The sequence below is a fragment of the Roseateles sp. GW821-FHT09H10 genome, assembly GCF_059415865.1.
In genome coordinates, this window is record NZ_JBWKOB010000002.1 from 1057459 (window position 1) to 1109204 (window position 51746).

Genomic DNA, 51746 nt, shown 5'->3' on the forward strand with positions numbered 1-51746 from the left:
CAGGGCCGCATCCCGGCCATGCCGCGCATCGGTTTCGGCATCGTCGACGTGCGCGACGTGGCCGAGCTGCACTGGCGCGCGCTGACCGCGCCGGGCATGGCCGGCGAGCGCTTCATCGCCTGCGGCGGCTTTCTCTGGCTGCGCGAGATCGCCGCCATCCTGCGCGCCGAACTGGGCGACAAGGCGGCCAAGGTGCCGACGCTGCAGATGCCCGACTGGGCCGTGCGCCTGCTGGCCAAAGTCAGCCCGGCCGTGCGCGCCGCGGCCAGCGAGCTGGGCACGGCACGCCACCAGGACGCCAGCCATGCGCGGGAGCTGCTGGGCTGGGTGCCGCGGCCGCCCCGCGAGGCCATCGTGCAGACGGCGCGCGACCTGGTCAGGCTGGGCGTCGTCTAGGCGCGCGCGCCGCGCCGCGTCAGCTGCGGCGGCACGCCGAAGTGGCGCACGAACACCTCGCGCAGATGGCGCCGGTCCCGGAATCCCGATTCGCGTGCCACGACCTCCAGCGGGTGGCGGCTCTGCTCGATCATCAGCCGCGCCGCTTCCAGCCGCAGGCCCTCGACGGCCTTGGCCGGCGACTGCCCGGTCTCGGCCGTGAACACGCGGCTGAACTGGCGTGGGCTCAAGTGAACCACCTCGGCGAGTTGCTCGACCGAGAGGGCCTTGTTCAGATGGGCACGCGCATAGTCCAGCGCCTGCTGGATGCGGTCGCTCTTGGGCGCCAGCTCCAGCAGCTCTGAATGCTGCGACTGCCCGCCGGTGCGGCGCTGCGGCATGACGAGCTTGCGCGCGACGGCGCGGGCGACGTCCTCGCCGAGGTCGGCCTCCACCAGGGCCAGGGCCAGGTCCAGCGCCGCGGTCATGCCGGCCGAGGTCCAGATCGGGCCGTCGTTGATGAAGATGCGGTCGTCTTCGACGCGGACCGCCGGGCGGCGGGCCTGCATGTCGCGGGCGAACAGCCAATGCGTCGTCGCGCGCCGCCCGTCCAGCAGGCCGGCCTCGGCGAGCGCGAAGCCGCCGGTGCACAGGCCGGCGATGCGGCGCGCGTGGCGCCCGGCGCGGCGCAGGAACTTCAGCACCTCGGCTTCGGTCGGCGCCACGATGGGATCGGAGGCGCCCGGCACCAGCCAGGTGTCGGCCTCGGTGCAGGAGGCCAGAGCCCTGGTGTTGATGCGCACGCCGCTCGACGAGGTCAGCTCGCCGCCGGCCACGCTGTAGCAGGTGAAGCCGTAGAACTCGTCATCGATGACGTGGTTGGCGAACTCGAAGACGGCCTGCGTCCCCAGCGCCATCAGCTGAAAGCCATCGCTCAGCACAAAGCCCAGGCGGTGCATGCAGGCTCCTTTGAAGTGATGTCTTGAAACATGACTGTATACGTCATTTGAGACATGAGCCGTCATCCCCAGAATTTGCCCCTGTCATCCACTTCCCTTGCGGAACACACCGTCATGAGCAACTCCTCCCTGGGCACCGCCCTCATCACCGGCGCCTCTTCCGGCATTGGCGCCGTCTATGCCGACCGCCTGGCTCGCCGCGGCCATGACCTCGTTCTCGTCGCCCGCGACGGCGCGCGCCTGGATGCGCTGGCCTCGCGGCTCACCGCCGAGACCGGCCGCAAGGTCGAAGTCCTCGTCGCCGACCTCGGCAACACCGCCCAGCGCTCCCGCGTCGAGCAGCGGCTGCGCGAGGACACCAGCTTGACGCTGCTGGTCAACAACGCCGGCATCGGCACGCCGGCCAAGCTGCTGGAGGCCGATGTCGAGCAGATGACCCATCTCATCGAGCTCAATGTGACAGCTTTGACGCGGCTCACCTATGCCGCCGTGCCCGGCTTCGTCGCCCGTGGCCGCGGTGCCGTCATCAACATCTCATCCATCGTCAGCATCGCGCCCGAGATCCTCAACGGCGTCTACGGCGGCAGCAAGGCCTTCGTGACGGCCTTCAGCCAGTCCCTGCACCACGAGCTGGCCGCCCAGGGTCTGCGCGTGCAGGCGGTGCTGCCCGGCGCGACGGCGACTGAGTTCTGGGCCCGCGGTGGCCTGGCGGTCGAGCATCTGCCCAAGGAATGGGTCATGTCGGCCGAGGCCCTCGTGGACGCAGCGCTCGTGGGCTTTGACCGCGGCGAGCTGATCACGGTGCCGTCATTGCATGACGAGGCGCCGCTGCTGGCCTATGAGGCGGCGCGGCAGGCGATGTCGGGGCAGCTGTCGAGCAACACGGCGGCGGCGCGCTACGCCGCGGCTTGAGGCTCAGCCCGACAACGCGGCAATGGCGGTTGTCACCGCCCGCGCCGCTGCCACAGCGCCTTCTTGCCCTTGAGCTGCCTCTCGATGCCGTCATTGAGCCGTGCGCGCAGGTCGATGACTTCCTCGACATGGCCGTACACGTTCGGGAAGCGCAGGTCCAGCCACAGCCACAGCGTGCAGATGCGCAGGGCCTGTTCCATGCGGTCCAGGCGGCCGTGCTGGTCGTATTCGTCCAGGAAGTAAGGGTCGCCGGCCTTGCCGGTGCGGGCATGGCTCGTGGCCCAGGAGGCGAACTGCTCGACCAGCATGGGCAGGCGGTTGTCCACCGGTGCCTGGGCGTAGCGGAAGCGCTCCTGCAGCGGCAGGGCGCTGGCATTGCGGTCCAGCATCTCGGCCAGTTCCAGCATCTGCTCCAGCTCGGCCACGGCGAAATGGGCGTCGTCCAGGCGCAGCTGCTGCATGAAGATGCTCAGCACCGCATGCAGCTTGTTGACGCCCATGCGCTGGGAAATGGTCTGCACATGGCGCCAGTTGGGCGCCACGGGGCACTTGAAGTCGCGCGGCGCGCGCGGCTCCTTGGGCAGCTGCTGGCGCAGGATCTTCATCGCCTCGGCCTCGGCCTCCTTCAGCACCGAGACAAAGCCCTCGTCATGCATGCCGTAGCGGCCCGCGCGGCCGGCGATCTGGTGCACCTCGCTGACCGACAGCTCGCGGTCGCCGACGCCGTCGAACTTGGTCAGCGTCGAGAACAGCACGCGGCGGATGGGCAGGTTCAGGCCCATGCCGATGGCGTCGGTCGCGACCAGGATGTCGCTGGCGCCGACGGCGAAGCGCTCGGCCTCGCGGCGGCGCACCTCAGGCGGCAGGGCGCCGTAGATGACGCTGACGGCATGGCCGTTCTGCTGGATCTGGTCGCGCAGCATCAGCACGTCGCGGCGGCTGAAGGCCACGATGGCGTCGCCGGCATGCAGATGCGTCATGGGCACCGGCGCCGGCATCAGCTGCACATGCTGCTTGCGCTCGAAGACGCGCTTCTCGGGCTTCTCGCCGCAGAGCTGCAGCAGGCGCTCGATGGCCGGCGCGGCATAGGCTGAACCGATGATGATGAGCTCGCGCGCCGGCACGCCGACGATGGCCTGGGTCCAGGCCCAGCCGCGCGAGTCGTCGAAGATCATCTGCGCCTCGTCGATGACGGCCACGTCGACGACGTCGCGCGTGTTGACCATCTCGATGGTGCTGGACACGACGCGGGCCTGGGCCGCCGGCACGTTCTCCTCGCCGGTCAGCAGCGAGCAGGGCACGCCACGACCGACGAGACGGTCGCGTCCCTCCAGGGCCAGCAGGCGCAGCGGCGCGAGATAGGCGCCGTCCAGGGCCTGCGCCAGGCGCTCGAAGGCCGCATGCGTCTTGCCGCTGTTGGGCGGGCCGAGATACAGCGTCACCTTCCGACCCAGCTTGCGCGCTGCGTCGAAGCTGTCCGGATAGCCCTGGAAGGCCAGCTCGCGGCCCAGGCTGGCCAGCGTGCTCTGCTCCTCGACGGTCTGTTCCCAGCGGTCCTGGGCGCGGGTCAGCGCGGCCTTCAGGTCCTCATAGGGCATGGGCACGCCGCACTCGGCCTGCAGGCGCGGCAGCAGGGAGGCGAGCTGGGCCGCGTCGCCCATGGCCTCGCTGCGCGCGACGAGGTGGTTCAGGTGCAGGGCCAGCTCGGCTTTGTAGGAATACTCGGGCGCCTGGCCGAGGCTGTGGCGCAGGGCGGCCGTGTCGCCATCGCGGAAGAAGGCCCAGACGGGCTCCTCGGGCACCGGCACGCGGTGCGACAGGTCGATGCGCCAGCTCTCGTGGGCCAGGGTGACGGGGTGCACGCACAGCCGCGTGAACACCAGGCCTTCGCGGCGCAGGCCCAGGCTTTCGAGCTGGTGCAGGCGCTGCTGCATCTGCGAGCGCAGCGTGTTGGCCATCGGCGTGGCGTCCAGCTGGGCCAGGGCCACGGGGATATGGACGGGCAGGATCCAGCGGCTGGGCCGGCCGCCGCCGGCCGCCTTGGAGATCTGGATGCAGCCGAGACGGTCCAGCGACTCGTCGCTGCCGTCGTCGAGATCGGCCGGCACCAGCACCTGGGGCAGGGCATAGGCGGCCTGGCGGATGCGGGCCCAGTCTTCGGCAGACAGGGTGGCAGGCAGCCGGGCGGCGTGGCGGGGCTGCGGCAGGGGAAAGGCGGGCGCGGGGGGCTTGGGAGCGGGGGAGTCAGACTTCACGGGGGAAGTGGAACACAGGCGGGCCAACGCCCGGCTAGCGTCGGCCGGCAAGGGTCCGCTTGGCGCGGTACATCGCCTCGTCGGCCTTGTGCACCAGCACGCCCGGCGATTCGCCGTCCTCGGGAAAGAGGCTGAAGCCGATGCTGGCCGAGACCTGCATGTCATGCCCGGCCAGCACGCAGGGATCGGCCAGGGCCTGGCCGATCTTGAGGGCCAGTTGCTCGGCGTCCTCGGGCCGGTTGGCCGAGGCCAGGATGACAAACTCATCGCCGCCGATGCGGCAGACCGTATCGCTGGCGCGCACGGTGGCCATCAGCGTGCGTGCCACGTGCAGCAGCAGCAGGTCGCCCACGGCGTGGCCGAGCTCATCGTTGACGCGCTTGAAGTCGTTGACGTCCAGGAAGTAGATCGCCAGCCGGCTGCCGTGCCTGCGCGCCAGCGCCAGGTCGTGGGCGAGGCGGTCCCACAGCACCTCGCGGTTGCAGACGCCGGTCAGCGAGTCGGTCTGCGCGGCCTTGACGGCCACCTCCAGCGCCGCATGGGCGGTTTCGGCCTGCTGGGTCATCTCGAGGTGGCGCAGATGCAGGCGCTGGTTCTCCGCGCGGGCATCCTGGGCCGCGGTCAGGCCCGACTCGCTGCGCGCCTCCCGGATGGCGGCGTGCAGGGCCAGCAGCGTGGCCTCGGCCGCGGCGATCTCGCGCCGCAGCGCAATGAGCCGCTGCTCGTCGATGTCGATGTTGGCGGTCTTGTCCATGTGGCCGGCTGAAAGATGCCTGTCAGTCCGCGGCCGGCTCGGTCAGCGTCATGACGATGTCCGGATACCAGGCTGCATTCAGGCCCAGGGATTCGTCCGCGACCCGGTCGCGGTTGCCCATGTCCAGGCGCGAGGAGTGGATGCCCACCAGCAGCCAGGGCAGGGCGCCCCGACCGGGCGCCCGCATCACCACGGGTGCGCCGCTGATGCCGCGATGGGTGCGCGCGTCGGTCAGGAACCAGCCCACGCCCTGGAAGCGCCAGCCGTAGGGCGAGGCCACGGTGCCCTGGCGCACGACCGGGAGGTGATGCAGCCCGTCATGAAATCCCAGCGGGAAGCCCGGGATCAGCACCGGCTCGCCGATGCCGACGACATCGCCCTCGCCGGCCAGATGCTCGGGCGTGAAGGCAGCCAGCGCGGTGGCCGGTGGCAGCGCGTCGCGCTCGATCTCCAGCACGGCCACGTCAATGCCGCCGCCGTCGTCCTGGCCCTGGCGCCAGTTGGCCAGGCCGTCGCGGTAGAGCAGCACGGACAGGCCCGTGGACTCGGCGAGGTTGTTGGCGTCCGGGTGCAGCTCGATCTCGAGGCGGTCGGGGTGGTGGCCGCTGGGCTCGTCGATGAAGACATGCCGGCTGCTGACGAGGTAGAGCCTCCCGTCGCGCTGGAAGAAGAAGCCGCTGGCGTCGGTCAGCCCTTTGGCGCCGGCAAAGGTCGCCACACGCACCGTGGCCAGCAGCAGGGGGTCGATGGCCGGGGCCGCGGGTGCTGCGCCGGCTGCAGGAGGAGGCGGCGCCGCCTTCGTCATCGCGCTCAGAACGAGGGCTGCGGCGTGGCGCGCGCGAGCAGCGACGCCAGGTGCTTGCAGACGTTCTCGCCCGTCGTCGTCAGGCGCAGCGAGCCGCCGTGCCACTCCATCCAGTGCAGGGCGACGTAGTCCTCGATGAAGCCCGCATCGATCTCGGCCGCGCGGCGGCGCTTGAGCAGGTCGACGGTGGCGAGCAGCTGGTCGCGCAGGGTGTCACGGCGGGTCGTGACGGCTGAGGGCTGGGGCGGGGGGATGGAACGCTTCATCGAGATCTCCAAACGGTCAGGGATGGCAGGCATCTCGGCATGCAAGATGCGTGCCCTGGGACTGGGCTGATGTCTCGGTGGTTTCCGTGGGTCGCGGACGAGCCGGGGCAAGGTCGGACGGCCGTCTCGACGAGGGTTACAGAGAGGCCGGGTTGGGGCTCACCGCTTGAGGGTGGCTGACGGCTTGCTGACCGGCGGGAGCCGGTCAGGCCTGGGGCGCGAGGGAGGAATGCGCCGACGTCCAGCCACCGAGGTCGCGCCGTTGAGCAGACACGCGACGGGAAGGGCCCATTCTAGGGCGCTTGCACGGCGCCCACGTCGCCTTCGAGGTCAGGCGGCGCGGCGTCCGGCGTCGCGGCTCAGCAGGGCCTTCAGGTGCTTGCAGACGTTCTCGCCCGTCGTCGTCAGGCGCAGCGAGCCGCCATGCCATTCCATCCAGTGCAGGGCGATGTAGTCATCGACAAAGCCCTCCGCGATCTCGGCCGCGCGTCGCTGCTTGAGCAGGCTGACGGTGGCGAGCAACTCGTCGCGAAGCATGTCGCGTCGGGCTGCAGCGGGGAACGAAGCAGATGAGGTCATCGAGATCTCCGGGAGACATCAGCAAGGCCAGACTTCGGGGCGCAGTGGAACACAAACCCGTGTCGGCCTCCCGCGCCGGCTGTCAGCGAGCACCGGTCGGCTGGTGGATCTGGATCAGATTGCCGCAGCCGTCGGCAAAGATGGCGATCTTGACCGGCCCCAGGTCCACCGGCTCCTTCGTGAACTTCACGCCGCGCTGCTTCAGCCGGGCCACGTCGGCCTCAAGGTCGTCGCTCTGGAATGCCGTGGCCGGAATGCCCTGGGCCATCAGGGCCTGCTGGTAGGCCCGGGCCGCGGGATTGGCGTTGGGCTCCAGCGAGAGTTCGGTCTCGCCGCCCTCGGGGGAGCGCAGCGTCAGCCAGCGGTACTCGCCGGCCGGCAGGTCCTGGCTTTTCACGAAGCCCAGCGCCTCCGTGTAGAAGGCCAGGGCGCGGTCTTGGTCGTCAACGAAGACGCTGGTGAGGTTGATACGCATGGGCGCGCTCCCGTGAAGCGGGGCCGTCATCATGCGCCTCCAGGTCCGTTTCGGCTGCCCCGAAAATCCAGACAGACTCGGGCGCGTGGATTGCCGGGGCTGGGGCTCCGTCGTCCAAGCCCAGGGGAATGCCATGCCGCCGCGCCAGTTCAAGCTCGTCAGCGAAGCCGTTGCCGCACCGGCGCGGCAGGTCTACGAGTTCGCCCGCCGTCGCGAGAACCTGCACCTGTGGGCGTCGGGCCTGGCGTCGGCCGACATCCAGGACGAGGGCGAGCACTGGGTGGTCACCGACTCACCCATGGGCCGCATCCAGATCCGCATGGCGCCGCGCAATGACTTCGGCGTGCTGGACCATGATGTGACGACGCCGAATGGCGTGGTCACGCACAACGCGTTTCGCGTGACGCCCGTGGATGAGGGCTGCGCGCTGAGCTTTGTGGTGCTGCGCGCAGCGGGGGCGGATGACGACGCGTTCGAGCGGGACGCGTCGCATGTGCTCAAGGATCTGCGCGCCTTGAAGGCGCTGATGGAGAGGGCTGCCGGCTAGCGCTTGGCCAGGGGCAGGCCCCACATGTCCTCGAAGTTGATCTTCGCGATCCCGGCGGCCAGGCCTTCCTTCGTCTTCTTCATGCCGTCGATTTCCAGGGCCTTCAGGTCGCCGCCCAGTTGATAGGGCTCGGACTGGAAGGTCGGGCTGGCCCAGATGATCTTGCCGGTGTTGAGGTCCACCACCTGGATCATGAGGTCGGCGCCCACCACCACCAGGCCGTAGCCGGGCGCATTGCCGTTGATATCCATCGCCGACATCTGGACCAGGTAGCGGAATCCCTTTTCCCGCAACTGGGCGGCGAGCGGGCGCAGCGTGGCGGCGGCCTGCGAATCCAGGAAGAACTCCCGCGTCGGGATCAGCTTGGCATTCGCGATGGTCGGGTGGGGCCGCGTGGCGTTGGCCACCAGCAGGGCACCCCAGGACTGGTTTTCGCTGGTGATGGCCTTGGCATCCAGGGCGTCATGGATGGACGTGGCGGCAAAGCCCTGCTGCCGCAGCTTGGCGGCAGCGCTGGCGGCCAGGTGGGCGTCGGGATCCCAGAGGCCGGAGAAGTCCTGTGTCGAGGTCTTGGTCTCGAGCCAGAGCACGCGATACAGGGTCTCGATGTAGTTGATCTTCTTGGTCGCCAGCGTGTAGTTCACGGCGATCTTTTCCGTGCGCAAGCCCGCCAGGGACTCCCCTTGAACCGGCGTGACCCCGGGGGCTGCGCAGGCGGTCAACAGCAGTATCGACAGGCCGGCGACGAGTGATGCGAATCTCATTTGTTCTGAATCTCCAGCAATTGGCCTTCGGCATTGAAAACGAGGGCAAGGATCACCTTCTCGTCGCGATTGAGGTTCTTGCTGCCGGCATCGATGTAGTAGACCGTGCTCATGCCGCCGCCGGCCGGGACCGCGGCGATGGGCAGCGGCACGAAATAGCTGGTGTTGATGGGCTTGCCGGTATAGAGCCAGACCTCCCGGCCGCGCTCGGTGTCGCGTTCGATGGTTCTCGGCAGGCCGATGGCGTTGACGATGTCGTTCTTGGTGCTCACCTTGGCGGCGAGCTTGTGATTCGTGATCTCAGGGACGCGCTCGATCGTCGACATGCATCCCGTCAGGCTGCCGAACGCGATGGCCACGCATGCCAGCGTCAGGGCCCGTTTGTAGGTCTTGAACAATCTGATTTCCTCCTCTGTTGTTCACGGTCGGGGCGGCAAAGCATAGTGAGGCCGTGTGGCCGCATCCCTCTGAAATACCCTTGGCGAAGCCAGCCTTGGCTCACAGGGGCTTGGGCCGTGTGGTGTCCGACGGGTTCGCAATCCAGCCCTGCAACTCTGCCGCCCGCGCGTGCTTGGGCGCCAGTTCCAGGAAGGTCTTGTAGGCCGCCATGGCCTTGCCCTCGTCGCCGGCCTGCAGCCGCGCGTCGCCCAGGTTGAGCCAGGCCAGCGACCGGCTGGCGTCCATCTCGACGGCCTTCTCGAACCAGGCGCCCGCGTCGGCGAACTTGCCGCGGCGGTACAGCACAAAGCCCAGGTTGTTGGCCGCCAGCGCGAACTTCGGCGCCAGCTGCAGGGCCTCCTTGAAGGCCGCCTCGGCGTCGTCGTAGCGGCGCTCGCGATAGAGCTGCAGGCCGCGGTCGTTGGCGCGCTGGGCGGCGATGCGCGCGCCGGGGTCGACGCGGACCGTCGTCGCGGCCAGTGCCTGGTCCTTGCCGTCCAGGCCCTTGATGGTGACCTGCACGGCGCTGGCCCCGCCCGCCGCGGGCGCGGCCTGCCGGCCGGCGCTGCTGGCCTCGTCGAGCTTGGCGGCGAGCTGGCTGGCCTTGTCGTCGAGCTGGGCGACGGCGCCGCTCAGCGCGGCCTCCTGGGCCACCGGCAGCTCGAAGACGAACTCGCCGCCCTCGCTGCCGGGCAGGCTGCCGAAGGCCGGTGTCTGGCGGGCGATGGATGACACGGCGGGCGCCACATAGGCGGCCAGCTCGGTGGCGGTGATGAGGCCGTCGCCGTTCAGGTCGGCCTTGCCGTTCAGGGCCTGCAGCAGCGTCCAGGTGAAGACGGAATGGCCGCCCGGGCCGTCGTCGGCCACCTGCTGGTCGGCGCCGCCGGCCGTCATCATCTGGCGGCCGATGCGGCGGGCGTTGGTGCGGGCGAAATTGCTGTCGGCCGCCGCGCTGCCGGCGCGCGTCAGGCCCAGGCCCGAGTAGCAGGCGTCGATGACGAACAGGGCGTGCTTGGCGGTGATGGCCTCGGCCACCTCCTGCAGCTGGGGCATGGCGATGGCGTCGGCCTGCAGGTCGTTCAGCCCCGCGTCCACGGGCACGATATAGCCGACCTCGCGGCCGCTGGGCAGCCTGCGCGTGCTGCCGTGGCCGGCGAAGAAGACGAAGACGCGGTCGTCGCGCTTGACGCGTCTGGCGTCGCCGAAGCGCTCGTTGAGCGCCTTCAGGATGTTGGCGCGGGTGGCCTCGCCATCGGTCAGCAGGGTCACGTTGTCGGCGCGAAAGCCGAAGCGCGCGACCAGGGACTCGCGCACGGCCTGGGCGTCGCGCACCGCATGCGACAGCTTGGGCCAGGCCGCGTATTGGTTGATGCCGATGACCAGGGCATGGCTGTCGCGATACAGCTCGCCGGCAGTCACCGGCGGCGGCGCGGCGGGCTTGTCATTGGAGACGACGAACTGCCCGTCCTTCCAGCTGGCGAAGCGCCAGCCCTCGGCGGCCAGTTGATCGAGCACCAGGGGCAGGGCCTGGACGGTGCGGGCGTGAATGTCGTGGAAGAGCACGATGCCGCGCTGCTGCCGGTCCAGCTCGGCCATCACGCGCGCGGCGATGCTCTTGGGAATGGGGTCGCTCCAGTCCAGGGAGTCGACGTTCCACATCATCGAGCGCAGCTTCAGCGCCTCGATGGTCGTCAGCGCGCCGTCGTTGCGGGCGCCGTAGGGGAAGCGAAACAGGGTGTCGCCGCTGCGACCCGCCGCATCCAGCAGCGCCTCCGTGTTGGCGGCCTCTTCCTTGACCTTGACGAGCTCGAACTTGCTCATCAGGCCGTGGCTGAAGCTGTGGTTGGCCAGCTGGTGGCCGGCGGCCAGCACCCGCCTGGCGACGTCGCTGCCCCGGCCGGGCTGGGCCTTGCCGGCGGCGTCGACCTTGCCGAGGTTCTGGCCCAACTGGAAGAACACCGCGGGGGCCTGGTAGCGCTTCAGGATCTCCAGGATCTCGTCGGTGTAGCGCGCATGCGGGCCGTCGTCGAAGGTCAGCAGCACGGTCTTGGGCGGCAGCTTGTCGCCAAAGACCTCGCGCTCCTTGGCGGCAGCGCCGCGCATGGCGCCCGACGCGGGAGGCTCGGGCGCGAGGTCGGCCGCCGCGGGCAGTTGCGCGCCATGCTGCTTCATGACGGCCTCGCGCGTGTGCAGGGCCTTGAGCTTGGCGACGTAGTCGGCCCAGCGTTCGCGCTTGAGCTCGATGCCGCGCTTGGCAAAGCCGCCGAAGACTTCCTTCAGCTCCTGCTCATAGGCCTTCTCCACCTCGGCCAGGGTATCCAGGTCGTCCTGGGCGCGGCGGGCCAGCTTGATGCCGTCAAGGGTCTGCGCGTTCTTCAGCCCGGCGGCGAGCTGGCCCAGCACCTCCTTGAACGCCAGGCGGTCGGCGTCGAACCAGCTCGGCTCGCTTTCGATGCGCGCCAGCAGGGTGGCGGTGGCGTCCAGCGATTCGGGCTTGAGCGCGAGGTCGGCCAGGCGCTGCTGGCGCTGCAGCAGTTCGTGGAAGAGCTGCTGGCCGAGGGCCTGCACCTCGCGGCGTTGCGCGGCCGGCAGCGCGGCCTCGCCATCCATCAGCACGACGATCTGGCGGTGCAGGGCCAGCAGGCCGTCGCCCTCTTCGCGCAGCCTGGCCGTGGCGCTGGTGTCCTGCGCGGTGGAGGCGGCGGGCAGAGCGGCGGGTACGTCGGCGAGCCGCTTGTTGCAGCCGGGCAGGACGAAGGCCGCGGTCAGCAGCAGGGCGAAAGGAATGACAGAGCGCTGGGTGAAGGACATCGGCAGGGGCGGTCGGCGTTGGCCGCGCGATTGTGGGCTAGCGAGGCCGCGCCTCGATGCCCAGGATTCACGTCAACGCCGCGCCAGGAAGTCGCGCATTGCCGCGGCCACGCGATCCGGCTGGGTCAGCGTGGGCACATGTCCCGCGCCCGGCAGCAATTGCAGCTCGGCGTCGTGCAGGCAGGCGGCGAGCTGGCGCGCCTGCTCCAGCGGCACGACGCGGCCTTCCTCGCCATGCAGCACGAGGACAGGCTGGTGGACCTGCGCGATCTCGGTCTGCACTTGCGTCGCGGAGCCCACCAGGCGCAGCGCGATGGCGGCGAGAGGCTCCAGCCACAGCTCGGAGCTGCCTATCCAGCCGCCGATGGCGAGGATGGGCACGGCGTCGCGCGGACCGCCGCGAAAGGCAAAGAGCCTGGCATCCGGAAGGTCGATGAACATGGCTGACCTCCAGCCCTGAAGCCTCTAGCCTGGCGTCCGCAACGGTGCTGCCAGCCGCTGGCAGCAGCCTCCCCGCAGAATGCGCCCTCCTGACGACCCAGCCTCACTGACGACGATGCGCCTGCTCGCCCTGACCCTTGCCCTCGCGTTCGCGTTGCCCACCCAGGCCGCGACGCCCTCGCAGCGCCTGGCCGACCTGGCCAACCGCTACTACGACGCCCAAGCGCGCTTCGACCCGCTGACGGCCACGTCCAACGGCGACAACCGCTTCGACGACCAGCTCGCCATCGCCATCGCGCCGGCTGAACGCGCCCGCCGCTTCACCGCCTACCGCGTCTTCCTGAAGGAGCTGGCTGGCGTGCCCGCAGCGGCCCTGCCGGCTCCCGAGCGCCTGACCCGCGAGCTGCTGGAGAACAGCCTGCGCGGCCGGCTGGCCTTCGAGCGTTTTCCCGACCACTTGCTGCCGCTGCAGCAGATGGACGCCGTGCCCATCCAGCTCGCCATCTATTCCAGCGGCCAAGCCGAGCAGCCGCTGAAGACCGCCGCCCAGCTCGACGCCTATCTGAAGCGCGTCGCCGCCCTGCCGGCGTGGTGCGACCAGGCCATCGCCAATATGCGCGAAGGCATGAAGCGCGGCATCCTGCAGTCGCGTCCTGTCGTGGAGGCCACGCTGCCGATGCTGAAAGACCTGGCCGACGCCGACCTGGCGCGCAATCCCTTCGCCGCGCCGGCGCGAGCACTGCCCGAGGGCTTGGCGCCCGATGACGCCCGCCGCCTCGCCGAGGCCTACCGCCGCGAAGTGGGCGAGCGCACCGTGCCGGCGCTGCAGCGCCTGCTCGCCTTCGTGCAGACCGACTACCTGCCGGCCGCGCGGCGCGAGGCCATCGGCTGGGCAGCCCTGCCCAACGGCAAGGCCTGGTACCGCCAGTGGGTGCGGGAGCAGACGACGACCGACCTCACGCCCGAGCAGGTTCACGAGCTGGGCTTGAAGGAGGTCGCGCGCATCCAGGGCGAGATCACGGCCCTGGCGCCCAGGATCGGCTTCACGGGCGACCCGCTGAAGAACGGTGGCCTGCTCGCCTGGGCGCGCACCGAGGCGCGCTTGCGGCCCTTCAAGACCGAGGCCGAGATCCTGGACGCCTACCGCGCCATCAACGCCCGCGTCGAGCCCCAGCTGCAGAGGCTCTTCGGCCAGCTGCCGCGCACCGCGCTGGACATCCGTGCCGAGCCGGAGCTGACAAGAGCCACGGCGTCCGACCACTACACCGTCGGCAAGGTCGACGGCAGCGCGCCGGGCGTGTTCTGGGCCGTCATCACCGATCCGCAGGTCTATAGCGTCGCGACGATGACGGCCCTCTTCCTGCACGAGGGCCAGCCCGGCCATCACTTCCACCTCGCGCGCCAGCTCGAGATGCCGCAGCTGCCCGAGTTCCGTCGCCGCACCTGGATCAATGCCTATGGCGAGGGCTGGGCGCTGTACGCCGAGACCCTGGGCCACGAGTTGGGCCTGTATGCGAATGATCCGGTCGCCTATGCCGGCATGCTGCGCCTGGAGATCAGCCGCGCTGCCCGCCTCGTCATCGACACCGGCCTGCATGCCAAGGGCTGGAGCCGCGACCAGGCCCTGGCCTACTGGAAGGACGTGACCGGCGCCAGCGACCAGCAGGCCACCTCGCAGATCGACCGCTACCTCGCCTGGCCCGGCCAGGCCCTGGGCTACAAGATCGGCGCGCTGAAGCTCCAGGAGCTGCGCCGTCGCGCGCAAACCAAGCTGGGCGCGAAGTTCAACCTCGCGGCCTTCCACGACCAGGTGCTGGGCGAGGGATCGCTGCCGCTGTCGGTGCTGGAGAGGCGCATCGATGCGTGGATTGCTCTCAAGCCCGTGGAGACAATGGGTCGATGATTCCCGCCCCCGTTCGAGAAGAGATCCTGCAGCGCATCCGGCGCGCCGAAGCGGAGCACGACGTCAAGGTGCTGCTCGCCGTCGAGTCTGGCAGCCGGGCTTGGGGTTTCGAGTCGCCCAACAGCGATTACGACGCCCGCTTCATCTATATCCACCGCCGCGACTGGTATCTGTCGGTCGGCCTGGAGGAGCAGCGCGACGTCATCGAATATCCCATCGTCGACGACATCGACCTGAACGGCTGGGACCTGCGCAAGGCCCTGCGCCTGTTCTGGAAGTCCAACCCGGCCTTCGTCGAGTGGGTGCAGTCGCCCATCCTCTACGCCGAGCATGGCGGCTTTGCCGAGCGGGTGCGGGCGCTGATGCCCGAGGTGTATTCCTGCGTCAGCGGCGTGCACCACTACCGCAGCATGGCCAAGACCAACTACCGCGGCTATCTGCGCGGCGATGAGGTGCCGCTGAAGAAATACTTCTACGTGCTGCGGCCGCTGCTGTCGGTGCGCTGGCTGGAGCGTTATGGCAGCGCGGCGCCCATCGAGTTCGCCAGGCTGCTGCACCTCGTCGACGAGCAGCCGGCGCTGCTGGCCGACATCCATGAACTGCTGGAGCGCAAGCGTGCCGCGCCCGAACTCGGGCTGTCGGCGCCGGTGCGCAGCATCAACGACTTCATCGAGGCCGAGCTGGAGCGCCTGCAGACCTTCGACCCGCAGGCCTTGCCGCGCGGCGAAGTGCTGCCGCGGCTCAACGAGGTCTTCCATGCCTGCCTCGATGAAGCCTGGGGCTGAACCTGGACCTTGGACATGAGCGACATCACGATCTTCCACAACCCCAAGTGCGGCACCTCGCGCAATGTGCTGGCGCTGATCCGCCATGCGGGCCTGGAGCCGCGCATCGTCGAGTACATGAGCGCCCTGCCCAGCCGCGACGAGATCCGCGCGCTGGCGGCGGCAACCGGCCAGCCATTGCGCGCCCTGCTGCGAGAGAAGGAAGCCGTTTTCACCGCGCTCGGCCTGGCCGACCCATCGCTGAGCGACGACGCCTTGCTGGACGCGATCCAACAGCATCCGGTGCTGCTGAACCGCCCCATCGTCGTGACGCCCTTGGGCACGGCGCTGTGCCGGCCCTCGGAGGCGGTGCTGGAACTGCTGCCCGTCGGGCCGCTGCCGCCCTTCACCAAGTCTGATGGTGAGGTGGTGCACGACAGCGGCAGGCGCCGCGGCTGAGGTTCAGGCGGGGAAGTCCGTCGACGCCGCCAGCTCGCGCCACTCGGCCGTCTCGGCTTCGACAAAGGCGTGCTTGTCGGCAATGGCCTGAAGCGTGTCCGTGCCCATCGGCAGGCGCAGCGGCGGGGTCTTGGCGTCGACCAGGGTCAGCATGGCCTGGGCCAGGCGCTCGGGGTCGCCGGGCTGGTTCAGGCTGATCTGCTTGGCTGCCTCGCGCACGCGGCCGGCACTGGGTGCGTAGTCGGCAATGAGGCGTGGCGATGTCACCAGGGACTGGCCTTCCAGGAACTCGGTGCGGAAATAGCCCGGCTCGACGACGGTGGCGTGGATGCCCAGCGGCGCGAGTTCGGCATGCAGGGCTTCGGTGATGCCTTCGACGGCGAACTTGGTCGAGCAATAGACGCCGAAGCCAGCCGCCGAGCGCACCCCGCCGAGCGACGAGATGTTGATGACATGGCCGCTGCGGCGCTCGCGCATCTGCGACAGCACGGCGCGGGTCACGTTCAGCAGGCCGAAGACATTGGTCTCGTACAGGCGGCGCACTTCGTCGGCGCTGGCCTCCTCGACGGCGCCGAGCAAGCCATAGCCGGCGTTGTTGACGAGCACGTCGATGCGGCCGAAGCGGGCCAGCGCGGCAGCCGTGGCCTGGGCGGCCTGCGCTTCGTCGGTGACGTCCAGGGCCACGGCCAGCAGGCCGGGCTGGGCGCCAAAGCGCTTCTCGATGGTGGCTGCATCGCGGGCCGTGGCGACGACGGCGTCGCCCTGGGCCAGGGCCGCCTCGGCGATGCGGGCACCGATGCCGCGCGAGGCGCCGGTGATCATCCAGACGCGCTTGAAATGGGAAGTGGTGTTCATGGGGGCTCCAGTTCGGGTGGTTGATAGGTGGTGTCGGCCGATGGAGCGAAATCTAGGGTTTGGATTGCCATCCAACTAGCCCAGAATCACTTCATTGATTCGCAAGGAGATCGTGACAATGGCCTTCAACGAACTGCGCGCCATCGCCACCTTCACCCGGGCCGCCGAGCTGGGCAGCCTGCGCCAGGCCGCCGCGGCCCAGGGCATCACGCCGCAGGCCGCCAGCCAGGCGCTGACGCAGCTGGAAACCCATCTCGGCGTGCGCCTCTTCCACCGCACGACGCGCAAGCTCAGCCTCACGGAAGAAGGCGAGCGCTTCCTCGGTGCCGCCGCGCCGGGGCTGCAGGCCCTGCAGCGCGCCCTGCATGGCGCCCGCCAGGGGCGCGACGAGATCGCCGGGCCGCTGCGCATCGTCGCGCCGCGCTCCATCATGCTGCCGGTGCTGTGGCCGGTGCTGGAGGAGTTCTGTGCCGCCCATCCCGGCATCGAGCCCGATGTGCAGCTGGACGACCGCATCGGCAACTGGGTCGAGGACCGCGTGGACATCGGCTTTCGCGCCGGCTCGCCGCCGGGCGACGGCCTCATCGCCCGCCATCTGCTGCCGTTGCAGCTCATCGTCTGCGCGGCGCCCAGCTATCTGGCCCGCCATGGCGCGCCGCAGAGCATAGATGAACTGGCCCGCCACCGCTGCAGCGGCTTTCGCCGCCCCAACACCGGCAAGCTCATGCCCTGGGAGTTCCTCGTCGGCGGCGAGATCGTCGCGCGCGACATCGCCTCCGTCGTGCTGACCAACGATGTCGAACTGGAGGCCCATGCCGTCGTGGCCGGCCAGTGCATAGGACAGCTCGTGGGGCCGACGGCGGCGCCGCTGATCCGCTCCGGCGCCGTCGTGCCGCTGCTGACCCAGCATGTCTGCGCCCACCTGGGGCTCTACCTCTACTACGGCAGCCGCGTGGCCCAGCCGGCGCGGGTGCGCGCCTTCATCGACCTGGCCGTGGCCCGCGTGGCGGACAACCCGGCCTGGGTGCTGAGCGAGCGGGAACTGGGCGGCAGGAAGCGCCGCTGAGCGCTTACAACCCGAAGCGATTCGTAAAGCCTGGGCACGCCAGGGAAGCCAACACTGCAGGCGGGGAGGGCATCAATGGAGACCCTCATGAAGTACCCAACCCTGAGTGCATGCGCGGCGGCCCTGACCCTGGTGGCCTGCGGTGGTGGCGGCGACGATGGCGGGGCGCCGGTCGTCACGACACCGTCCAACAACACCTCGGGCACCCTCGCCCTCAGCCTCACCGACGCGCCGGCCTGCGGCTTCGACCATGTCTACGTGACCGTGCAGAAGGTGCGCGTCAACGCCAGCGCCGATGCCAGCGAGGACGGCGCGGGGTGGACGGATCTGACCGTGGGCCCGACGCAGCGCTTCGACCTGCTGACGCTGCGCAACGGCGTGCTCGCCAGCCTGGGCCAGGTGCCCCTCGCCGCGGGCCGCTACTCTCAGCTGCGGCTGGTGCTGGCCGAGAACAGCGCAGCCACGCCGCTGGCCAATTCTGTGGTGCCCACGGGCGGCAGCGAGGTGGCGCTGAAGACGCCCAGCGGCCAGACGAGCGGGCTCAAGCTCAGCGCCAGCATCGACATCGTGGCCAACCAGCTGGCCGACTTCGTGATCGACTTCGACGCCTGCAAATCCGTCGTCAGCGCGGGCAACTCGGGGCAATACCTGCTCAAGCCCGTCGTCACCGTCGTGCCCAATTTGTCGTCGGGCGTCAGCGGCTATGTCGACGCCAGCGTGGCCAACGCAGGCACGACGGTCAGCCTGCAGCAGGGCGGTGTCGTGCTGAAGGCCACCACGCCCGAGGCGAGCGGCCGCTTCGTGCTGGCGCCGGTGGCGGTGGGCAACTACGACCTCGTCATCAAGGCCACGGCACGGGCCAGCATGGTGCTGACCGGCGTGCCGGTGACAGCCAGCGCCGTGACCGCTGTCAGCACCTCGGCCGCGCCGTTGACACCCGTGGCCGCCGTCGATGGCCAGGCGCTTGGCAGCGTGAAGGCTGACGGCGTGGCCGCCACGGCCGGCGTTTGGGCGACCCAGCAACTCAGCGGCGGAAGCATCGTGACGATTGCCGAGACCCTGTCGGACTCGACCACCGGTGCCTACACGCTGCGCCTGCCGGCCGCACCGCCCTGGGTGGCAACCTATGCCGCGCCGCCGGCCGTGCTGAACTTCAGCGCCGGCGCCAGTGGTGTCGATCTGCTCTACACGCTGAATGCCAGTCTCAACGGCACGACCAAGATGGTCACTCCGGTGGCGGTGACGGCCGGCGGCACGACGCCGGTCAACTTCAGCTTCTGATCAGACGACGGCGAGCGCGAGCTGAACCGGACCGTCTAGGATGCGCTCCACAAGCCTCAACCTGGCAAGGGGCGCATCCGATGCCGATCTCCCGGCTCCGCTTTGATTCGTGGCGTTGCAGCGTTCGTGCCGTGGCCTTGGCCGCAGCGCTGCTGGTCCCAGCGACCGCTCCGGCCCTGGCCGCCGAGGCCGTGGATCCCGTGATTGCCGAGGTGAAGGCCCGCGACGCCGAGCTGTCCGCGGCGCATGGGCGCGGTGACATGGCCACCTATCTTCAAGGCCTGTCCAAACGCTACGTCTATGTCGACGTCGGTGGGCGCCGCGTCAGCGCCGATCAGCTGGCGACCCGGCGCGGCAACGACCAGCTTCGCCAGGTTGCCTCCGAGACGCTGGAGGAAGAGAGCCTGCGCGTCTCCGACAGCGCGGTGCTGCTCAGCGGCCTGGAGCGCGGCAGCTTCACCTACTTCGGCGGCCTGCCCCGGCAGGGCAGCACGCGCTGGACGGCGCTGTGGGCGCGCGAAGACGATGGCCAGTGGCGGCTCGTCGCCGAGACCGCGACGCCGGTGACCGGCGATGGGGGCCTGCCCTTCACCGCGGCCAAGCTGCCCGAGGCTGCGGTGCGGTCTCGCCAGGGCGCATGGCACCTGGACCTGCCGCAGCCCCTGCAGCTCCAGCTGACCGCCGAACACGGCGGGCTGATCGGCAGCCTGCCGGGCCAGTCGATCAAGCTGACTTTCATGCCGGCTTCGCCGACACACTATTACGCGCTGGAGCGTCCGTTCGAGCTGCGCTTCGACAGCCGCGATCGCCAGAAGCTCACCCTCGTCACCTGGGGCATAGAGACGGCCGCCCGGCGCGTGAAGCCCACGCGCTGAGATCGCGCTTCCCGTGCGGTTCTTCAGCGATCCGAACCCGCCACCGTCCTGAACAGCCGGATCGCCGTCTCCGCCGCCGGCGCCAGTGTGCGGCCGCGCAGCCAGACGGCGTGGGCGTCCACGTAGAGGTCGCCGAAGGTCTTCACGCCGCGCAGGGGCTGCAGGCCGAGTTCAACGGCCGTGGGCAGGGCGCGTGGCAGCAGCGCCAGCATGTCGCCATCGGCCGCCAGGCGCGCCAGCGTGGCCACGTCGTCGCATTCGACGACGACCGGCAGCTCGCCCGGGCTGGCAAAGCCCAGGCCCTGGGCGATATAGACGAAGAGCTGCGGCGACGTCGACACGACGCCCAGGCCAAAGCGCGTCAGCTCGGCCGTCGTCACCTGCTTCGCGCCCAGCAGCGGGTGGCCGTCGCGGACGTAGACGCCGCCGTGGATCTGGGCCACCGGCGTCATGTCCAGGCGGCTCGGGTCGGCCAGCATGCGCCGGTCGGCGACGAAGAACTCGATGGCCTCGTCGGTCAGCAGCGTCAGCAGGCTGGGCACGTTGCCGTAGCGAACGCGCGCCACCACCTGCGGCGCCTGGCGCCTCAGCTCGGCCAGCAGCGGCGGCACCAGCACGGCGGCCGGCACCGGCCCGGCGCCGAAGGCCAGCTCGCCGAGCAGGCCGCCGCGCAGCAGGGCGGCGTCGCGTTCCAGGCAGTCGGCATCGAAGACGAGGCGGCGCGCGCGCTCCACCAGGGTGCGGCCGGCCGGCGTCAGCGCCGCGCCCAGGGGGCCACGCTCGAACAGGCGCAGGCCCCAGTCGGCCTCCAGGGCCTGGATGCTGCGGCTGAAGGCGGCCTGGCTCAGGTGCACGCGCTCCGCCGCGGCGACGAAGCGGCCTTCGTCGGCCAGGGCGATGAGATGGGAGAGCTGGCGCAGGTTCATATGCAGGAAACGCAATGAATGCGAACCGATTATGCGTTGGACGTATTGAGCGCCGGCTTTCATCCTTGGCCCCCGCAACGCATAGCGAGGGGTCAAGCAGGTGGAGTTCGATTACGTCATCGTGGGCGCCGGTTCGGCCGGCTGCGTGCTGGCCGCACGCCTGAGCGAGGACCCCGGCGTGACCGTGGCCCTGCTGGAAAACGGCGGACCGGACAGCAGCGCCCTCATCCATGCGCCGGCCGGCGTCGTCGCCATGGTGCCGACACGCATCAACAACTACGCCTACGAGACCGTGCCCCAGCCGGGGCTGAACGGCCGGCGCGGCTACCAGCCGCGCGGCAAGACCCTGGGCGGCAGCAGCTCCATCAACGCCATGCTCTATGTGCGTGGCCACCGCTGGGACTACGACCATTGGGCCAGCCTGGGCAACGCCGGCTGGAGCCATGACGAGGTGCTGCCCTATTTTCGCCGCGCGGAGCACAACGAGCAGTTCGGCGACGACCCGCTGCATGGCCGCGGCGGCCCGCTGAACGTGACGCTGCCGCGCAGTCCCAGCCCCATCAACCAGGCCTTTCTGGCAGCGGCGGCGCTGCAGGGCCTGCCCCCTGTCGGCGACTACAACGGTGCCGAGCAATTCGGCGCCTTCATCTACCAGGTCACGCAGCGCAACGGCGAGCGCTGCAGCGCGGCCAAGGCCTATCTGACGCCCAACCTTGGCCGGCCCAATCTGCAGGTCGTCACCCATGCGAAGGCGACCAAGCTGCGCCTGGCCAACGGCCGCGCCGTCGGCGTGGACTATCGCGTCCACGGCCAACCCCGACTGGTGCGGGCGCGCCGCGAGGTCATCGTCAGCGCCGGCGCCTTCGGCTCGCCCCAGCTGCTGATGCTGTCAGGCATCGGCCCCGGTGCCCATCTGCAAGCCATGGGCATCGACGTGCAGCGCGATCTGCCCGGCGTCGGCCAGAACCTGCAGGACCACATCGACTATGTGCAGACCTGGCGCTGCCATTCGGCGACGCCCACCTTCGGCATCTCCCTGCGCGGCGGTGCGCGCCTGGCTCGGGCCGTCGGCGAATGGCGGCGCCAGCGGACGGGGCTGCTGACGAGCAGCATTGCCGAGTCCGGCGCCTTCATGCGCTCGGCGCCGGACGTGGCCGTGCCCGACCTGCAGCTGGTCTTCGTCATGGGCATCGTCGACGACCATGCCCGCAAGCTGCACTGGGGGCATGGCATCTCCTGCCATGTCGACGTGCTGAGGCCGCACAGCCGCGGCACGGTGGAACTGGCCGGGCCCGACCCGCTGGCCGCGCCACGCATCGACCCGCGCTTCCTGAGCGACGAGCGCGATCTGCAGTTGCTGGTCAGGGGCGCGCAGATGCAGCAGCGCCTTGTCGAGTGCTCACCTTTCGACGGTATTCGCGGCGAGATGCTCTACCCGGTGCGGGCTGATGACGCGGCCGGCCTGGCTTCGGACATCCGTGCCCGCGCTGACACCCAGTACCACCCGGTCGGCACCTGCAAGATGGGCCGCGACGCCCTGGCCGTCGTCGACGAGCGATTGCGTGTTCACGGCGTGGGCGGTCTGCGCGTCGTCGATGCCTCCGTCATGCCGACACTGATCGGCGGCAACACCAATGCACCCACCCTCATGATCGGCGAGAAGGCGGCCGACATGATCCTTTCTGACTCGCGCTGAGGAAACGACTAGATGAAGACGACGCTGACCGCCCTCGTTGCGGCCCTGATCCTGGCCGGCTGCAGCCGCGAAACCTCGGCGCCATCCGGCGATGCCAGCGCCACGACGGTGCAGGCGAACGCGGAGTTCGCCAAGACACTGCCGTTGGGCGACCCACAAGGCTTCGAAGACGCCAAGCGCGGCTTCATCGCCCGGCCAACCGGCAAGATCCTCGCAGCCGACGGCAGCGTCATCACCGACTTCGACGCCTTCAATTTCGTCGACGGCGACGCGCCGCCCACCGTCAATCCCAGCCTGTGGCGCCATGCCAAGCTGAATGCCCAGATCGGCCTCTTCAAGGTCGTCGACGGCGTCTGGCAGCTGCGCGGCTTCGACATCGGCAACATGACCCTGATCGAAGGCAAGACCGGCTGGATCGTCGTCGACGCGCTGACCTGCCGCGAGACCGCCACCGCGGCCCTCGCCTTTGCCCGCCAGCACCTCGGCAACAAGCCCGTCACGGCCCTGCTGTTCACGCACAGCCATGTCGACCACTTCGGCGGCGCCCTGGGCGTGCTGACGCCTGAGCAGGTCAGGGCCGGCGTGCCCGTCGTCGCTTCCAGCGGTTTCATGGAAGAGGCCACCAGCGAGAACGTGCTGGTGGGCACGGCCATGGGCCGCCGCTCGGCCTACCAGTTCGGCAAGAACCTCGAGCGCTCCGCCAAGGGCCTGGTGGATACGGGCCTGGGCAAGGGCGTGGGCTACGGGACCTTCGGCGTGCTCGCGCCTACCCACCTGATCACCCAGCCGACGGAAGAGCGTGTGCTGGACGGCGTGCGCTTCGTCTTCCACAACGTGCCGGGTGCCGAGGCGCCGGCCGAAATGAGCTTCTCGATTCCCGCCCTCAAGGTCTACGGCGGCGCCGAGAACCTCGCCCAGACCATGCACAACCTGCTGCCGGTGCGCGGCGCCAAGGTGCGCGATGCGCTGCGCTGGGCCGGCTATATGCAGGACGCGCTGGACCAGCTCGGTGACGCCGAGGTCTATGTCGGCCAGCACAACTGGCCGATCTGGGGCCGCGAGCGCATCGTCCATTTCATCACCCAGCACCGCGACGTCTACAAATACACCCACGATCAGACCGTGCGCCTCATCAACGCCGGCCTGACGCCGGCCGAGATCGCCGACCAGGTGAAGCTGCCCAAGTCCCTGCAAGGCTACTTCGGCACGCGCGGCTATTACGGCGACCTGCGCCACAACGTGAAGGCCGTCTACCAGCTCTACCTGGGCGCCTACGACGGCAACCCGGCCCATCTCGATCCGCTGCCGCCGGTGGAGAAGGCCAGGCGCTATGTCGAGCTGGCCGGTGGCGCGGACAAGGCCGTCGGCATGGCCCGGCAGGCCTTCGACAAAGGCGATTACCGCTGGGCCGCCGAGCTGCTCAACCAGGTCGTCTTTGCCGATGCTGGCAACGACAAGGCGCGCGAGCTGCTGGCCCGCACCTACGACCAGCTGGGCTATGTGGCCGAGGCCAGCACCTGGCGCAACAGCTATCTGACGGCGGCCGCCGAGCTGCGCGGGGGACCGCCCAAGCAGGGCATCAACCGCGCCGCCTTTGTCGACATGCTGGCCCAGACACCCATCGAGCGCTTCCTCGAAGCCATGGCCGCCGGCCTCAACGGCCCGGCCGCCGAGGGCAAGAACTTCAAGATCAACCTGGTACTGACGGACACGAAGGAGAGCTATGTGCTGTGGATAGAGAACGCCGTGCTCCACCACCGCCGCGCCGAGCCGGCCGCCGATGCGAACGCGACGCTGACGCTGACGAAAACCTTCTTCGTGCGCATGATGGCCGGCACGGCCGGGGCCAAGGACATGCTGACGTCGGACGAGCTCAAGGTGACGGGCAGCAAGATCGACCTGGCGCGCTTCCTGGGGCTGATCGACAAGGCGACGGGCACCTTCCCCATCGTCACTCGGTGACGTCCGACATGCCGGGGCGGTGGGCTGCATGCAGAATCAGTCTCCCGCCCTCACGGATTGGAAGACTCGTGAAACGCATGTTCACCACCCTGGTTCTTGCCAGCCTGTTGTCGATCGCCACCTCTGCGCTCGCGGCCGATGAGGCCCCCTCCACCCTGGACAAGGTTGAAGGCGCCATCACGCGCGGCGCTCAGGCCGCGGCCAGTGGCGTCGCCCGTGGTGTGCATGCAGCCGCCAGCGGCATCGAGCGCGGTGCCAAGGCGACAGCGCGGGGCATTGAGAAGGGCGCCCAGGCCACCGCCCGCGGCGTTTCCAAGGGCGTGGATGCCGCCGCCAGCGGCGTCAAGAAGGGCGCCGACGCTACCAGCGGTGCGGTGCGCAAGACCTCGGACAAGATCCAAGGCGGCAGCAGCGCGCCGGCGTCGGGTTCGTCGAACTAGGCCTTCCCGGCCCGTCGCAGGTCTCGCGCTGCGCGGGCGGCACTAGCATCTGCGCCGGGAGCTCAGAACATGCGAGATGCAGGCATGCCCGCGCCGTCGGCAAAAGCGGCACAGGATGTTGCACAAGGAAAACGCCGGACCGCCATGCGCTGCATGTGGGCATCGTGCTTCGCTTTGGGGGTCAGCTTCGCGGCGGTGGCAGCCACCGCCCGACCCGAGTGGGTGCAGCTCGTGAGCTATCTGATGTGGAACCACGTGCTCATCATCGGGCTTGCCGTTGCGGGAGGCTGGGCAGTCCAGCGGCTGCCACGGCGGGCTTCGGCGCTCGCGGCACCGCGCCCGCGCCAGTTGCTGGCGCCCTGGGTGCTGGCGCTGGGTCTGCTGACCGCCGTAGTCGCCATGGCGCCGTGGGCACCGTCGCCCTGGGACCTGGGCAGCACACCCGAGGGCCAGCCCGTCACCAGCCTCCAGATGCGCACGTCCGAGGATGGAAGACGCTTCTACGAGACCCTCAACCGGGGCGAGGAGCGGGAGGTCACAGCGGTCGAACACCGCAGGAACGACCAACGCGTCTTCGCAGGATTTGCGCGCATCTGGTGCCTCTTCTCCTTCATCGCCCTGGCCACGTGGCGGTTTGTGGCCCTGCGCTGGCAGGCAGAGATGGAGGCGCCCGATGAACCGGTGCGCGTCGGCGAACCCGCAGCGGCGGCGCGGCCGGCCGGTTGGAAATCGTCGGCCGTCATCGCGGGCCTGTGGGCCATGGCCATCCTCGGCAGTCTGCCGGGACCGGGGTCGTCATCGACTCCAACGGTGTGTGTGGACCTGGTCGGGATAGACCTGCCCTGGTTCATGCTGCTGTTCCCGCCGGTCATGGCCGCGGGGTCGGCGTTCTTCATGAAGCGGGCTCCCTTTGACGCACCCTGGATCGCCCCATTGGTGGACGAGAAGGCCGGTGCCGGCAGCTACGAGAACTTCTTCATGCGGCTGAAGCCGATGTTGCTGATGGCGGCCAGTGCCTCGACCCACGCGCTGGTGTTGGCTGTGCAATGCCCTGCAGCCGGCGAGGGCAAGCTGCTCCATCCGCTTGCAGGCTTCATGCTGTCAGCCGGCCTTGCATTCGCGCTTGCACATGCAGTGCTGCGCTGGCGACGTATTCCCGGCGTCTAGCGGCTCGTCATGCCCGCCGCCTTGCATGGCGGCGGTCCTGCCTCAGTCAAGCGGCCAGGGCATGGCCTTGGGCATCTTGCTCGGGTCGTCCGGCTCGGCGGGCTTGAGGATCTTGTGGCCGGGCGCTTCGGCCTCGCGCCACCAGGGCTGGGCAGGTTCGCCCTTGGCCGGCTCGACGGCCTCTCCAAGTCGCGGCATCAGCAATTGGGCACCCTGTTTCGGGCCCAGCTCCAGCAGGGTCTCAGCCGGCGCATCCCAGTCGTGCAAAGCCAGCGAGAACGTGCCCCAGTGCACCGGCAGGAAGGCGCCGCCTCCGAGGTATTGCAAGGCCTTCAGCGCGTTCTCGGGGCCGAGGTGGATGTCGCCCCAGGAGGGGTGGAAGGCGCCCACTTCCAGCATGACGAGGTCGAAGGGGCCGAAGTGTTCGCGGATGGCGGCGTATTCGCTGGTCAGGCCGGTGTCGCCGCTGAAGAAGACGCGGTGCCTGGGCGTCTCGATGACGATGGACGACCACAGCGTGGCGTTGCGGTCGGTCAGCGACCGGCCCGAGAAATGCTGCGAGGGCGCCGCGTGGATGCGCAGCTCGCCCCGGGGCGCCTGCCAGTGCTCCCACCAGTCCAGCTCGACGATGCGCTCGGCCGGGATGCCCCAGGACTCCAGATGGGCACCGACGCCCAGCGAGGTGATGAAGGGCACGTCCTGCAGCTTCACCAGCTCCCTGACCGTGCCCATGTCGAGGTGGTCGTAGTGGTCGTGGGAGATGACGACGGCATCCAGCTTCGGTAGCGCCTTGAGGGCCAGCGGCACGGGCTGAAAGCGCTTGGGGCCGGCCAGCTGCGAGGGCGAGGCGCGCTTGCCCCAGACGGGGTCGGTCAGCACCCGAAAGCCATCGATCTCGATCATCACCGTGGAGTGGCCCAGCCAGGTGGCGCGCAGGCCGGTGTCGGTGGGCTTGAGCCAGGCGTCCAGCGGGTTGTGCGCGGGCAGGGGGCCGGCCGGCGTGCGGCGGCCTTCGGAGCACAGGAAGTCACCAAGGGACGGCCTCTCGGTGCGATCGCGCAGGCCCGGCTGGATGGGGTGGACGTTGTGGAAGCCCTCGCCTGAATCGGTCACGCGGTATTGCCTGGAGGCCCGCATGCGTTCGAGACGGGGGCCGGTGGCGCGTTTGCCGAGTGACTTCATGGCAGCAGGGGTTGGGGCGAATCTGCCGAGATGGCGGCGTGGCGCGGGCTTTCAAGGCCATGGGCGGCGCGCGCCTTCAGGCATTGGGGATCACCGGGCTGGACGCTCTTGCAGGTGCTGGAACGATGGGCGTAGATGCTGCAGCCGACTTCCCTGCCGATCTCGCCGTTCAGCGCGATGCAGCGCACCGGCTGCGTCTCGGTGCCGGCCATGCAGCGGTGCTGGGGGCTGACCTGGCGTGTCAGCGCCACCGGCACGGTGCCGCCGGGCGCGTCGTCGGCCTCGGCCCAGTAGAAGGACACGCGGAACACGGCGCAGCAGGCGCCGCAGCTTTGGCAGTCGAGCTCGTCGTCCATGCAAGTCTCAAGCTTCAGCAATCGCCGCGATCGAAACTTTCAGCCCCGGGATGCGCGCCGGCAGCTTCGCACCCTGGCGGGCCGGTGGATTCGTTGGGAACCAGCGCAGGTATTCCTCGTTCATGCCGGCGAAGTCGTCCTCATCGGCCAGCACGATGGTCACGCTGACGACCTTGTCCATGGTGCTGCCAGCCGCTTCGAGGATGGCGGCGATGTTGGCCAGGCACTGGCGCGTCTGCTCCTGCACCGTGGTGCCGACGAACTGGCCGGTCTCGGGATCGGTAGGCGCCGTGCCGGACACGAAGACCAGGCCCGCCGCCTTGACGGCCTGGCTGTAGGTCGGCGGCGGCTTGGCGGCCTTGGGGGTGTAGACGATGTCGCGGGGCATGGAATCTCCTCGGGTTCAGACGGGTTGGTGCTTGGTGCCGGCACCCATCGTGATGAAGAACATGCGGCTGGGCCGGTAGACCTTGGCCGTGTGCCAGACGCCGCGCGGCACGACGACGGCGCCCCTGTCTGTGATGCGCTGCGAGCTCAGGGCGCCATCGGCCGTCTCCATCAGGAACTGGATGTCGCCGTCCAGCAGGTAGACGAACTCCTCGCCCTCGGGATGCATCTCCCAGCTGCCCCAGTCGGCGTCGCAGACGAACTCCGACACCAGCCAGTCCCGGCCCATGGCGTCCAGGGCCTCCTGGGATTGCGACCAGAACTCGCGGCCGCCGGCTTCCTGGCGGATGCCGCCGGAGGCGCCGAGCAGGGCATAGGTTTCGTCGGGCAGGAACTTCATGGGGCGGTCTCCGGCTTTTCACGGCCATTGTGCGGGCCTTGAAAAGCCGGCGGGCGAGGTCATCTGCAAGCCATGCCTTCTGTCATCAAGCTCGCCGTCCCCGCCGAACTGCTGTCCCTCGTGCGCCTGGCCCAGTTGCTGCAGGCGCTCGAAGGCCAGGGCCGAGCGGCCGACCCTCACCAATACCAGCTGCTGGTCACCAAGCTCGGCGCCGAGTTGCACGAGCAGCAGGGCCACGAGATGCTGTCGGGCCTGCTCGACCATTTCCCCGCCGCGGCCGAGGTCTATGAGAACCTCCAGTACGGCCATGCCGGCCTGGTGCGGGCGCCGCTGGAGATGTCGCTGGCGTCGGAGCTGGCAACGCGTGAGTTGCTGGGCCGGATGAAGAAGCCGAACTAGGAGCGCCGCAGCCCGATCTCGAAAACGACGCCGTCCCCCACATTGCGCGCCGCGATGCTGCCGCCCATCTTGGCCAGATAGGTCTTGGCGACGAACAGCCCCTGGCCGCGCCGCACGCCGTCCTCGGGTTCGGCATCGCTGACGCCGTAGTCGAAGATGCGCGCCAGCTGGTCGTCCGCGATGTGCGGGCCCTGGTTGTGGATGTCCACCGTCGCCAGCTCGCCCTCCACGCGCAGCGAAAGCGTGATGGGCGTGCCGGCCACGCGGTAGCGGCCGGCATTGGTCAGTACATGGGTGATGGCGTCTTCCAGCGGGTACTCGTCGGCCTGGGCCCAGATCGGCTCGCCCGCTGCGTAGGTCACGTCGGCAATGCCGGCATAGGCCGCGTTCTCCGCCACCTGGCGCAGGAAGGCGTCCACGTCCAGCCGGCCCACGGCCAGCGTCGCGGCGGCCAGGGCCTCGCTGGGTGAGGCCTGGCCGTAGAGCACCTTGACGGCCTGCTGCATGCGCTGCACATAGCGCCGGCTCGGGTCGGCGGCGTCGGCGTGCAGCAGCATCAGCGACTGCAGCGGCGACATGATCTCGTGGCCGACTGCATGCCACTGGTCGTGCTCGCGTTCGGCGCGCAACTGCTCGCGGCGCAGGCTGTCGCGGGCGTGTTGCAGCAGGTCGGACAGGCTGCCGGCCAGGATGCCCAGCTCGTCCTTGCCGCGCAGGTCGGCCACATCCAGGGTGCCGAGCTCGAAGCGCTCGGGCGCCTGCAGTTGGTGGGACAGCGCGGCGGCGCGCTGGGTCAGCGCCGCCACGCGGCGGATCAGGCCCATCTCGATGATGAGCCAGGCCAGGGCGATGGCGGCCAGCATGGCGGCCACCGGCCAGGCGAGGCGGGCGGCGCTGGCACTCAGGGAGCGGTCCAGGCCTTGCAGGTCGCCCGTCAGCATGATGTCGAAGCGCCCGGCCGGCGTCGTCACGGTGTCACTGGCCTGCAGCGAGCGTGGCATGGCCGGCGCCGGCAGATGCTGGATCAGGGCCGTCAGCCAGGGCGAGGGGGGCGCGCTGGCTTCCTCGGCACCCTGCAGCAGCGCGACGACGTTGTTGCCGCGCATGATCTTCAGCGTTTCGCCGGGTGCCAGCGTGCCGGACAGCCGCGTCAGCGTCAGCGGCGCCTGGCCGTTGGACGCGGCGCTGTCGAACAGCGTCGTGCCGCCGGGGCCGAGCAGGGCCAGGCGCACACCCGTGCGCGACAGGTCGGCCGGCGGCCATTGCGGGCCGCCGGGGCGGAACAGGGCCTCGCGAAAGGCCTCCACCGGCAGGCGGATGGAGACCGTCGTGCGGCGCGGGCAGGGTTCGGCCGTGCTGAGGCAGGGGCCTTCGCGCCAGACCCAGCCGCGGAAGTCGCGCTGCGGGCGGGCCTTGCGTGGCAGCGCCGTCGTATTGCCGGCGGCCTCCACCGTGAAGCCGGGCAGCTGGCCGCGCTGGGCATCCAGCATCTCGACGGGCGCCAGCCAATGCTGCTCGGCGCCATTGCGCTTCAGGCCGATGTGCACGCGGTGGATGTCGGCCAGGTCCAGCGCACCGCGTTCGCGCGACACCAGCGGCGGCGCATCCAGCGCGGCGACGAGATAGATGAAGCCGCCCGCATAGGCATTGCTGCCCACGGCCGTGCACAGGCTGGCGCCGCCGGGGTACTGCAGGGCGCAGCCGGCCATGTCGACGGCGCGCTGGGCCTTGGTGGCGTCGTCGAAATCGATGGCCGCAAAGGGCAGCACCAGCGGCGCGACCCAGCCGGCGTCGAGCTGGGCCGGCTCGGGGTTCATCAGCGCCAGCTGGCCGGAGGGGTGGCGCAGCTGGGCGACGATCTCGCCCAGCGACCTGGCGAAGGTCTGCTCGTAGCGCTGAGCGTTGCGCTGCCTTTCCTCGTTCAGCAGCGCCAGGGCCAGGGCCAGCGTGGCCAGGGCCAGGGCGACGAAGACCAGGTGGAAGACGATGCGGTTGCGAAAAGCCGCGACGCCCAGTCGCGGCATGTCGGGCAGGGGCAGCTCGACGCGGCCGAGCTTCATCCGCCGGGTGTCCAGCGAAAGCCGCGCATCGGGATGTTCTCGATGCCGTCGAAGGCCGGGTCCACGTCGCGGAAGGCGTCGCGGATGGTGGCCACATGCTTGCGCACGTTGTCGCGGTTGCGGCCGCTCTTCACCACGTCGAACAGCTCCTCGTAGCTGACCACCTCGCCGGCGCGCTCGTGCAGCGTGGCGAGGATGCGCTGGGCCGTCAGCGGCAGGTTGATGCGCTGGCCGCGCCACATCGCCGAGCGCTGTTTCAGCGGGTCGAGCTGCAGGCTTTCGTCGGCGGGCCGGGCCGACGCCTTGGCGGCCGGCTCCTTCAGCTTCGCGGTGCGCAGGATGTCCAGGAAGGTCTCGACGAACTCGGCCTCGTCGAAGGTGGTCTTCTGCAGATAGTCCCAGGCATCCAGCGCCTTCATGATGCTGCGGTAGATGGCGGCCGGCATGGCCGACACCACCAGCACCGGCGTGCCCAGGCCCTGCTTGTTGATCTCGTTGATCAGGGCCACACCGGCATTGCGCTCGCGGCCCAGCTCGATGTCCAGCACGACCAGGTCGTAGCGCTCGCGCTGCAGGGCGCTCTCGGCGCCGTCGCGGTCGAACCACTGGTCGACGGTCAGTTCGGGGCGTGCGTTGCGGATCCAGCCGGCCAGCTGCTCGCTGGTGGTGGGGTCGTCTTCGATGACGGCGATGCGGGGCATGGCGGGGATTATGTGGAGACGCGCCCCGCGGGCCAGCGGAAGGATTCTTCCGGGCAGGGGTAAGCCCCGGGTGTCGGGGGGGCGCGCGGCAGTTTTCACCGCCGATTGATTGGCATAGTCGCGCGTCCCCGAAACCTGCAGACCACGGACCCCTTCCCATGCACCTCGCCGCCCGCGCACGCACGCTTGCCTTGTTCGCCGCCTTGGCAGCCCTGACGTCGGCAAGCCAGGCACAGGCGACTGCCGGGCCGCGCTACGGCAACAAGGAGGACTTGCGCCAGTGCATGGATGGAGAGGACAAGATCAAGCTCGAGCAGGCCTCACTGCAGAAGAAGGCCGACAAGCGCAAGGCTTTGCTGAAGCAATGGCAGGATGAGATGCGGGCGCATGTCGCACAGAAAAAAGACCTCGATACGACGGACGAGGACGCTGTCAACGCTTACAACGAGAAGATGGAGGCGCTGAATACGCGCGTCGAGCCCATCAATCGCGAGGGCATGGAATTCCAGGCCACCATCGATGCCTTCGACGCGCGCACCCAGGAGTTCAACAAGCGCTGCGCCGGCCTGGTCTATCGCATCAATGACATGCGAGCGATCGAGAAGGAACGCCTCTACGCGGCCAAGGCCAAGGCCACCGCAGCAGCAGCAGCAGCCGGCAAGCCTTGAGGTCCCGGCACGCCGGCCACTGACGCAGAAGCAAGCCATGCTCGAACAACTCGATCGAATCGACTGGAGCCGGCTGACCCACGCCTACGGTGCCGCTGCCGATGTACCGCAGCTGATCAGAGGTCTGGTGTCCAAGGATCCCGGGGTCCGTGAACGATCCAGCCACGAACTGTTCGGCAATGTCTGGCATCAAGGAACGATCTTCGAGGCCTCGTCTTACGTCGTGCCCGCCCTGTTTGAAATCGTCGATGCCGACGCAGGAAACACGGACGCGATCGACTTGCTGGCGGCGATCGCAGGTGGACAGGGGTACTGGGAAGTCCATGAAGGCCTGGTGTCTGTCGCCCCCACGGAAGACGAACTCGCCGCGGAAAGGCGGGCCGTTGCGGCAGTCCGGCAAGCGGTTTCCCCGCGGCTGCCGGACCTCCTTCGATACCTGGAGCACACCGAGGAAGAGATCAGGACGAGCACGGCACTCGCTCTGCGCTTCTATCCAGAGCATCGCGCCCTCTCACTTCCGGCGCTTCAGTCCCGCCTGGCCGTGGAGGACGACGAGTTCGCCCAGGAGACCATCGCCGAGTCCATCGCCGCGCTGATGGCCCTGCCAGGTCGGGTGTGAGGCCTCCAAGGCCAGGCGGCAGGCCCTAGCCGCCGATCACCCCGCAGGCCACGCGCGCCCCGCCACCACCGAGGGCGGCGGGGTGATCCGAATGGTTGTCGCCACCGGCATGCACCATCAGCGCCCGACCCTTCACGTCGCTGAGCTTGAGCCGCGGGCCCAGCACGGCCGCATTGGCCCTGCCATCGGCGGCCACGAACAGCGGCGGCAGATCGCCGAGATGGCCGTCGCCCCAGGGTTCGCCATGCTTGTTGCTGCCCTGCGGGTCGAGATGGCCGCCAGCGGCTCCCGCCGGCACGACGGTGCCGTTGCTGTCGGTCGGCGCGCAGGAGGGCTTCTCGTGGATGTGGAAGCCATGCAGGCCGGGTGGCAAGCCTTTCAGGTCGGGATAGAAGGCCAGACCATGGGGCGTTTCGACCACGCGGACGCTGCCGACGTTGGCGCCGTCGCCCTGCTTCTCGGCCATGTTCACGGCCACCTTGACCTCGGCGGCCCCGGCCAGGCCGCCGGCAAGCAGACAGGTGGCGGCGATCAGTGCGTGTTTCATCGAAGACTTCCTTGAAGTGGGGCCGGCGAGGTGGGCCACCGAGGCCGGCTGCTGTGAGTGGAGGGCGTACCGGCTGGCGGTACGCGTGGGTGGGCGTCGAGGCCTATTCCGTCGGGCGCTGATGCCCGCAGCGCAGCTCGCGGCCGCGCTGCCAGACGCTGATGTAGCCCATGCCGGCCGAGGGCAAGACGATCATTTCCTGGTCTTCCGAGGTCAGCTCGAAGTCGTCGAACTCGGTTTCGACCGCGGCGCGCAGCTCGAAGGTCTCGCCCGGCCGCAGCCAGTAGTCCTGGCCTTCCGGCTCGGTGACGACCAGCAGCAGATCCTGGCCGTTGTTGCTCACTGACCGGACCTTTTGCAGCGGGCGCTCCTGGCCCGAGTCGTCATGCAACGCGCCCCAGACCGAGCTCCAGGCGCGAGTGAACCAGTGAGAAGTGTCAGACATGCCGTCACTATGAAACTAATTTGCCAAGCCAGCGGTACGGGTCGGGTGAAGATGCACTTCAATCATGGGGGGAGTCCCTAGACTCACAGGGGAATCAGAGGTAGCGGATCCAGTGCTTGAGCAGGTCCTGCAGCGCCGGCAGCCGGGCCGCGAAGTCGGCGGTGGAGCCGAACTCGACCTGCGCGCGATCCTTGCCCAGCCACTTCAGCAGGCCGGCCGGATCGGGAATCCTGAGCCCGCCTTCGGGCAGCTCACGCGCCTTGGCGCCCAGATGCAGGATGAGGCTGAAGCCGGTCTTGCTGCGCAGATGCGTGGTGGCGAAATACTCGCTCGTGTGCCAGCTGGGCGAATTCCACTTGATGCCTTCGGCGATGGACGGATCGACGGCGAGGATGGTCCGGCGCAGCGTCTCGATCTCGGGCCTGAAGGGGTGGTCGAGGGCGGCCATGAACTGGTCGACGGCTTGGCGAGTGTCGGCGGCGGTCAGCTTGGGCATGGGGAGATGGCCACGGTCAGACGTAAGGCGAGCATCTTCACCCATGCATCCGCAGATCGCCTTTGCAGTTCATTGTTGGCATAGTCGCCGGCCACACGTCGAGCGCTGAGTCAGGAACCAGCCTTCACAGCCATCATCATGGGCATCTGCCTCATCGCCTTCTCCCTCAGCGCACCGCATCTGGACGCTGTCCTCGCCGAACCCGCCCTCGTCTGGCGTGTGCTCGAAGCCGAGGATGACTCGAGCTATCTCGGGCAGCTGGCCATCGACAACCGAAGCTCCTTGCTGCAGCGCCTGCTGGGCAAGGCGAAGCCGGCGCGCGCGCCGAGCCCGCTCCGCCTTGCGGACCCGCAACGCAGGGAGCTCGATGTCGACAAGGCCTGGGATGGCCTCAGGCATTGCATCGCGCAGTGCGTATCGGATGGCGCTGAATTCTTCGAGGGTGACGGCAAGGTCGGCAGCTTCGAAGTGGGCTATGGGCCCGCGCTGCACGTCAGGCCCGGCACGATCGCGAAATGCGCCGCGGCTCTCGAGTCCTTGGATGAAGGCACGCTGCTGAAGGCCTTCCGGACGACGGACTTCAAGGGCGTCTATCTGGAAGCGCTGTGGCAGCGCCAGGACGAGGAGGCCGAGTCCTATCTGCTGGAGAACTACCGCGACTTCAGGCAGTTCATCCAGCACTGCGCCGGGCATCGACAGGCCGCCATCCTGCAGTACACCTAGAGCGAGATTCCTCCTTGATCACCTGCTACCTCCGCTACGTCATCGACCCCAACAAGCTGCAGGAGTTCGAGCACTACGGCAAGCTCTGGCTGCCGCTGGTGGCGAAGTTCGGCGGTACGCATCACGGCTATTTCCTGCCGTCGGAAGGCGCCAACAACATCGCCCTGGCGCTGTTCTCCTTCCCGTCGCTGGCGGCCTACGAGGACTACCGCCAGCGCTCGCTGCAGGACCCGGAATGCCAGGCCGCCTTCGCCTATGCGAAGGAGACCCAATGCATCCTGAGCTATGAGCGCAGCTTCTTCAGGCCGGTCTTCGCGGGCGACGCCTAGCCTCCCGATTGAGCGGCTGGCGCCGCGCGAAGGCCCGTCCTATGCTCGAATCCCGGCCAGCGCCCGCGTGACCGGCCGAGCGAAAGGACTGCATATGCTGAACAGCGCTCCCGTCACGACCATGCTGCCCGTGGCCGACATGGCCCGCGCCCGTGCCTTCTACGAGGGCCGCCTGGGCCTGGTGCCCGGTGGCCTGAAGCCGGACGGCAAATTCGTCTACAGCGTCGGCGGCGCCACGCTGGCCCTCTTCCCCAAGCCCGGCGGCACCAAGGCCGACCACACGGCCATCAGCTTCCAGGTGGATGACATCGCCGCCAGCATCGCCGCGCTAAAAAAGGCCGGCGTCGTCTTCGAGGACTACGACTACCCCGACTTCAAGACGGTCGACCACGTCTGCGTGCTCGGCTCCGAGAAGGCGGCCTGGTTCAAGGACACCGAGGGCAACTTCCTCTGCATCCACGAGGACCTGGTCTAGGCGCCCGGAAGATTCCTTCCGCCCTGGCGGAAGACACCCACCCCGCCCTGCCCTCGTCCCTTCCCGCAGCCGTGGCCACCATGGCGGACATGCATCAAGCCGATGCAGGTCCGCCAAGGAAAGACCATGCTGCCCCGCCTCAAGACCCTCGTCGCATCCCTGCGCAACGCGCTCAACCGCGGAGCCAGCCGCGGCTTTGAGGCCGCATCCACCGCCGCCCCGGGCGCCGCGCTGTCGTTGCGCCGCGCCCTGCCCCCGCTGCTGATCCTGACGGCCGTGACGGCCGCGGGCTATGCCGTCGTCACCCATCCGCCCGTCCAGGCCGTGCCCCACGGCCAGGCGGCGCTGCGCACCAACCAGTTCAGCGGCGCCACCCGCGAGTTCCGCGACGGCAGCTTCATGCGCTTGCCCAGCCTGCACGAGGTGCGTTTCTTCCCGCTGCGCGACCAGAGCTACCACCCCGAGGCCATCGCCAAGGCCGGCGGCCCGGCGCCGCTGCAGTCGGTCGAGGGCCTGTCCCTGGGCCTGGACATGAATGTGCGCTGGGCCGTGGACGACAAGCGCCTGGCCGAGCTGTCGCGCAAGCTGCCCGACAACATCGAGGCCGACGTCATCGCGCCGGCCGTGCAGGCCGTCGTCTACAAGCAGATCGCCAAACACACGGTGCGCGAGATCTTCTCCAGCCAGCGCGCCGAGATCGCCGCCGCCCTGGAAGCCGAGCTGCGCGCCCGGCTGGCCAGCGACGGCATCCTGCTCAAGGGCGTGCAGATCGGCTCGGTCGACCTGCCGCCCGACTACCGCCGTGGCATGGACCAGATGCTGTCCGACAGCCTGGCCAGCGAGCGCATGCGCTACACGCTGGAGATCTCGGAGAAGAAGGTCAAGGAGACCGAACTGCAGGCCGCCGCCGACAAGGTGCGCCGCGAGACGGCTGCCGAGGCCGCCGGCCGCGAACAGGTCATTGCCGCCAAGGCCCAGGAAGAGGCCATGAAGCATGTGCTGCCCTTCAAGCAGAAGCAGATCGAGCAGCGCGCCCTGGAAGCCCAGGCTGACAGCGCCGCCCGCGTCCAGCAGGCCGAGGGCGCCGCCAAGGCGCGCCGCATCGAGGTCGATGCCGAGGCCGCCGCGCGCCAGAAGCTGGCCGATGCCGAGGCCTATCGCGTCGCGCAGATCGGCAAGGCCAACGCCGGCCAGATGGCCGCCGAGGGCGCCCTGCTGACCAGGCACCCGCTGCTGGTGCAGAAGGCCATGGCCGACAAGCTGTCGGACAAGGTGCAGGTCATCATCGCCCCGCCCGGCACGGGCGGCTTCATCGGCAATGCGCTGCTGGGCGGCAACCCGGCCAAGGCCGCCGAAGCCGGCAGCGACACGGAGAAGGAGTAAGCCATCATGCGTCGCATTGCGCTGATCGTCGTGGCGTCTGCGGTGGCCGCCGTCGTCATGTCCGGCCCGCAGACCGCGCTCGCGGCCGAGCTGCCGCCCTTCCCGCGCGCCGGCCTGGTCGTGCAGGACGCGCCGCTGCGCGGTGGCCCGCGCGACACCGCCTCGCTGCAGGCCCCGATGGCCCGCGGCGAGGCGCTGGAGATCCGCGCCGAGCGCGGTGACCACTGGCAGGTCTGGGACTACCGCCGCGAGCGTGGCGGCTGGATGCGCAAGGGCCAGGTGCTGGTGATGCCGCGCGGCGATGGCGCCAGCGTCGAGCTGCTGTCGCAACTGCGCCTGGCCCGCCAGCAGTGGGGCACCGAAGGCCTGGGCCTGGGCCTGGCCGCGGCCTATGTGCAGTCCGCCAGCAGGGACGAGATGGCCGGCCCCGGTGGCGCCGAGGCGCTGGAGGCCATGGGCATGTTCGCCGAGCGCATCGCCGACCGCGCCTCGCTGCGCGACGCCAGGCCCACCGAGGGCCAGCTGGCCGCGCAGATGGACGTGGCCGCCCGCTATGGCCTGAAGTTCGAGCAGTTCGACAGCACCGACGAGGGTCGCGTGCAGGTCTGCTACGAGGGCGAGGCCTTCCGCCGCCTGCTCGTCACGGTGGCCACGCCCGAGCAGCGCGTGCGCGCCGTGCTGGCCCTCACGCGGCCCGACTGCCTGAACCCGCGCGCCACGCCGCGCGAGGCCGAGGCGCGCGACCAGTGGCGCCAGCAGGTGCTGGGCCAGGTGGATGCGGCCACGCTGCCGGTGCATTGGAAGAACCGCCTGCTGATGCGCCGTGCCTCGGTCGCCGCCAGCCTGGCCTTTGCCCAGGCCCGCCGTGGCGCGGGTGGCGAAGCCGTGCCGGCCCTGGCCGAGTTCGCCGGCATCGCGCCGAGCGAGCTGACCGAGGACGACCAGGCCGCCTATGCCGATGCCGCCATGCGCGTGAACGCGGCGCGCTGGCTGGGCACGGCGACGGCGGTGCGCGACTTCGGCATCCTGCAGCTGTCGCTGCAGCCGGGCGCCGACGGCGAGCGCTGCGTCGAGCTGAAGGAGGGCGGCAAGCTGGCCGCGCGCCGCTGCAGCTATGGCCAGGTGGCGCTGGCCTCGGCCTCGCTGAACCGCGAGGGCCGCGCCCTGGCCTTGGCCGCCCAGCCGCTGGACGGCTGGCGCGAGCTGTGGGTCTTCCTCAAGGAGCCGGGCCGCCATGGCGGCTGGCGCATCGAGGTGATGCCGCCGGCGCCGGCCCAGCCGGGCCTGGGCGTGGCCGAGTTCGCCGGCTGGGTGCCGGGCGGCGCGCAGATGCTGCTGGCCCGCGAGTTCCGCGCCGAAGGCAAGTACCGCCGCAGCTTCGAGGTCGTGTCGCTCAGCAACCTGGCCACCGAACGCCAGTCCGGCGAGCCGGCCCTGATGGGCGCCTTCCAGCGCTGGAGCGACCCCGCCTGGCGCGGCAGCTCGCCGATCCGCAGGTGAAATGCGGGCCGGCTTGGGGCGGCCCGGCGCCTGTCCGCGTGAGGTAAATCAGGCGGCCAGCGCCAGGGCGTCGTCGCCTTTCACGGGCAACACCAACCGGGCCAGCGTGCCCTGGCCCGGCTGGCTTTCCAGCTCCAGGCTGCCACTCAGCATGCCGCTGACCAGGCTGTGGGCGACGAACAGGCCCAGGCCGCTGCCGCCCTGGCCGAAGGTGGTCGAGAAGAAGGGCTCGAAGGCGCGGGCCAGGTCGGCCGCGGCCATGCCGGCGCCGTTGTCGCCCAGCTCCAGCGTCAGCCGGTCGCCGCTGCGCCGGGCCGTCACGCGGATCAGGCCGCCGCTGTTGTTGCGGAAGGCATGCACGCAGGCGTTCTCGAACAGCTGCTCCAGCACCTGTTGCAGCACCTCGGGATAGCCTTCCAGCACGAAACCCTCGGGCAGCTCGCAGGCCAGGGTCACGCGTTCGACGGCCAGGTGGGCCTGCACCAGGGCCCAGGCTCTCAGCACGACCTCGCGCAGGTCGAAGCGCGCGCGCATGGCCCGGCCGCTGCCCTCGGTCAGCTCCTTGAAGCGGTTGACCAGGCGCAGCGCGCGGCTGACGTTCTGCTCGACCAGTTCGGTGCCGGCCTGCGTCTGTGCCACCCAGTCCGCCAGCTCCTGGCGCTTCAGGGGGCCGCCGCCGGCCATGCGCTCGGCGAAGCCGGCGCTGCCCGCGCGCAGCGCGCTGGCGCTGAGCAGGGCATTGCCCAGCGGCGTGTTCATCTCGTGGGCGATGCCGGCCAGCAGCTGGCCCAGGGCCGCGAGCTTGCGGCTGTTGACGAGCTCGTCTTGCGTGGCCAGCAGCTCGGCGGTGCGGGCCTGCACCTGTTCCTCCAGCCACTGGGCGGCGCGGCGCCTCTCCTCGTCGCGGCGGGCCTGGTCGATCGCGATCCCGGCCAGGTGGCTGGCGACGTTCAGCGCGCTGATTTCCTCGGGGCTGGGCCGGCGCACCTCGCGGTAGTACATCGCGAAGCTGCCGATGACGCCCTGGGTGGCGGCATGGATGGGCGCCGACCAGCAGGCCTTGAAGCCATAGGGCAGGGCCAGGGCCTTGTAGGCGGCCCACAGCGGGTGCGTGGCGATGTCGTCGACGATGACGAGGCGGTCGTCGAACATGGCCGTGCCGCAGGAGCCGGCGGTGGGGCCGATCTCGGCGCCTTCCAGGGCCTGCATGTAGTCGTGCGGCATGCGCGGGCCGGCGCCCACATGCACATGGCGGCCGTCCAGGTCCAGCAGCAGCACGGTGCAGTACAAGCCCTCGAACTGCGACTCGATGAGGGCCGTCAGCCGGTTCAGCACCGGCGTCAGCGGCTCGCCGCTGGCCACCATCTCCAGCAGCTCGTTCTTGGCCTGGTTGAGCACCTCGGCGAACTGCATGCGGCTGACGTCCACCATGCAGACGGCCACCTGGGGCTCGCCGTCGCGTTCGGTCAGCGTCAGGTGCAGCTCGTGGGGCCGGGGCTCACCGGCGCGGGTCTGGAAGGTCCAGGGCAGGCTCAGCGAGCCGCCCTGCTGCAGCTGGGCCAGCACGCTGTCCAGCGTCGTGGCCGAGGGCCGGCCGTCGGGCTGGCGCAGCGGGCACAGCAGCGACAGCGGCATGTCGCGCAGGGCTTGCGCGTCATAGCCCAGCACCTTGGCCCGGCCCGAGGCTGCGCCGACGATGGGCAGCTCCGGCGTGGCCTTCACGAGCAGTATCGCGACATGGGTCATGTCGTCCATCTCGGCCTCCGCTGAGTTGCGAGCTTATGCAGCCCGCTGCAGCCCGACTTTGCCCCATCCTCGCGAATCGCCCAACTGCTGTCAGAAATGAGCACCGACAGGCGCCAGAATGCCCGCTGTTTGCCACCGATCGCGGACCCGACCATGCCCCAGTTGCTGCTCATCGTCGAACCCATTGGCCAGCGCGCCGAACGCGGCCGCATTGCCGGCGAGGCCGTCTACCAGCGCATGCTGGACTTCGCTGCTGAACTGCAGTCCTCGGGCCTGCTGCTGGGGGTCAATTCGCTCGGCTCGGCCGCCAAGCGCTTCGCCAAGCGCGACGGCGGCGCCCAGGTCTGGGACGGCCCCTTCGCCGAGGCCAAGGAGATGATCGGCGGCTATTTCCTGCTCGACACCGACGACGAGGCGCTCGCCATGTCCTGGGCCGAGCGCTGCCCGGCCGCCGAATGGGCCACCGTGGAGATCCGTGGCGTAGGCCCCTGCTACACCTGAAATCGCTGCGACCTAGGGGATCTAAGTAATTTCCCGGAGTCTGTCGAATCCGGCGGGCCAGGATCGTCGTGGGAATGAAGGCAGCGAAAAAGGGCTGCCGCCAACCCCAGGAGACCTGCCATGCGATTCATGATCCAAGTCCGCGCCAACGCCGTCAGCGAGCGCGGCGACCCGCCCGGGCCCGAGTACGCCAAGCTCTTCGAGGAGATGGGCGCCTTCCACGAGGAGATGGCCCGTGCCGGCGTGCTGCTGGACGGTGCCGGCCTGCGCCCCAGCCGCAATGGCTGGAAGGTGCGCTACGAGGCCGACGGCCGTCGTGAGGTCGTCGACGGTCCCTTCGCCGAGGCCAAGGAAATGATCGCCGGCTACACGCTGATCCAGGTGCGCTCCGAGGACGAGGCGCGGGCCTGGGCCAGCCGCTTCCCCATGCCCTTCGTCGGCATGCCCTGCGAGATCGAAGTGCGCCGCCTTTACGAGGAGGCCGACTTCGCCCCGGGCGGCGACATGGCCATCGGCGGCTGAACGGAGGCACATCATGAGCAACCTCTCCCTCATCCTCATCTGCCTGGGCGTGGCCCTGGCCCTGCTGCTGGCCTATGCCGCCACCCGCCCCGACGAGTTCCGCGTCGAGCGCCGCCTGCGCATCGCGGCACCGGCAGACAAGCTCTGGCCCCTGGTCAGCGAACTGCGCGCCTTCAACCGCTGGAACCCCTACGAACGCAAGGACCCGCTGCTCAAGAGCGCCTACAGCGGCGCGGCGGCCGGCGTGGGCTCGCGCTATGACTGGGACAGCAAGGAGGTCGGCAGCGGCAGCCTGGAGATCGTCAGCCAGCAGCCCGGCCGCGCCGTGCAGCTGAAGCTGGACTTCGTGAAGCCCTTCGAGGCCCACAACCAGGCCGAGTTCGCGCTGCAGCCCACGCCCGATGGCGCCACCGAGGTGCGCTGGACCATGAACGGCCCCGCCAACTTCATCAGCAAGCTGATGGGCGTCTTCTTCAACATGGACCAGATGGTGGGCCGCGACTTCGAGGCCGGCCTGCAGAACCTGCGCCAGATCGCCGAAGGAGGCCGGGCATGAAGGACTTGAGCTTCGACATCGACATCGCCGCCCCGGTCGTCCGCGTCTGGGATTGCATGCTCGACCCCCTCGCCTACCGCGACTGGACCAGCGCCTTCTGTGAGGGCTCCTACTACGAGGGCAGCTGGCGCCAGGGCAGCCGCATGCGTTTCCTGGACCCGGACGGCAACGGCATGGAAGCCATCGTCGACGAGAACCGCCCGCACGAGCGCCTGGCGCTCAAGCTGGTCGGCGACCTCACCCAAGGCCGCCCCACGCCCGGCAGCACCATCGCCGACCACCCGGGTCAGGAGGTCTACGAATTCAGCGCCACGGCCAGCGGTACGCACCTGGTCATCCAGCTGCGCGGCTGGGATGACGGCTTCGCCGACATGATGGCGGGGCTCTGGCCCAAGGCCTTGCAACGCCTCAAGGCCCTGTCGGAATCGATCCACTGAAGGAGACAACACCATGCAGATCAAGATCACCAGCGTCATGGTCGACGACCAGGACAAGGCCCTGGCCTTCTATACCGGCAAGCTCGGCTTCCGGAAGATGGCCGACATCCAGATGGGGCCTACCTACCGGTGGCTGACCGTCGTGTCGCCCGAGGGCATAGACGGCGTCGAGCTGTCGCTGGACCCGATGAACATGGAGGCCTCCAAGGTCTACCAGAAGGCCCTCTACGACGCCGGCATCCCCCTCAATGCCTTCGTGACGACCGATGTCGAGGCCGAGGCGCAGAAGCTGCGCGACCGCGGCGTTGTCGTGCGCGGCGAGCCGGTCAACATGGGCCCGATCAAGGCCGTCATGTTCGAGGACGGCTGCGGCAACCTCATCCACCTTGTCCAACCTCTGTGAGCCTCACCATGACCGCACACAAGCAGATCTTCGTCAACATGCCGGTCAAGGACCTGGCCAAGAGCAAGGCCTTCTTCGAGGCCGTGGGCTACAGCTTCAACCCGCAGTTCACCAACGACAAGGGTGCCAGCCTCGTCCTCGGCGAAAACCTCTTCGCCATGCTGCTGGCGGAGGACTTCGCCCGCACCTTCACCAGCAAGGCCTTCCCCGATCCCAAGGCCGCCACCACCGGCTGGGTCTGCCTCAGCTGCGACAGCCGCGAGGAGGTCGACGCCCTGGTCGCCAAGGCCAGGGCCGCCGGCGGCAACATCCCGAGCCCGCCGCAGGACTACGGCTTCATGTACGGCCATGGTTTCGAGGACCTGGACGGCCATCACTGGGAACTCGTCTACATGAGCGGCATGCCGCCTCAGGAGTAAGCCATGAAGATCCATCAAAAGATCACCCCCTTCATCTGGTACGAGAAGGGCGCCGAAGACGCAGTGGCGCATTACCTGAAGGTTTTCGGCAGCGGTCAGGTCACGCACACGCAGCGCTGGGGCGAGAACTCGCCGGGCGCGGCCGGCAGCGTCATGGTGGTGCAGTTCGAACTGCTAGGCCAGCAGATGACGGCCTTCAACGGCGGCCCGCACTTCAAGCTCACCGAGGCCTTCTCGCTGATGGTGGCCTGCGAGGACCAGAAGGAGATCGACCATCTCTGGACCGAGCTGCAGGCGGGCGGCGGCCGCGAGAAGGCCTGCGGCTGGGTGGAAGACGCCTGGGGCCTGTCCTGGCAGATCATCCCGGCGGCCTGGTTCGACATGATCCGCGACCCCGATACCGCCCGCGTGCAGCGTGTCTTCCAGGCCATCTGGAAGATGCAGAAGATCGACCTCGCGGCCCTGCAGGCTGCTTACGACGGCGCTTGACCGTGGATCATGCTGAGCTGGCCGCCGGCGTCTGGCGCATCGAGCGCAGCCGCCTCGTGGGCGCGGCGGCCAAGCTGCTGCGCGACCTCGACGAGGCCGAGGACTGCGCCCAGGACGCCCTCATCGCCGCCATGGAGACCTGGCCGCGCGACGGCCAGCCCGCCAACCCTGCCGCCTGGCTGATGACCTCCACCCGCAACAAGGCCCTGGACCGGCTGCGCCGCCGTGCCATGCTGGAACGCGAGCACGAGCATCTCGCGGCCGATGACGAGGCCATGGGCACCCATGTCGTGCCCGACTTCGTCGACCACCTCGACGCTGCCCGCGACCAGGCCGAGATCGGCGACGAGCAGTTGCGCCTGATCTTCATCGCCTGCCACCCGGTGCTGCCGCGCGAGGCCCAGGTGGCGTTGACGCTGCGCCTGCTCGGCGGCCTGGAGACGGCCGAGATCGCGCGCGCCTTCCTGCAGCCCGAGGCCACGGTGGCCCAGCGCATCGTGCGCGCCAAGAAAGCGCTGCACGGCCAGGCCTATGAGCTGCCCGGGCCGGACGAGCGCGAGCAGCGCCTGTCGTCCGTGCTGGCCGTCGTCTACCTGATCTTCAACGAGGGCCACAGCGCCGGCAGCGGCGCCAGCCTGCTCAAGCCCGCGCTCTGCGACGAGGCCCTGCGCCTGGTTCGCCAGCTGCAGCATCTGCTGCCGCAGGACTCCGAGGTGCACGGCCTGGCCGCCCTGCTCGAGATCCAGGCCTCGCGCCTGCCGGCGCGCCTGGATGCGCAAGGCCGCCCGGTGCTGCTGCCCGACCAGGACCGCCGCAAATGGGACCCGCTGCTGATCCGCCGCGGCCTGGTGGCGCTGGAGCGGGCGCTCGGCCTGGGCGAGCCCGGGCCCTACACGCTGCAGGCCGTCATCGCGGCCTGCCATGCGCGGGCCGCCCGCGCCGAAGACACCGACTGGCGTGCCATCGTCGCGGGCTATGACCGCCTGTTCGCCCTCAACCCTTCACCCGTCATTGCGCTGAACCGCGCGGTCGCAGTCAGCTTCGCCCACGGCCCGGCCGCGGCCCTGCCGCTGCTGGAGCAGCTGGCGGCCGAGCCGCAGCTCAAGCGCTACCCCTTTTTGGCGGGGGCCCAGGCCGACGTGCTGGAGCGCCTCGGCCGCATCGGCGAGGCGCGCGACGCCTATCTGCGGGCTTCGGAGCTGACGGACAACGAGGCGCAGCGTGCCCTGCTGCTGGAGCGGGCGACGCGGCTGGCCAACTGAGGCCGACATTCCGGCGCATGCGCCCCGCTCCGTCGAACGATGCCAACTTCGACCCCCGCACCCAACTGGCGGCGCTGTCGGAAGACGAGGCGCTGGCCTACGCCAACAACCTCATCGACGCGAACTGCGAAGCGCGGGATGCCGACTATCTGCGGGCGTTGATCGCGGCCGGCGACGCCTCCATGCAGCTGTCCCACGAGCATGCGCTCGGCGGCAGCGGCGCGGCCCAGGCCGTCTATGGCGCTGCCAAGCTGCTGGGCCTGCACACCGAGCAGAACAAGGCGGAAGGCTTGTTCTGGCTGCGCCGCGCGCACAACAACGGCAACGCCCGGGCCAGCGCCTTGCTCGGCGGAGCCTATATGGAAGGCCGGCTCATCGGCCGCGATGCCGTCAAGGCCCTGGCCTATGTGACGCCTGCGGCCGAGCGGGGCATGGCGGCCGCGCAGTACCTGCTGGCCAACCTGCTGCTCGACGGCGAGGCGACGCCCGTCGACGAGGACCGGGCCGTTGCCCTGCTGCGGGCATCGGCCCGGCAAGGCCATGCCCCGGCCGCCGAACTGCTCGCGGCCAACGGCATCCCTCTCGACTAGCGCCTATTTGCGGCGGATGTACTTCACCGCCACCAGCACGCCCAGGGCGAGGACCGCCAGGGGCCAGCTGCCGGGCTCGGGAACGGGGCAGGGCGCAGCGCCCGATGCGCCGCAGTTCGGCGGTGCGACCTGCGCGCTCGCCAGCATGGGAGCCAGGGCCAGGGCGGCAACAGCGGCGCGGGCCGCCAGGGTGGACAGTCTTGTCATGCGATCACTCCTTGTCCGGAATCCCTCCGGTGCGAAGAGCTTGCGCCGCACCCTGGCTGCTTGCAAACAGGGCTTGTCCTGAAAAACGGTTGCAGACCCCGTGGATCGGGGGCTGCTCGGGCATCCTTCAGGGACGCGCGTCGACGCGCAGCACCGGATAGAGGTTGAAGCGCTCATCCCAGCTCGGCGAGCGCCGGTAGAAGAACTCCAGCCTCGCCTTGGCGTCCGCCGCAAACTTCGGTTCGTCGCGCAGCTTCGCGAAAAAGGCTTCGCGCAGGGCCGGGCTGGCGGCGAGCTGCTCGCGGGCGACCTGCTCCGCGACATAGGGCTCCATGTACTCCTTGGGCTCGAAGGCCGTCGCGAAGCGGCCCCAGGCGGCGAAGGAGTCGGGCGCATCGGGTTCGAGCAGATGCATGGCCAGGGCGGCCAGCGGCTGCGCGATGGGCACGAAGAGGCTGCCGGCCGGCAGGTCGCGCGTCTCGGGGGCCCAGGCGCCGGTGAACTCCATGCGCTGGTGGCCCTCGGTGGTGCTGGCGTCGCGCTTCACGGCGCTGGCACGATAGGCCTGCACGGGCAGGGCTGCGCGGCCCTGTTTCAGGCGCTCGAAGCGCAGGCCATGCCGGGCCAGCTTCTCGGCCACCCAGCCGGCATGCTCGGCGGGCACGAGGTAGCCGGCGACGGGCGCCTTGCGCAACAGGTCCGGCTCGACGCGGTCGCGCAGCGGCAGCTGCCAGATCTCCGGCTGGGTCTCGTCGTAGCGCGTCATCAGCGCGCCGGACACCTCGCTGGGCGTGCGCGTGTAGGCGTAGCCGCGGAACTCGATGTCGCGCGCGGCCTCGGCGGCCTTCCAGGTCAGCGCAAGCTCGGTCGGTGTGCGCGCATCGGCCGCCTGGGCGGCGCGCAGCCAGTCGCGGCCATGGCGGGCGATCTGGTCGAGCACGGCGTCGACGGTCTGGCGCGTCAGCCGCACGCGCGTGGGGTAGTCCTTCCAGCTGTGGGTCTCGACCAGCATGCCCAGGCGGTTGCGCAGCGGGAAATAGCCGTGCGAGAAGCGCGGCGTCGGCGCCATCACCTTGATGCCGCTGGCCGGGTTGTCGGTCTCGTTGAAGGACGGGTAGAAGGGCAGGGGCAGGGCACCCCGCTCGGCCAGGCGGGCGATGACGGCATCACGCCAGGCATGGCCGATGTCGCGCAGGGCCGGGTCGCCCGTGTGCACGGGCTCGACCATGACGGCGATGTCGTGCTCGAACTGCGCGCCGTTGGTGGCATGCAGGTCCACCATGGCCAGCGGCTCCCAGGCGCGGATCAGGCCGAGCATGGCCTGCATCTCGGCGGAGTCGGCCTTGGCGTAGTCGCGGTTCAGGTTGTAGTTCTGGGCCGTCACGCGCCAGCCCATCTGCTCGGGGCCGCGCTGGTTGGGCCGGTTCCAGGCGCCGAAGCGCTCGTGGCCGTCGACGTTGAAGACGGGCACGAAGACCAGCACCTGCTTCTTCAGCGCGCCAGGCTTGGCGAGCTGCTCGCGCAGGGCCAGGAAGCCGGCGTCCTTGCCGTCGATCTCGCCGGCATGGATGCCGCCCTGGATCAGCGTGACGGGCAGGCCGGCGCGGCGCACGGCGGTGGGCGTCAGCGCGCCGGACTGGCTGGCCACCAGGGCCCACATGGCCCGGCCCTGCGGCGTGCGGCCGAACTCGATGCAGCGCACGCTGCGCGGATGGGCGCGGGCGAAGTCGTGGCAGAGGCGGTCGACCTCGGCATAACGGCCCGTTTGCTTGAAGCCGCTGCGCTCGGCGTGGGTGGTCAGTGCGGGTGCGGCCGAAGCCAGTGAGCCGGCCGTCAGGGCCAGCGCCAGGAACAGGGGTCGGAGCATGAAGCGCGCGGCCGGCCGCGTCGGATCGAAAGGCCGCGATTATTCGCAACAACGGCGCCACGCCATGGCAGCAAGTCGGCCCAGCCGAAGTAAGGTCTTCCTCATCCACCGCGGCCGTCGTGCTTTGCTCGGCCGAGCGCCGGGGCCTGCCATGGGCCAGAGGCCCATGGCCTTCCGTAGGCACAAGCAGTCCACAGGGACTGCTTGTGTCCGACTCCAGTTCCCTAGCCGGCCCGTCGGGAGATGTGCACGCGGCTGGATGCCGCGTGCATCGCCGTCCCCTCGGGGCTGAGGCCGGACACATGGCGCCCGGTGGGCGGCATGCGCCTGCCGAAGAGCTGCGGCAATGCTGCAAGCGCGGCCTGCAAGAACCGACTGGGCTTGCCCGCGTTCAGCGGCAAGACCGGGCGAGGGGCTTCAATGCTCTGCGCCGAAGCGGGTATCGGGCAGATGCATCAGGCTGCGCATCTGCAGCCGTGTCGAAGGCCAGCTCGTCAATGGCGGATTGACCGAGTCGAGGTGGGCGTCGCGTGCGGCGCCCAGGCCCTGGCGGTGGGCCAGCTCGACAAAGGCCTGGGTCGCGTCGCGCGGCAGGGCCTGGGCGAACAGGAAACCCTGGCCGAGCGCGCAGCCCATCTCGGTCAGCACCTGCTGCTGCTCGGCGGTCTCGATGCCCTCGGCCACGGTGTGCAGGCCCAGGGCCTGGGCGAGCTCATGGATGGCCGACACGATGGCGCGGGCCGTCGGGCCGGCGCGCGGATGGTCGAGGTCGGCGATGAAGGCGCGGTCGATCTTGAGCTGGTCCAGCGGCAGGCGGCGCAGATAGGCCAGCGACGAGAAGCCGGTGCCGAAATCGTCCAGCGCGATGCGCACCCCGAGGGCGCGCAGCCGGGTCAGCAGGTCGATGGCATGGTTGCCGTCGTTCAGCAGCGCCGATTCCGTCAGCTCGATCTCCAGCCGGTCGGCGGACAGGCCGCTGCGTTCCAGCGCCTCCAGCACATGCAGCTCGATGGGGCTGCGCTCGAACTGCAGGGCCGACACGTTGACGGCCACGCGCAGCCCGCCCGGCCAGCGCGCGGCGTCGCGGCAGGCCACCAGCAGCGCCCAGGCGCCGATGGGGACGATGAGGCCGCTGTCTTCGGCCAACGGGATGAAGACGGCCGGCGGCACGAGGCCGCGGACGGGGTGGCGCCAGCGCATCAGCGCCTCGAAGCCCAGCAACTTGCCGCTGGCCAGCTCGATCTGCGGCTGGTAGTGCATCTCCAGCTGGCCCGCGTCCAGGGCCTGGCGCAGGTCGGCCAGCAGGGCGAGGCGGTCCTGGGCCTCCTGCTGCAGGGCCGGCTCGTAGAGCACGAGGCGGTCGCGTCCGGCGGCCTTGGCGGCGAACAGGGCCAAGTCGGCGGCGCGCAGCAGCGGGTCGGGGGCCTGGGCGTGGCGCGGCGCGCAGGCGGCGCCGATGCTGACGCGCACGTCGATCTCATGGCCGGCGATGGGCACCGGCACGCGCAGGGCCGAGCGCAGCTGCTTGCCCAGGCGCTGCATGGCCTCGGGGCTGAGCTCGCCGCGCAGCAGCACGGCGAACTCGTCGGCGCCCAGGCGGGCGACCAGGTCGCCGCTGCCGCGCCGGGCCGCGAGGCTGTCGCGCAGCCGCTCGCCGACGGCCGCCAGCAGATGGTCGCCGGCGGCGTGGCCCAGGCTGTCGTTGACCTGCTTGAAGCAGTCCAGGTCCAGCAGCAGCACGGTGCAGGGCGAGATCGGCCCGCCGCCGCCCAGATAGAGGGCCAGGCGGCGATGGAACTGGTGGCGGTTGGCCAGGCCGGTGACGGTGTCCTGGTCGGTCAGGCGCAGCAGCTCGCGTTCGCGCTCGCGCACCTCGCTGACGTCGCTGGCCACGCCGCGCCAGCCGCCATCGCCGTCCAGGCGCCGCCCGCTCAGGGCCCACCAGACATCGGCGCCGCCGACATGCAGGTGCAGGGCGTGGTCGCGCAGCGGTTCGTGCGTCAGCAGGGCGTCGCCCAGCTGGTCCAGGCGCTGCCTGGCCTCGGCGTTGTCGGCAGGCAGGTGGCGGGACAGCAGTTCCAGCAGCGGCAGGCCGATCAGGCTTGCAGCCGGCCGGCCCAGGCGCTCAGCCATGCGCTGCGACACATGGCGCAGCCGGCCGTCGCGGCCCAGCTCCCAGAGCCAGTCGCTGGCGTGGTGTTCGAAGTCGCGCAGCAGCAGCGACACGGTCAGCCGGTCGCGCGCGGCCTCGTGCTGGGCGTGGCGGCCCTGCAGGAAGAGGCGGGCATTCAGCAGGGCCGCCATGCACAGCACGATGGCGTACAGCGGCAGCAGCGGCAGCAGGCCGTTCATCCAGGGCAGCGGCAGCAGCAGGATGCCCACCGCCAGCGTCCCGCAAGTGCCCACGATCCAGGCGATGGCCACGGCCGGCAGCAGGGCGAACATCCAGGCCGCGGCGGCGATGGCGCCGGCCATGGTGGCGACCAGCGGCGCATGCATGCCCGGCGGCACCTGCTGGGCCACCTGCAGCAGCAGGATCACATCCAGCACGCCGCCGAGGAAGAGATCCAGGGCCAGCAGCAGGCCGGCGCGCATGCCGCGAGGCGGCGCGTCGGGGGAGCGCTGCTGGCGCTCATGCCACCAGAGCAGGAAGTTGAAGCCGTTGAGGGCGATCAGGCCGATCAGCACCGGCCCGAGCGGCGCCAGCGCGGCATTCCTGCCCAGGGCCGCCAGCAGCAGGGTGATGGCGATGGCCGTCGCGATGACGGAGGCGGGCAGCTGGTCGACGACGGCGCGCCACTGGTCGCCGCGCAGCCGGGCCGCCTCGGCGGGCTCGCCCGGCACCTTCCAGGCGGCGTCGATCAGGCGCCGAAAGCCCGCCAGCGGCTGCCAGCCGGGCGCGGCGGGCAGGGCGAAAGGGGGCGAAGGCTCAACCATGGCCGGGCCATCCTAGGCGGACGCCGGCCTGCGTGGCTGTGACGCAATGCCTGAGAAATGACTTATTCCAAGGTGAGTTCTGACATCGGCGCTTTCAGCGCGAAGCCGTGTTCTCGCGCAGCATGCGCTGCATCAGCGTGAAGAAACGGTCGTAGAACTCGCCGGCGGGAATGGTTTCGGAGGCCACCTTGACGAGGGAGTCCTGGGTCGACGACAGGGGCACCGAAATGGAGCCCAGGGCGCTGACGCCCAGGCTGGCGGCCTGCGGGCTCTTCTTCAGCGCATAGCGGTCCTGCTGGGCGCTGACATAGGCGGTGGCGATCTGCTGCTTGGGGCCGTCGCCGACGCAGACGATGTTGAACGCGATCTCCACATGCACCTCGCCCTCGGGCTGGAAGTGCTTGGCACCGCGCACCAGGCCGCTGTCGGCCTTGCTGATGACATAGCCCTGGCTGAGCAGGGCACGGCGCGCGGCTTCGCAGGTGTCGTCGACATTGGCATCGAACAGCCGCGAGAAGGTCTCTTCTGCGGCAAAGCTCTCGCTCTTGTAGACCTTGCTGGATTTTTCCGGGAGGTTGGAGGGCAGGCCGCCGCAGCCGGTCAGCAACGCGCCGAGCAGCAGTGGCGCGATCAGGGAGGGAAGGCGATGCATGGCGGGATTATTCCGTCCTCAGGTTGCGCTTTGTTGCTGGCGCCGGCCAACGCCCCAGCCATGCCCGGCGATGACAGGGCTTCTCAGAGGGTGGCCAGCAGCCCCGCCAGCCAGCCGCTGGCCGCGGCCGGGCGCCACACGAGATGCACCTGCTCCACGCAGTCGTAGGGGCAGTCGGGCACCGTCAGCCGAACCAGGCCGGGCGCCTCGGCCAGCGCGAAATCGGGCAGATAGGCCAGGGCCTGGCCGCTGCGCACCAGGCTGATCAGCAGCTGCAGGTCGTCCAGCCAGAAGCGGATGCGCCGTGGCAGGCGGTCGTCGCGCCAACCGTCGGCACGCGCGCCGCGCTCCAGGCCGCAGAACATCGAATGCTGGGGGCAGGCGAAGTCGTGCTGCAGCACCTCGGCCGTCGGCACCGTGCCGCGGCCGCCCAGCGGGTGGCCTGGGCCGGCGGCCAGCTGCATGCGAATCTCGCCGATGCGCCTGGCTTCGAGGCCAGCCGGCAGGGCGGCGCCCAGGGCCACGCCGGTGACCAGGGCCAGGTCGCCCTCGCCGCGCGCCAGGGCGGCCAGGGCCGCGTCCTCGAACAACGTCACAAAGGCCAGGCTGGCCTGGGGACCGTGGGCCGACAGCCGGGCGGCCAGCGAGGCACCAAACCCCCACTGGAGTATGGCTGGCGCCAGCAGGCGGCAATGTGAGCGCAGACTCACGCC

58 protein-coding genes (2 of these 58 only partly in view) are annotated in these 51746 nt (G+C 69.7%); 30 read left to right on the forward strand and 28 right to left on the reverse strand.

The annotated features are described in order from the left end of the window. Positions 1-396, forward strand: the end of a protein-coding gene (locus AC07OY_RS12960; protein ID WP_495042994.1) for an NAD-dependent epimerase/dehydratase family protein. The gene continues 618 nt to the left of window position 1, outside the view; 396 of the gene's 1014 nt are visible here — the last part of the coding sequence; its start codon lies beyond the left edge, outside the window; the stop codon is at positions 394-396. Here the strand turns inward: AC07OY_RS12960 and AC07OY_RS12965 are convergent. Next, on the reverse strand, positions 393-1334 hold the full coding sequence (locus AC07OY_RS12965; RefSeq protein ID WP_495042995.1) for a GlxA family transcriptional regulator: 942 nt from the start codon (positions 1332-1334) through the stop codon (positions 393-395). The genes AC07OY_RS12960 and AC07OY_RS12965 overlap by 4 nt on opposite strands. 114 nt (positions 1335-1448) lie before the next feature. On the opposite strand from AC07OY_RS12965, the gene AC07OY_RS12970 reads away from it, so the two are divergent. After that, the gene (locus AC07OY_RS12970; RefSeq protein ID WP_495042996.1) at positions 1449-2246 is read left to right on the forward strand and encodes an SDR family NAD(P)-dependent oxidoreductase; all 798 of its coding nucleotides are present in this window, start codon (positions 1449-1451) and stop codon (positions 2244-2246) included. Between the two features lie 32 nt (positions 2247-2278). On the opposite strand, the gene AC07OY_RS12975 is transcribed toward AC07OY_RS12970, so the two are convergent. The 6 genes from AC07OY_RS12975 to AC07OY_RS13000 form a co-directional block, all read right to left on the reverse strand. Beyond that, entirely contained in the window at positions 2279-4501 is a 2223-nt protein-coding gene (locus tag AC07OY_RS12975) for a helicase-related protein (RefSeq protein ID WP_495042997.1), read from the reverse strand. A 34-nt stretch (positions 4502-4535) separates the two neighbouring features. Continuing rightward, the gene (locus AC07OY_RS12980) at positions 4536-5255 is read right to left on the reverse strand and encodes a GGDEF domain-containing protein (RefSeq protein ID WP_495042998.1); all 720 of its coding nucleotides are present in this window, start codon (positions 5253-5255) and stop codon (positions 4536-4538) included. Positions 5256-5277: 22 nt separating this feature from the next. Then, positions 5278-6060 (reverse strand): S1 family peptidase, encoded by a 783-nt coding sequence (locus AC07OY_RS12985; protein WP_495042999.1) that lies wholly within the window; start codon positions 6058-6060, stop codon positions 5278-5280. A 5-nt stretch (positions 6061-6065) separates the two neighbouring features. Next, positions 6066-6326, reverse strand: a complete 261-nt coding sequence (locus AC07OY_RS12990; protein ID WP_495043000.1) for a hypothetical protein — start codon at positions 6324-6326, stop codon at positions 6066-6068. A gap of 330 nt (positions 6327-6656) precedes the next feature. After that, entirely contained in the window at positions 6657-6863 is a 207-nt protein-coding gene (locus tag AC07OY_RS12995) for a hypothetical protein (RefSeq protein ID WP_495043001.1), read from the reverse strand. Positions 6864-6987: 124 nt separating this feature from the next. Beyond that, complete coding sequence (locus tag AC07OY_RS13000) at positions 6988-7380, reverse strand: VOC family protein (RefSeq protein WP_495043002.1); 393 nt, start codon at positions 7378-7380, stop codon at positions 6988-6990. 133 nt (positions 7381-7513) lie between these two features. Here AC07OY_RS13000 and AC07OY_RS13005 point away from each other — a divergent pair, with 133 nt between their 5' ends. Further along, positions 7514-7927: an SRPBCC family protein gene (locus AC07OY_RS13005; protein WP_495043003.1), complete on the forward strand. Its 414-nt coding sequence runs from the start codon at positions 7514-7516 to the stop codon at positions 7925-7927. On the opposite strand, the gene AC07OY_RS13010 is transcribed toward AC07OY_RS13005, so the two are convergent. The 4 genes from AC07OY_RS13010 to AC07OY_RS13025 form a co-directional block, all read right to left on the reverse strand. Further along, a complete protein-coding gene (locus tag AC07OY_RS13010; RefSeq protein ID WP_495043004.1) occupies positions 7924-8691 on the reverse strand; it encodes a hypothetical protein in 768 nt (255 codons plus the stop codon). The two genes, AC07OY_RS13005 and AC07OY_RS13010, sit on opposite strands and share 4 nt — an antisense overlap. Then, entirely contained in the window at positions 8688-9089 is a 402-nt protein-coding gene (locus AC07OY_RS13015) for a hypothetical protein (protein ID WP_495043005.1), read from the reverse strand. Before AC07OY_RS13015 ends, AC07OY_RS13010 begins: the two co-directional genes overlap by 4 nt. A 100-nt stretch (positions 9090-9189) precedes the next feature. Next, entirely contained in the window at positions 9190-11940 is a 2751-nt protein-coding gene (locus AC07OY_RS13020) for a polysaccharide deacetylase family protein (RefSeq protein ID WP_495043006.1), read from the reverse strand. Between the two features lie 72 nt (positions 11941-12012). Then, positions 12013-12381, reverse strand: coding sequence for an alpha/beta fold hydrolase (locus AC07OY_RS13025; protein ID WP_495043007.1), 369 nt, complete (start codon positions 12379-12381; stop codon positions 12013-12015). A 115-nt stretch (positions 12382-12496) separates the two neighbouring features. Between AC07OY_RS13025 and AC07OY_RS13030 the strand changes: the two genes are divergently transcribed. From AC07OY_RS13030 to arsC, 3 genes are read left to right on the forward strand one after another with little or no spacing between them, the layout of a single operon-like run. Beyond that, positions 12497-14284, forward strand: coding sequence for a DUF885 domain-containing protein (locus AC07OY_RS13030; RefSeq protein ID WP_495043008.1), 1788 nt, complete (start codon positions 12497-12499; stop codon positions 14282-14284). Then, complete coding sequence (locus tag AC07OY_RS13035; RefSeq protein WP_495043009.1) at positions 14281-15069, forward strand: nucleotidyltransferase domain-containing protein; 789 nt, start codon at positions 14281-14283, stop codon at positions 15067-15069. Before AC07OY_RS13030 ends, AC07OY_RS13035 begins: the two co-directional genes overlap by 4 nt. A gap of 15 nt (positions 15070-15084) precedes the next feature. After that, positions 15085-15507 (forward strand): arsenate reductase (glutaredoxin), encoded by a 423-nt coding sequence (gene arsC / locus AC07OY_RS13040; protein WP_495043010.1) that lies wholly within the window; start codon positions 15085-15087, stop codon positions 15505-15507. 3 nt (positions 15508-15510) lie between these two features. Here the strand turns inward: arsC and AC07OY_RS13045 are convergent, their stop codons facing one another. Next, a complete protein-coding gene (locus AC07OY_RS13045) occupies positions 15511-16362 on the reverse strand; it encodes an oxidoreductase (RefSeq protein ID WP_495043011.1) in 852 nt (283 codons plus the stop codon). A 118-nt stretch (positions 16363-16480) separates the two neighbouring features. Here AC07OY_RS13045 and AC07OY_RS13050 point away from each other — a divergent pair, with 118 nt between their 5' ends. The 3 genes from AC07OY_RS13050 (at position 16481) to AC07OY_RS13060 (ending at position 19584) form a co-directional block, all read left to right on the forward strand. Further along, entirely contained in the window at positions 16481-17428 is a 948-nt protein-coding gene (locus AC07OY_RS13050; RefSeq protein WP_495043012.1) for a LysR family transcriptional regulator, read from the forward strand. Between the two features lie 87 nt (positions 17429-17515). Further along, positions 17516-18709 (forward strand): DUF4382 domain-containing protein, encoded by a 1194-nt coding sequence (locus AC07OY_RS13055; RefSeq protein ID WP_495043013.1) that lies wholly within the window; start codon positions 17516-17518, stop codon positions 18707-18709. Between the two features lie 131 nt (positions 18710-18840). Further along, complete coding sequence (locus AC07OY_RS13060) at positions 18841-19584, forward strand: YybH family protein (RefSeq protein ID WP_495043014.1); 744 nt, start codon at positions 18841-18843, stop codon at positions 19582-19584. A 23-nt stretch (positions 19585-19607) separates the two neighbouring features. Here AC07OY_RS13060 and AC07OY_RS13065 read toward each other — a convergent pair whose 3' ends face one another. After that, the gene (locus AC07OY_RS13065; RefSeq protein ID WP_495043015.1) at positions 19608-20510 is read right to left on the reverse strand and encodes a LysR family transcriptional regulator; all 903 of its coding nucleotides are present in this window, start codon (positions 20508-20510) and stop codon (positions 19608-19610) included. A 100-nt stretch (positions 20511-20610) separates the two neighbouring features. Between AC07OY_RS13065 and AC07OY_RS13070 the strand changes: the two genes are divergently transcribed. The 4 genes from AC07OY_RS13070 to AC07OY_RS13085 all read left to right on the forward strand — a co-directional run bounded on the left by AC07OY_RS13070 (position 20611) and on the right by AC07OY_RS13085 (position 25775). Next, positions 20611-22206, forward strand: a complete 1596-nt coding sequence (locus AC07OY_RS13070; protein WP_495043016.1) for a GMC family oxidoreductase — start codon at positions 20611-20613, stop codon at positions 22204-22206. A gap of 12 nt (positions 22207-22218) precedes the next feature. Then, entirely contained in the window at positions 22219-24168 is a 1950-nt protein-coding gene (locus tag AC07OY_RS13075; protein WP_495043017.1) for an alkyl/aryl-sulfatase, read from the forward strand. A gap of 77 nt (positions 24169-24245) precedes the next feature. After that, positions 24246-24608 (forward strand): hypothetical protein, encoded by a 363-nt coding sequence (locus tag AC07OY_RS13080; protein WP_495043018.1) that lies wholly within the window; start codon positions 24246-24248, stop codon positions 24606-24608. Positions 24609-24692: 84 nt separating this feature from the next. Then, positions 24693-25775, forward strand: a complete 1083-nt coding sequence (locus AC07OY_RS13085) for a hypothetical protein (protein ID WP_495043019.1) — start codon at positions 24693-24695, stop codon at positions 25773-25775. Between the two features lie 42 nt (positions 25776-25817). On the opposite strand, the gene AC07OY_RS13090 is transcribed toward AC07OY_RS13085, so the two are convergent. From AC07OY_RS13090 to AC07OY_RS13105, 4 genes are read right to left on the reverse strand one after another with little or no spacing between them, the layout of a single operon-like run. Next, on the reverse strand, positions 25818-26957 hold the full coding sequence (locus AC07OY_RS13090) for an MBL fold metallo-hydrolase (protein ID WP_495043020.1): 1140 nt from the start codon (positions 26955-26957) through the stop codon (positions 25818-25820). Next, a complete protein-coding gene (locus AC07OY_RS13095; RefSeq protein ID WP_495043021.1) occupies positions 26954-27313 on the reverse strand; it encodes a YkgJ family cysteine cluster protein in 360 nt (119 codons plus the stop codon). Before AC07OY_RS13095 ends, AC07OY_RS13090 begins: the two co-directional genes overlap by 4 nt. A 7-nt stretch (positions 27314-27320) precedes the next feature. Next, a complete protein-coding gene (locus tag AC07OY_RS13100; RefSeq protein ID WP_495043022.1) occupies positions 27321-27701 on the reverse strand; it encodes a RidA family protein in 381 nt (126 codons plus the stop codon). 15 nt (positions 27702-27716) lie between these two features. Continuing rightward, positions 27717-28100, reverse strand: coding sequence for a cupin domain-containing protein (locus tag AC07OY_RS13105; protein ID WP_495043023.1), 384 nt, complete (start codon positions 28098-28100; stop codon positions 27717-27719). A gap of 72 nt (positions 28101-28172) precedes the next feature. Here AC07OY_RS13105 and AC07OY_RS13110 point away from each other — a divergent pair, with 72 nt between their 5' ends. Further along, positions 28173-28499: a hypothetical protein gene (locus AC07OY_RS13110; RefSeq protein WP_495043024.1), complete on the forward strand. Its 327-nt coding sequence runs from the start codon at positions 28173-28175 to the stop codon at positions 28497-28499. Here AC07OY_RS13110 and AC07OY_RS13115 read toward each other — a convergent pair. Continuing rightward, entirely contained in the window at positions 28496-30559 is a 2064-nt protein-coding gene (locus tag AC07OY_RS13115; RefSeq protein ID WP_495043025.1) for a sensor histidine kinase, read from the reverse strand. The two genes, AC07OY_RS13110 and AC07OY_RS13115, sit on opposite strands and share 4 nt — an antisense overlap. Beyond that, positions 30556-31260, reverse strand: a complete 705-nt coding sequence (locus AC07OY_RS13120; protein ID WP_495043026.1) for a response regulator transcription factor — start codon at positions 31258-31260, stop codon at positions 30556-30558. The genes AC07OY_RS13115 and AC07OY_RS13120 overlap by 4 nt, the downstream gene beginning before the upstream one ends. 158 nt (positions 31261-31418) lie before the next feature. Between AC07OY_RS13120 and AC07OY_RS13125 the strand changes: the two genes are divergently transcribed. Then, positions 31419-31928 (forward strand): hypothetical protein, encoded by a 510-nt coding sequence (locus tag AC07OY_RS13125; RefSeq protein ID WP_495043027.1) that lies wholly within the window; start codon positions 31419-31421, stop codon positions 31926-31928. Positions 31929-31965: 37 nt separating this feature from the next. Further along, on the forward strand, positions 31966-32547 hold the full coding sequence (locus AC07OY_RS13130; protein ID WP_495043028.1) for a hypothetical protein: 582 nt from the start codon (positions 31966-31968) through the stop codon (positions 32545-32547). A 25-nt stretch (positions 32548-32572) separates the two neighbouring features. On the opposite strand, the gene sodC is transcribed toward AC07OY_RS13130, so the two are convergent. The 3 genes from sodC to AC07OY_RS13145 all read right to left on the reverse strand — a co-directional run bounded on the left by sodC (position 32573) and on the right by AC07OY_RS13145 (position 34035). Continuing rightward, positions 32573-33094: a superoxide dismutase [Cu-Zn] SodC gene (gene sodC, locus AC07OY_RS13135; protein ID WP_495043029.1), complete on the reverse strand. Its 522-nt coding sequence runs from the start codon at positions 33092-33094 to the stop codon at positions 32573-32575. A gap of 103 nt (positions 33095-33197) precedes the next feature. Then, positions 33198-33539 carry a hypothetical protein gene (locus tag AC07OY_RS13140; protein ID WP_495043030.1) on the reverse strand — a complete coding sequence of 114 codons (342 nt, stop codon included), beginning with the start codon at positions 33537-33539 and terminating at the stop codon, positions 33198-33200. Positions 33540-33633: 94 nt separating this feature from the next. Next, on the reverse strand, positions 33634-34035 hold the full coding sequence (locus AC07OY_RS13145) for a DUF1801 domain-containing protein (RefSeq protein ID WP_495043031.1): 402 nt from the start codon (positions 34033-34035) through the stop codon (positions 33634-33636). Positions 34036-34173: 138 nt separating this feature from the next. Here AC07OY_RS13145 and AC07OY_RS13150 point away from each other — a divergent pair, with 138 nt between their 5' ends. The 5 genes from AC07OY_RS13150 to AC07OY_RS13170 all read left to right on the forward strand — a co-directional run bounded on the left by AC07OY_RS13150 (position 34174) and on the right by AC07OY_RS13170 (position 38445). After that, on the forward strand, positions 34174-34758 hold the full coding sequence (locus AC07OY_RS13150) for a DUF1877 family protein (protein WP_495043032.1): 585 nt from the start codon (positions 34174-34176) through the stop codon (positions 34756-34758). 14 nt (positions 34759-34772) lie between these two features. Beyond that, complete coding sequence (locus tag AC07OY_RS13155) at positions 34773-35087, forward strand: NIPSNAP family protein (protein ID WP_495043033.1); 315 nt, start codon at positions 34773-34775, stop codon at positions 35085-35087. 94 nt (positions 35088-35181) lie between these two features. Further along, positions 35182-35562, forward strand: a complete 381-nt coding sequence (locus tag AC07OY_RS13160; RefSeq protein WP_495043034.1) for a VOC family protein — start codon at positions 35182-35184, stop codon at positions 35560-35562. Between the two features lie 126 nt (positions 35563-35688). Beyond that, positions 35689-36945, forward strand: a complete 1257-nt coding sequence (locus tag AC07OY_RS13165) for an SPFH domain-containing protein (RefSeq protein WP_495043035.1) — start codon at positions 35689-35691, stop codon at positions 36943-36945. Between the two features lie 6 nt (positions 36946-36951). Next, on the forward strand, positions 36952-38445 hold the full coding sequence (locus AC07OY_RS13170; protein ID WP_495043036.1) for a hypothetical protein: 1494 nt from the start codon (positions 36952-36954) through the stop codon (positions 38443-38445). A gap of 48 nt (positions 38446-38493) precedes the next feature. Here AC07OY_RS13170 and AC07OY_RS13175 read toward each other — a convergent pair whose 3' ends face one another. Next, positions 38494-40200 (reverse strand): sensor histidine kinase, encoded by a 1707-nt coding sequence (locus AC07OY_RS13175; protein WP_495043037.1) that lies wholly within the window; start codon positions 40198-40200, stop codon positions 38494-38496. Between the two features lie 144 nt (positions 40201-40344). On the opposite strand from AC07OY_RS13175, the gene AC07OY_RS13180 reads away from it, so the two are divergent. From AC07OY_RS13180 to AC07OY_RS13220, 9 genes are all read left to right on the forward strand, one after another. Further along, on the forward strand, positions 40345-40692 hold the full coding sequence (locus AC07OY_RS13180; protein WP_495043038.1) for a YciI family protein: 348 nt from the start codon (positions 40345-40347) through the stop codon (positions 40690-40692). Positions 40693-40812: 120 nt separating this feature from the next. Continuing rightward, complete coding sequence (locus AC07OY_RS13185) at positions 40813-41214, forward strand: YciI family protein (protein ID WP_495043039.1); 402 nt, start codon at positions 40813-40815, stop codon at positions 41212-41214. Positions 41215-41227: 13 nt separating this feature from the next. Beyond that, a complete protein-coding gene (locus AC07OY_RS13190; protein WP_495043040.1) occupies positions 41228-41770 on the forward strand; it encodes an SRPBCC family protein in 543 nt (180 codons plus the stop codon). Beyond that, entirely contained in the window at positions 41767-42207 is a 441-nt protein-coding gene (locus AC07OY_RS13195) for an SRPBCC family protein (RefSeq protein ID WP_495043041.1), read from the forward strand. The genes AC07OY_RS13190 and AC07OY_RS13195 overlap by 4 nt, the downstream gene beginning before the upstream one ends. Positions 42208-42220: 13 nt before the next feature. Further along, on the forward strand, positions 42221-42610 hold the full coding sequence (locus AC07OY_RS13200; protein ID WP_495043042.1) for a VOC family protein: 390 nt from the start codon (positions 42221-42223) through the stop codon (positions 42608-42610). 8 nt (positions 42611-42618) lie between these two features. Beyond that, positions 42619-43029, forward strand: a complete 411-nt coding sequence (locus AC07OY_RS13205; RefSeq protein ID WP_495043043.1) for a VOC family protein — start codon at positions 42619-42621, stop codon at positions 43027-43029. 3 nt (positions 43030-43032) lie between these two features. Continuing rightward, positions 43033-43518 (forward strand): VOC family protein, encoded by a 486-nt coding sequence (locus AC07OY_RS13210; RefSeq protein ID WP_495043044.1) that lies wholly within the window; start codon positions 43033-43035, stop codon positions 43516-43518. 2 nt (positions 43519-43520) lie between these two features. Next, positions 43521-44780, forward strand: a complete 1260-nt coding sequence (locus AC07OY_RS13215; RefSeq protein WP_495043045.1) for an RNA polymerase sigma factor — start codon at positions 43521-43523, stop codon at positions 44778-44780. A 17-nt stretch (positions 44781-44797) separates the two neighbouring features. Beyond that, a complete protein-coding gene (locus AC07OY_RS13220; RefSeq protein WP_495043046.1) occupies positions 44798-45370 on the forward strand; it encodes a tetratricopeptide repeat protein in 573 nt (190 codons plus the stop codon). Between the two features lie 3 nt (positions 45371-45373). On the opposite strand, the gene AC07OY_RS13225 is transcribed toward AC07OY_RS13220, so the two are convergent. From AC07OY_RS13225 to AC07OY_RS13245, 5 genes are all read right to left on the reverse strand, one after another. Further along, a complete protein-coding gene (locus tag AC07OY_RS13225) occupies positions 45374-45577 on the reverse strand; it encodes a PEP-CTERM sorting domain-containing protein (RefSeq protein WP_495043047.1) in 204 nt (67 codons plus the stop codon). A 127-nt stretch (positions 45578-45704) separates the two neighbouring features. Continuing rightward, positions 45705-47444 (reverse strand): M14 family zinc carboxypeptidase, encoded by a 1740-nt coding sequence (locus AC07OY_RS13230; protein ID WP_495043048.1) that lies wholly within the window; start codon positions 47442-47444, stop codon positions 45705-45707. 417 nt (positions 47445-47861) lie between these two features. After that, complete coding sequence (locus AC07OY_RS13235) at positions 47862-50381, reverse strand: putative bifunctional diguanylate cyclase/phosphodiesterase (RefSeq protein ID WP_495043049.1); 2520 nt, start codon at positions 50379-50381, stop codon at positions 47862-47864. 94 nt (positions 50382-50475) lie between these two features. Beyond that, positions 50476-51033: a DUF2242 domain-containing protein gene (locus AC07OY_RS13240; protein ID WP_495043050.1), complete on the reverse strand. Its 558-nt coding sequence runs from the start codon at positions 51031-51033 to the stop codon at positions 50476-50478. Positions 51034-51116: 83 nt separating this feature from the next. Then, a protein-coding gene (locus AC07OY_RS13245) for a LysR family transcriptional regulator (protein ID WP_495043051.1) crosses the window boundary here: on the reverse strand, positions 51117-51746 show its 3' portion. Its footprint extends 249 nt past the window's final position; the window shows 630 of its 879 coding nt (coding positions 250-879); its start codon lies off the right edge, out of view — the gene reads right to left on this strand; its stop codon occupies positions 51117-51119.

What these genes read in the sequence shown, in the direction of transcription:
- AC07OY_RS13105 (WP_495043023.1), bottom strand. Translation starts at nt 28,100, where the DNA reads ATGAAGTTCCTGCCCGACGAAACCTATGCCCTGCTCGGCGCCTCCGGC.
- AC07OY_RS13030 (WP_495043008.1), top strand. Translation starts at nt 12,497, where the DNA reads ATGCGCCTGCTCGCCCTGACCCTTGCCCTCGCGTTCGCGTTGCCCACC.
- AC07OY_RS13180 (WP_495043038.1), top strand. Translation starts at nt 40,345, where the DNA reads ATGCCCCAGTTGCTGCTCATCGTCGAACCCATTGGCCAGCGCGCCGAA.
- AC07OY_RS13190 (WP_495043040.1), top strand. Translation starts at nt 41,228, where the DNA reads ATGAGCAACCTCTCCCTCATCCTCATCTGCCTGGGCGTGGCCCTGGCC.
- AC07OY_RS13125 (WP_495043027.1), top strand. Translation starts at nt 31,419, where the DNA reads ATGCACCTCGCCGCCCGCGCACGCACGCTTGCCTTGTTCGCCGCCTTG.
- AC07OY_RS13080 (WP_495043018.1), top strand. Translation starts at nt 24,246, where the DNA reads ATGTTCACCACCCTGGTTCTTGCCAGCCTGTTGTCGATCGCCACCTCT.
- AC07OY_RS13005 (WP_495043003.1), top strand. Translation starts at nt 7,514, where the DNA reads ATGCCGCCGCGCCAGTTCAAGCTCGTCAGCGAAGCCGTTGCCGCACCG.
- AC07OY_RS13020 (WP_495043006.1), bottom strand. Translation starts at nt 11,940, where the DNA reads ATGTCCTTCACCCAGCGCTCTGTCATTCCTTTCGCCCTGCTGCTGACC.
- arsC (WP_495043010.1), top strand. Translation starts at nt 15,085, where the DNA reads ATGAGCGACATCACGATCTTCCACAACCCCAAGTGCGGCACCTCGCGC.
- AC07OY_RS13065 (WP_495043015.1), bottom strand. Translation starts at nt 20,510, where the DNA reads ATGAACCTGCGCCAGCTCTCCCATCTCATCGCCCTGGCCGACGAAGGC.
- AC07OY_RS13095 (WP_495043021.1), bottom strand. Translation starts at nt 27,313, where the DNA reads ATGGACGACGAGCTCGACTGCCAAAGCTGCGGCGCCTGCTGCGCCGTG.
- AC07OY_RS12985 (WP_495042999.1), bottom strand. Translation starts at nt 6,060, where the DNA reads ATGACGAAGGCGGCGCCGCCTCCTCCTGCAGCCGGCGCAGCACCCGCG.
- AC07OY_RS12965 (WP_495042995.1), bottom strand. Translation starts at nt 1,334, where the DNA reads ATGCACCGCCTGGGCTTTGTGCTGAGCGATGGCTTTCAGCTGATGGCG.
- AC07OY_RS13050 (WP_495043012.1), top strand. Translation starts at nt 16,481, where the DNA reads ATGGCCTTCAACGAACTGCGCGCCATCGCCACCTTCACCCGGGCCGCC.
- AC07OY_RS13055 (WP_495043013.1), top strand. Translation starts at nt 17,516, where the DNA reads ATGAAGTACCCAACCCTGAGTGCATGCGCGGCGGCCCTGACCCTGGTG.
- AC07OY_RS13220 (WP_495043046.1), top strand. Translation starts at nt 44,798, where the DNA reads ATGCGCCCCGCTCCGTCGAACGATGCCAACTTCGACCCCCGCACCCAA.
- AC07OY_RS13175 (WP_495043037.1), bottom strand. Translation starts at nt 40,200, where the DNA reads ATGGACGACATGACCCATGTCGCGATACTGCTCGTGAAGGCCACGCCG.
- AC07OY_RS13035 (WP_495043009.1), top strand. Translation starts at nt 14,281, where the DNA reads ATGATTCCCGCCCCCGTTCGAGAAGAGATCCTGCAGCGCATCCGGCGC.
- AC07OY_RS13205 (WP_495043043.1), top strand. Translation starts at nt 42,619, where the DNA reads ATGACCGCACACAAGCAGATCTTCGTCAACATGCCGGTCAAGGACCTG.
- AC07OY_RS13025 (WP_495043007.1), bottom strand. Translation starts at nt 12,381, where the DNA reads ATGTTCATCGACCTTCCGGATGCCAGGCTCTTTGCCTTTCGCGGCGGT.
- AC07OY_RS13225 (WP_495043047.1), bottom strand. Translation starts at nt 45,577, where the DNA reads ATGACAAGACTGTCCACCCTGGCGGCCCGCGCCGCTGTTGCCGCCCTG.
- AC07OY_RS13235 (WP_495043049.1), bottom strand. Translation starts at nt 50,381, where the DNA reads ATGGTTGAGCCTTCGCCCCCTTTCGCCCTGCCCGCCGCGCCCGGCTGG.
- AC07OY_RS13185 (WP_495043039.1), top strand. Translation starts at nt 40,813, where the DNA reads ATGCGATTCATGATCCAAGTCCGCGCCAACGCCGTCAGCGAGCGCGGC.
- AC07OY_RS13230 (WP_495043048.1), bottom strand. Translation starts at nt 47,444, where the DNA reads ATGCTCCGACCCCTGTTCCTGGCGCTGGCCCTGACGGCCGGCTCACTG.
- AC07OY_RS13045 (WP_495043011.1), bottom strand. Translation starts at nt 16,362, where the DNA reads ATGAACACCACTTCCCATTTCAAGCGCGTCTGGATGATCACCGGCGCC.
- AC07OY_RS13120 (WP_495043026.1), bottom strand. Translation starts at nt 31,260, where the DNA reads ATGCCCCGCATCGCCGTCATCGAAGACGACCCCACCACCAGCGAGCAG.
- AC07OY_RS13110 (WP_495043024.1), top strand. Translation starts at nt 28,173, where the DNA reads ATGCCTTCTGTCATCAAGCTCGCCGTCCCCGCCGAACTGCTGTCCCTC.
- AC07OY_RS12995 (WP_495043001.1), bottom strand. Translation starts at nt 6,863, where the DNA reads ATGCTTCGCGACGAGTTGCTCGCCACCGTCAGCCTGCTCAAGCAGCGA.
- sodC (WP_495043029.1), bottom strand. Translation starts at nt 33,094, where the DNA reads ATGAAACACGCACTGATCGCCGCCACCTGTCTGCTTGCCGGCGGCCTG.
- AC07OY_RS13200 (WP_495043042.1), top strand. Translation starts at nt 42,221, where the DNA reads ATGCAGATCAAGATCACCAGCGTCATGGTCGACGACCAGGACAAGGCC.
- AC07OY_RS13090 (WP_495043020.1), bottom strand. Translation starts at nt 26,957, where the DNA reads ATGAAGTCACTCGGCAAACGCGCCACCGGCCCCCGTCTCGAACGCATG.
- AC07OY_RS12970 (WP_495042996.1), top strand. Translation starts at nt 1,449, where the DNA reads ATGAGCAACTCCTCCCTGGGCACCGCCCTCATCACCGGCGCCTCTTCC.
- AC07OY_RS13170 (WP_495043036.1), top strand. Translation starts at nt 36,952, where the DNA reads ATGCGTCGCATTGCGCTGATCGTCGTGGCGTCTGCGGTGGCCGCCGTC.
- AC07OY_RS13115 (WP_495043025.1), bottom strand. Translation starts at nt 30,559, where the DNA reads ATGAAGCTCGGCCGCGTCGAGCTGCCCCTGCCCGACATGCCGCGACTG.
- AC07OY_RS13085 (WP_495043019.1), top strand. Translation starts at nt 24,693, where the DNA reads ATGCCCGCGCCGTCGGCAAAAGCGGCACAGGATGTTGCACAAGGAAAA.
- AC07OY_RS13240 (WP_495043050.1), bottom strand. Translation starts at nt 51,033, where the DNA reads ATGCATCGCCTTCCCTCCCTGATCGCGCCACTGCTGCTCGGCGCGTTG.
- AC07OY_RS13130 (WP_495043028.1), top strand. Translation starts at nt 31,966, where the DNA reads ATGCTCGAACAACTCGATCGAATCGACTGGAGCCGGCTGACCCACGCC.
- AC07OY_RS13075 (WP_495043017.1), top strand. Translation starts at nt 22,219, where the DNA reads ATGAAGACGACGCTGACCGCCCTCGTTGCGGCCCTGATCCTGGCCGGC.
- AC07OY_RS13000 (WP_495043002.1), bottom strand. Translation starts at nt 7,380, where the DNA reads ATGCGTATCAACCTCACCAGCGTCTTCGTTGACGACCAAGACCGCGCC.
- AC07OY_RS13140 (WP_495043030.1), bottom strand. Translation starts at nt 33,539, where the DNA reads ATGTCTGACACTTCTCACTGGTTCACTCGCGCCTGGAGCTCGGTCTGG.
- AC07OY_RS13210 (WP_495043044.1), top strand. Translation starts at nt 43,033, where the DNA reads ATGAAGATCCATCAAAAGATCACCCCCTTCATCTGGTACGAGAAGGGC.
- AC07OY_RS13010 (WP_495043004.1), bottom strand. Translation starts at nt 8,691, where the DNA reads ATGAGATTCGCATCACTCGTCGCCGGCCTGTCGATACTGCTGTTGACC.
- AC07OY_RS13195 (WP_495043041.1), top strand. Translation starts at nt 41,767, where the DNA reads ATGAAGGACTTGAGCTTCGACATCGACATCGCCGCCCCGGTCGTCCGC.
- AC07OY_RS13165 (WP_495043035.1), top strand. Translation starts at nt 35,689, where the DNA reads ATGCTGCCCCGCCTCAAGACCCTCGTCGCATCCCTGCGCAACGCGCTC.
- AC07OY_RS12990 (WP_495043000.1), bottom strand. Translation starts at nt 6,326, where the DNA reads ATGAAGCGTTCCATCCCCCCGCCCCAGCCCTCAGCCGTCACGACCCGC.
- AC07OY_RS13160 (WP_495043034.1), top strand. Translation starts at nt 35,182, where the DNA reads ATGCTGAACAGCGCTCCCGTCACGACCATGCTGCCCGTGGCCGACATG.
- AC07OY_RS13150 (WP_495043032.1), top strand. Translation starts at nt 34,174, where the DNA reads ATGGGCATCTGCCTCATCGCCTTCTCCCTCAGCGCACCGCATCTGGAC.
- AC07OY_RS13145 (WP_495043031.1), bottom strand. Translation starts at nt 34,035, where the DNA reads ATGCCCAAGCTGACCGCCGCCGACACTCGCCAAGCCGTCGACCAGTTC.
- AC07OY_RS13100 (WP_495043022.1), bottom strand. Translation starts at nt 27,701, where the DNA reads ATGCCCCGCGACATCGTCTACACCCCCAAGGCCGCCAAGCCGCCGCCG.
- AC07OY_RS12980 (WP_495042998.1), bottom strand. Translation starts at nt 5,255, where the DNA reads ATGGACAAGACCGCCAACATCGACATCGACGAGCAGCGGCTCATTGCG.